Below are 54781 nucleotides of genomic sequence, written 5' to 3'. Positions count from 1 at the left end.
GCGCCGACCCGCGCGACGCCGCGCTGGCGGACTTCGCGCGGCGCCTGACCGAGCAGCGCGGGGTTGTCGGTGACGACGACCTGGCGGCATTCCGCCGCGCCGGCTTCGATGACGCCGCCGCGCTGGAAGTAGTGGCGCTGGTCGCGCTCAACACGCTGACCAACTACACCAATCACCTGGCCGGGACGGCGGTTGACTTCCCGCCGGTGCCGCTGGAAATCGCGGGCTGAGCGAGGCCCGCCGCGGCGCTGCGGGGCGCGCTTGCGGGCGCGTCCCGCGTCTGCGCCCGGTGGTCGTTCGGCCCGGCCCAGGCGCATGCCGGAACAGAAGCCCGAGGCCGCGCAGGCGGCTGCGCCGCTCGCATCGTCGCAGGCGGGAAATCCTGGCCATCACGCGCGGCCAGCGTGGGTTCGGCGTGCAGCGCGAGCCGTTGGCACGATGCGTGGCGGATGCCTGCCGCAGATCACTGGCGTGGCGTAGCGGCCAACGCAACGCCACGCTCCGCCGGTGTGCCCGCGTCGTGTGCGCGGCGACAGGCCGCCACCAATGGCCGCCCGGCCAGCGCCGGTTACGCCGGCGGGAATGCCGCGCAAAGCGGCGCGGGACGCACAAACGCAGGCGCTGCCCGGCTCATGCGCCGTCGCCGTCGCGGAACGGGGAGTGCCGCCGCAGCGCCTGCGCGTACCGTGCGACATCGCGCTCCTCGCGTGCGCACCACTCGCGCAGTGCCTGGCGGAACTGCGCATCGGCGACCCAGTGCCGGCTGCGCACGAGGGTCGGCAGGAACCCGCGCGCGAGCTTGTGTTCACCCTGCGCCCCCGGCTCGAAGCGCTGCAGCCCCTCGCGCAGGCAATAGTCGATGCCCTGGTAATAGCAGGTCTCGAAATGCAGGCCGGGCAGGGCGGCGCCGCCCCAGTAACGACCGTACAACGTGTCGCCACCGCGCAGGCACAGCGCGCCAGCGATCGGCTCGCCATCCTGTTCGGCCAGGAAGATCACCAGGTGCCGCGGCAGGGCGGTGGCCAGATGCCGCAGGAAGGGCAGGGTCAGCGCCGGCGCATTGCCGTACCCGGCGAAGGTCTGCAGGTAGAAACCATGCATCGCATCCAGGTCGGCCGCGCTTGCCTCGTCGCCGTGGACCACGCGGAAGCCGATGCCGCTGCGCGCCACCCGCGCGCGCTCCTGGCGGATGTTCTTGCGGTGCTTGTGGTCCATCGACGCGAGGAAGCCGTCGAAATCCTGCCAGCCGGGCCGGCGCTGCCACTGGAACTGCACGTCCGCGCGCCGCAGCCAGTCCGCATCGAAGGCCGTGTCCTCGGCCGCGGCATGGAAATTGACATGGGCCGAGGACAGCCCCTGCGCGCGCACATGCGCGGCGATCGCTTCCAGCAGCAGGCGCCGGTCGGCGGCGTCGCGGGCCAGCAGGCGCGGGCCGGTGACCGGCGAGTAGGGCACCGCGCCGAGCCACTTGGGAAAGTAAGCCAGCCCATGCCGTGCATACGCATCGGCCCAGGCATGGTCGAACACGAACTCGCCGTGCGAGTTGTGCTTCAGGTAGCCCGGCACCGCGGCGGCCAGTTCATCGCCGCGCCACAGGGTCATGTGGCAGGGCTGCCAGCCCCATTCCGGGCGCAGGCAGCCATGCTGCTCCAGGCCGGCAAGGAAGGCGTGGCTGACGAACGGGTTGCGCCGGTCGTGCAGGGCATCCCACTGTGCCGCCCCTACCTCGGCCAGGGACGGCAGCACGCGCAGTTGCAGGGAAGACGTCATGGCCGCAGTTGCAGCACGTCGATGGTCGGCGGATTGAACAGGCGCAGGGGCAGGCCGACTTCGCCCACGCCGCGGGTGGTGAACACCCGCACCGGACCGGCCGCCGCCGCTGCCACCTGCTCCCCGCGGTCGAACCCGTGGGCGCTGGGGATGACCTTGCGGTACAGCCAGGGGATGCGGATCTGCCCGCCGTGGGTATGCCCGGCCAGGACGATGGCGGCATCGCCCGGCAGCAGGTCCATGGCGCTGTCGGGGTTGTGCGCGACGACGATCGCCGGCGCGCGACCGGGCGGCCGATGCAGGAAGCCCGGAGCGTCCTTGCCGGCCCAGCGGTCGCCCAGGCCGGCCCAGCGGATGCCGGCGTCATCGACCAGACGCATGCCTTCGATGATGCGCACGCCATTGGCGCGCAAAGCCGCACGCAGCGCGGCATCGATGTCCGGGCCCGGCGCCTGCTGGTCGTGGTTGCCGAGCACGGCGTAGACCGGCACCCGCAGCGCCGACAGCGGCGAGAACGCTTCGGACAGCACCAGCCGCTGCGGTTCATAGGTCAGGTCGCCGGCAATGACCACCGCATCCACCGGCAGCGCATCCAGCCGCGCCACCAGCCGCTCGAGGAAGCGGCGGTCCTTGTAGACCCCGAGGTGGATGTCGCTGACCAGGGCGATGCGCACGTGCATGCCGGTACCGCGCAGCTCGGTATGGGCGACGCGGATCCACTGCGGCTCGATGAAGCGGGCCCACGCGAACAGGCCGCAGCCGAGCAGCAGGATCGCGAGCACGGCGCGGTATCGGCGGCGGCGGCGCCATTGCCACAGCAGCCAGGCGATGGCCGGGAACACCAGCCAGCTGCCGTGGAACAGCAGTTGCTTGGCGAACACCATGTCCATGCCCGGCTGCCGGAACGGCCGGGCTCAGTGGCCCTGGGCGTCGAGGAAACGCTCGGCGTCGAGTGCGGCCATGCAGCCGAAGCCGGCCGAGGTGATGGCCTGGCGGTAATGCTGGTCGGCCACGTCGCCGGCGGCGAACACGCCCTCCACCGAGGTCTGGGTGGCATTGCCGCCCAGGCCCGAGCGGATTTCCAGGTAACCGTTGTTCATCGCCAGCTGGCCGTCGAACAGGGTGGTGTTCGGGTGGTGGCCGATGGCCACGAAGAAGCCATGCGCGGCGATGTCGCGGGTGCTGCCGTCCTGGGTGGACTTCACCCGCACCCCGGTCACGCCCATCTCGTTGCCCAGCACTTCGTCGACCTGGTGGTGCCACACGGTTTCGATCTTGCCCGCCGCGACCTTGGCGAACAGCTTGTCCTGCATGATTTTTTCCGCCTTGAGCGTGTCGCGGCGGTGCACCAGGTAGACCTTGCGGGCGATGTTGGACAGGTACAGCGCCTCTTCCACGGCGGTGTTGCCGCCACCGACCACGACCACGTCCTGGTCCTTGTAGAAGAAGCCGTCGCAGGTGGCGCAGGCCGACACGCCACGGCCCTTGAACGCCTCCTCGGACGGGATGCCCAGGTACTTGGCGGTGGCGCCGGTGGCGATGATCAGCGCGTCGCAGGTGTACTGCGCGCTGTCGCCGGTGAGCGTGAACGGACGCTGCGACAGGTCGGCGGTGTGGATATGGTCGAACACCACCTCGGTATCGAAGCGCTCGGCATGGGCCTGCATGCGCGCCATCAGGTCCGGCCCCATCAGGCCATGGGCGTCGCCCGGCCAGTTGTCCACTTCGGTGGTGGTCATCAGCTGACCGCCCTGCTGCAGGCCGGTGATCACCACCGGCTTGAGGTTGGCGCGCGCGGCATACACCGCGGCGGTCCAGCCGGCGGGGCCGGAGCCCAGGATGACGAGCTTGTGGTGGCGGGTGGGCAGGGACGGGGCGCTGGAAGTGCTCATGTATACTCGCGGGAAGTCGGGATTGGCGGCGCGATCGCGCTGCATGGCGACCGTCCGGACCGCTCATAGAGTGGAGACCGGGCTCCGGTGAATCAAGGCGCAGTGATGGAACTGCGCGGCCCACCGGACCGCCCGCACCCACGGTCGCCCCCGTCGCCGACACTCCGCATGCGTGCCGATGTCCTTTCGCTGCCGTGCCCGTCACCCGCTGCATCGGGCGGATGAAACGGGGCCGCGTGTCGTTTAATATCAATCACTAACCCTGCATTTCTAAGGTCTGGTCCAAGGTGGCGAAACAGGTCCCGGAACGTGACAAGGGCGCTGGCCCGAGCGGCAACGCGCGCAAGCAGGCGGCCGCCGCGGACAATCCACGTCGCAACAGGCTGTGGCGTGACCTGGCGCTGATCGCAATCGCGCCGGCACTGCTGTACCTGTTGGCCAGCCTGTTCACCTATTCGCCGGCGGACCCGGGCTGGTCGCAGGCCGGCTCGGTGGTCGCCCCGATCCACAACATGGGCGGCCGGGTGGGGGCGTGGATCGCCGACGTGCTGCGGCAGTTGTTCGGCTACGTGGCCTACCTGATTCCGCTGATGCTGGCGGCGGTGGCCTGGATCGCCATGTTCGGGCTCAACCGCGAGGACCGCGGCAACAACGACGACCTCGGCCCGGCATTGCGGCTGGTCGGCATCGTCGGTTTCCTGATCGGCGCCACCGGCTTCCTTTACCTGCGCCTGCCGCCGGGCGATGTCGCCCGCGCCGGTGGCGGCCTCGGCGTGCTGGTGGGCAAGTCGCTGCAGAGCGGCTTCGGCCCGGTCGGCAGCAACCTGTTCCTGCTGGTGCTGCTGTTGACCTCGATCACCCTGGCTACCGGCCTGTCGTGGTTCTGGGTGATGGAGAAGATCGGCAAGTGGGTGCTGGCGCTGGGCCCGCTGCTGGACCGCAAGAAGGAACAGGCCAGCGCCTGGCAGCAGACCCGGGCGCTGCGCGAGGAACGCGAGGAAGTGCGCAAGGTCGATGCCGAAGTGCGCGCCAGGCGCGAGCCGGTGAAGATCGAGCCGCGTCCGGTGCCGGTCATCGAGAAGAGCGAACGCGCCAAGCGCGAGACCCAGATCCCGATGTTCCAGGGCGTCAATGGCGACGGCTCGGACCTGCCGCCACTGGCCCTGCTGGACGACCCCAAGCCGCAGCCCAAGGGCTACGACGAGCAGACCCTGGAAACGCTGTCGCGGCAGATCGAGTTCAAGCTCAAGGACTTCCGCATCGACGCCCAGGTGGTCGGCGCCTATCCGGGCCCGGTGATCACCCGTTTCGAGATCGAACCGGCGCCGGGCATCAAGGTCAGCCAGATCAGTTCGCTGGACAAGGACATCGCCCGCGGGCTGTCGGTGAAATCGGTGCGCGTGGTCGACGTGATCCCGGGCAAGTCGGTGATCGGCCTGGAAATCCCCAACGTCACCCGCGAGATGATCTTCCTGTCCGAGCTGCTGCGCTCGAAGGAATATGACAAGTCGGCCAGCGTGCTGACCCTGGCGCTGGGCAAGGACATCGCCGGCCGCCCGACCGTGGCCGACCTGGCGCGCATGCCGCACCTGCTGGTGGCCGGCACCACCGGCTCGGGCAAGTCGGTGGCGGTCAACGCCATGGTCCTGAGCCTGCTGTACAAGGCCAGCCCGAAAGACCTGCGCATGCTCATGATCGACCCGAAGATGCTGGAGCTCAGCGTCTACCAGGGCATCCCGCACCTGCTGGCGCCGGTGGTCACCGACATGAAGGAGGCCGCCAACGGCCTGCGCTGGTGCGTGGCCGAAATGGAGCGCCGCTACAAGCTGATGAGCGCGGTGGGCGTGCGCAACCTGGCCGGCTTCAACAAGAAGATCAAGGACGCCATCGACGCCGGCCAGCCGCTGATGGACCCGCTGTTCAAGCCCAACCCGGAAATGGGCGAAGCGCCGCGTCAGCTCGAGCCACTGCCGTTCATCGTCATCTTCATCGACGAATTCGCCGACATGATGATGATCGTCGGCAAGAAGGTCGAGGAACTGATCGCGCGCCTCGCGCAGAAGGCGCGCGCCGCCGGCATCCACCTGATCCTGGCCACCCAGCGCCCGTCGGTGGACGTGATCACCGGCCTGATCAAGGCCAACATCCCGACCCGCATCGCGTTCCAGGTCAGCTCCAAGATCGACTCGCGCACCATCCTCGACCAGTCCGGCGCCGAGGCGCTGCTGGGCAACGGCGACATGCTGTACCTGCCGCCAGGCACGGCGATGCCGGACCGCGTGCACGGCGCGTTCGTCTCCGACGAGGAAGTGCACCGGGTGGTCGAGCACCTCAAGGCCAGCGGCCCGGCCGATTACATCGAGGGCGTGCTGGACGAGGTCCAGACCATGGGCGACGGGGTGGTGGTCGGCGCCACCGGCCTGCCCGAATCCAGCGGCGGTGGCGACGAATCCGACCCGCTGTACGACGAGGCGCTGCGCATCGTCACCGAGACCCGGCGCGCCTCGATCTCCGGCGTGCAGCGGCGGCTGAAGATCGGCTACAACCGCGCCGCGCGCCTGATCGAAGCGATGGAAGCGGCCGGCGTGGTCAGCGCGCCGGAGCACAACGGCGACCGCAGCGTACTGGCACCGCCGCCGCCCAAGTGAGTGCCGCGGCGGCATTCGATCGCGATTGCCGCCCATTCAGTTTATGCCGGGCAGACTCTGCCCATTCCCCCGTCCATCGATGACTACCGCCATGAACGTCTTCCTGCGTCCCACGTTGATTGCCGTCGCCCTGGCCGCGGCCGGTCTCGCCGCCGACGCCCATGCCGGCGCGCGCGACGACCTGAAGTCCTTTACCAACGGCCTGCGCGGCCTGGACGGGCAGTTCAGCCAGCAGGTGTTCGACGCCCGCGGCAAGCTCAAGGAGTCGTCCAGCGGCCGCGTCGCGCTGTCCGCACCGCGCCTGTTCCGCTGGGAGTACACCCGCCCGCATCCGCAGCTGATCGTCGCCGACGGCAGCAAGGTGTGGGTCTACGAACCCGACCTGGAGCAGGCCACCGTGCGCAGCCAGGGCGAGGAGGAGCAGAACAGCCCGCTGACCGCGCTGATCAACCCGGCGCAACTGGAACGCCAGTACGACGTCAGCGAAGAGGCGGCTCCGCGCGATGGCCTGCAGTGGCTGTCGCTGAGCCCCAAGCGCGAAACCGATGCCAGCTTCCAGTACGCCGCACTCGGCTTCGGCCAGGGCGGGCTGAGCCGCATGGAAGTGGTCGATGCGGTCGGCCAGCGTACGGTGATCGACTTCAGCGGCTGGAAGAAGAACCCGGGCTTCGCCGCCGGCACCTTCCGCTTCACCCCGGCCAGCAACGTGGACGTCATCGGCGAGCGTTGAACGCAGCCGGCCCGTCCCGGTAGTGCGGCGCAATGACGGTCGCCGTCACCTGCGGCCACGCTAGAATGCCGGCGTGGCCAGATCCAGAAACACGTTCTCCGACCCTCCTGCCGACCTGTTGAGCGCGGACCGGGAGGGCATGCGCCCGCTCGCCGAACGCATGCGCCCGCGCACGCTCGACGAAATGGTCGGGCAGAAGCGCCTGCTGGCGCCCAATACCGCGCTGCGCCGGGCCATCGAGTCAGGCCGGGTGCACTCCATGGTGCTGTGGGGGCCGCCGGGGTGCGGCAAGACCACCTTGGCGCTGCTGCTGGCACGCTATGCCGATGCCGAGTTCCGCGCGATCTCGGCGGTCCTTTCGGGCCTGCCCGACGTGCGCCAGGTGCTGGCCGAGGCCGCGCAGCGGTTTGCCGAAGGCCGGCGCACGGTGTTGTTCGTCGACGAGGTGCACCGCTTCAACAAGTCGCAGCAGGATGCCTTCCTGCCGCACATCGAGCGTGGCACCATCATTTTCGTTGGCGCCACCACCGAGAACCCGTCGTTCGAGCTCAACTCCGCGCTGCTTTCGCGCTGCCGGGTGCACGTGCTCGAGGCGGTGTCGCCCGAGGACGTGGCCGAAGCGCTGCAGCGCGCCCTGGACGATGGCGAGCGTGGACTCGGCGGCGAGGTCATCCAGGTCTCCCGCGAATCGCTGCTGGAGATCGCCCGCGCTGCCGACGGCGACGTGCGGCGTGCGCTGACCCTGCTGGAGATCGCGGCCGAGCTGGCGGCGGGCGAGGGCGGGCGGATCACCCCCGAAACCCTGCTGCAGGTGCTGGCCGACCGCACCCGCCGCTTCGACAAGGGTGGCGAGCAGTTCTATGACCAGATCTCGGCGCTGCACAAGTCGGTGCGCAGCTCCAACCCGGACGGCGCGATCTACTGGCTGGCGCGCATGCTCGATGGCGGCTGCGACCCGTCCTACCTGCTGCGGCGCCTGACCATCATGGCGGTGGAGGACATCGGGCTGGCCGACCCGCGCGCCCTGGAAATGGCGATCAACGTCTGGAACGCCTACGACCGCATCGGCGCACCGGAGGGCGATATCGCCCTGTCCAACCTGGTGGTCTATCTGGCCAGTACCGCCAAGTCCAACGCCGCCTATGCGGCGCTGAACGCCGCCCGCGCCGACGTCGGCGAACTGGGGTCGCTGCCGGTACCGCTGCACCTGCGCAACGCGCCGACGCGGCTGATGAAGACCCTCGGCTACGGCAAGGGCTACCAGTACGACCATGACGTCGCCGGCGGCATCGCCCTGGACCAGACCGCATTCCCCGACGAGATGGGCGAGCGCGTGTATTACCGGCCGGTCGAGCGCGGGCTGGAAATCAAGCTCAAGGAAAAGCTCGACCGGCTGCGTGCGGCACGCGAACAGGCCAGGGGTGGGGACTCGACAAAGGACTGAGCGGCGCCCCGTGCCGCGCCCGGCAACCTTGCGCGGCTTCCATGACAGCAACAGGAGACATCAGCCGATGTGGCTTTCCTTTGTGGCGATAGGCGTCGGAGCGGCCATCGGGGCATGGCTGCGGTTCGGCCTGAGCGTATGGCTCAATCCGCTCCATTCCACCGTTCCGCTGGGCACGCTGGCCGCCAATCTGCTCGGCGGCTACGCCATCGGCCTGGCGCTGGCATGGTTCGCGGTACGCCCGGACATCGCGCCGCAGTGGCGCCTGTTCGTGGTGACCGGCCTGCTCGGCGGTCTGACCACGTTCTCCACCTTCTCCGCCGAGGTGGTGCAGTTGTTCCTGCGCCAGCAGCTGGGCTGGGCGCTGGCGACCATGGGCCTGCACCTGGCCGGCTCGCTGTCGATGACCGCGTTGGGCTGGGCCACCTGGCGACTGTTGCGCCCCTTGGCGTGAACCGGCTTTCCAACGCATGATCCGCTTTCCATCTGTAGCGATCGAAAGACGACATGCCGGTAGAGCAGGGTAGAGTGAGCGAGCCGGTACCGGCAACGACCATCATCGGTGCCGATGTCGGCGGAACCTACGCCCGGCTGGGCTGGGCCACCCTGCGACCAGGCGAGCCGATCCGCATCAACGGTTTCCGCCGCTACGCCTGCGCCGAACATCCAAGCCTGGCGGCGATCCTGCAGGATTACGCCAGTGGCCTGCGCGCCGATCCCGCGCTGCCGCCGGTTGGCCGCGTGGTGGTGGCCATCGCCGGGCTGCTGGAGGGTGACCGCCTGCTCAACACCAACCTGGCGTGGCCGGTTTCGCTGGCCGCCACCCGGCGTGAGTCGGGGCTGGGCGAACTGGAGCTGATCAACGACTTCGTGGCGGTGGCCCAGGCCATCCCCCACGTCGCGCGGAATGCGCTGCACCCGTTGTCCGGCGACCCCGCCCATGGCCACGGTAGCCCGGCCCTGGTGCTTGGCCCCGGCACCGGGCTGGGTGTGGCGCTGCGCCTTGAGAACAGCCAGCCGCCGGTACTGGCCAGCGAAGGCGGGCACGCCGCGCTGAGCGCCGGCAATGCGCTGGAGCTGGACGTGCTGCGCATGCTGCTGCAGCGCCATGGGCATGTGGACTGCGAACGCATCCTGTCCGGCCCCGGGCTGATGACGCTTCACGCCTGCCTGTGCGAGCGCGAAGGCGTGGCACCGCGCTGGCAGACGCCGGCCGAGCTGGTGCAGGCGGCGCGTTCCGCCGATGACCCGCTCGCACTGGCCAGCATCCGCGCGTTCTGCGCGTGGCTGGGCAGCGTCACCGGCGACCTCGCGCTCACCTTCGGCGCCCGCTCGGTCTACCTTACCGGCGGCATCACCGGGCATCTCGCCCCGTGGCTGCACGAAGGCGGGTTCCAGCAGCGCTTCCTGGCCAAGGGCGCATTGTCGTCCGCGCTGCAGCGGGTGCCGGTGTGGCGCATCGACGACGGCGAACTCGGCGTGCTCGGCGCGCTGGCCTGGCATGCGGACGCCGGCGGCCGCAGCCGCATTCCCACGGGAGAGACGTCATGAGCAACCGCAGGCAGTTCCTGCAGACCTCGCTGCTGTTGGCCACCGCCGGCGCCGCGCCACGCATGCTGGCATCGCCCACGGCCGCCAATGGCGCGCGCGTGGTCTCCACCTGGGACTTCGGCGTCGGCGCCAACCAGGCCGCGTGGAAGGTATTGGCGGCCGGCGGCAGCGCGCTGGATGCGGTGGAGGCGGGCGCCCGCTGGGCCGAAAGTGACCTGTGTAACCCCACCGTGGGCCGCTGCGGCAACCCGGACCGGGATGGCGTGCTGACGCTGGATGCCAGCATCATGGCCGGCGATGGCCGTTGCGGATCGGTCGCGGCGCTGAGCGACATCCTGCACCCGGTATCGGTCGCGCGCCGGGTGATGGAACAGACCCCGCACGTGATGCTGGTGGGCGAGGGCGCGCAGCAGTTCGCCGTGCAGCAGGGCTTCGAGCGGCGCAGGCTGCTCACCCCGGAAGCCGAACACGCCTGGCGCGAATGGCTGAAGACCGAACACTACGCGCCGCAGATCAACGCCGAGCGTCGCGGGCGCCCGGGCGACAAGGACAACCACGACACCCTCGGCATCCTCGCCATCGATGGCAACGGCCACATGGCCGGAGCCTGCACCACCAGCGGCATGGCCTTCAAGATGCACGGCCGCGTCGGTGACAGCCCGGTCATCGGTGCCGGGCTGTACGTTGACAACGACGTCGGCGCGGCCACGGCGTCGGGCATGGGCGAGGAGATGATCCGCAACGCGGCCTCCTTCCTGGTGGTGGAACTGATGCGCCAGGGACGCTCGCCGGCCGACGCCTGCCGCGAGGCCATCGAGCGGGTAGTGCACAAGCGCCCCGAAGCCAGCCGTACCCTGCAGGTGTGTTTCCTTGCCATGGACAGGAACGGCGACGTCGGCGCCTACGCCCTGCATCGCGGCTTCGTGTACGCGGTCTGCGATGCGCGCAGGCAGGACACGCTGCTGGATTCCCGTTCGGTCTACACCAGCGAGCAGACATGAGCGGGCGCCGCCTGCTGGAGATCGCCAGCAACTCGGTCGCCTCGGCGCTGGCCGCGCAGGCCAGCGGTGCCGACCGCATCGAACTGTTCGACAACCTGGCCCAGGGCGGCACCACGCCGTCGCGCGGCAGTGTCGCCGTGGCCCGCGACCGCCTGCGGATTCCGCTGTTCGTCCTGATCCGGCCGCGACCGGGCGATTTCCATTACGACACCCAGGAAGCCGAGATCATGCTGCGCGACATCGAAAGCTGCCGGCAACTGGGCTGCGATGGCGTGGTGATCGGCGCGCTCACCGTTGACGGCGACGTCGACGTCGCGCTCTGCCGGGAACTGGTCGCGGCGGCCGGCCCGCTGGGCACCACGTTCCACCGTGCCTTCGACGCGGCCCGTGATCTGCCGGCGGCCTTGGAAGCGATCATCGGCCTGGGCTGCCAGCGCGTCCTCAGCTCCGGCGGCGCCGCCAGCGCCATGGCCGGCCGCCACGTGCTGCGGCAACTGGTCACCCAGGCCGGTGGGCGCATCGGGCTGATGGCCGGCGCCGGCCTGGATGCGCAGAACATCGCGACGATCGCCGGACACAGCGGCTGCAACGAACTCCATGCCTCGGCAAAGGCGCTACGCCGCTCGACCATGCGCCACCACAACCCGGCGCTCATCGGTCTGGAAAGCGACTGGATCCAATCCGATGCGGAACAGGTGAGCGCATTGCGGCGGGCATTGGACCAGCTGGTGTGAGCATGCGGACTGGCCTGCGTCGCTGATCTGAATTTTACATAATATACATTATGCGAAATTGCCAAGGCTTCGCTGCTGCGCTTGTGGCCATCCTCGCCTCTTCCCCACTTGTCTGCCGGCGTTCGACGCGACAATGGCGACGCCAACGCCCGTTACAGCCAAGGCGTTCTCAACCAGTTCAGCAGATACATGAAGGAGCTCGGATTTCCTAAAGGCGCCGGGTTCCACGCCTTCCAGCACACCCTTGCCACGGAGCTGCATCACATGGGGGTGGCCGATGAGGACATCGCATTGGTTACCAGCCACTCCATCAGCAAAAGGGTTCCGGTGTTGCATGAGGCGTATTTCCACAAGAAGCCCGCGTTGGCACGAACGAAGCAGATCGCAGTCCTGGAAAGGTATCGCCCTGACGTGGTGCTTCCGGTCTACCAGACAGGGCAGTTCAAGGCGGCGCTGTCGGACCCTCGGAAGTTCTACCCCTGATCTAATCGAGAGCTAGGCCAACTAGAAGCTGGCCACTCAATGCCGCAAGGGAATCCCACCCGGGTTCCCTTAAGCCAAGTCCTTCCTTCGTGCCCGCTCCAAGTCCTTCGGCAACTTCGGCGGCACGGTGGGGTCGAAGTTCAGCTCGCGCGGAACGTTCAACCAGAACGATTCGATAGCCTCGGCAAACTCATCCAGATGTGTATCGGTCACCTTCATGCTGGAGTCGTCAGGAAAAGCCCTAACCCACCCATTTACCAAAGGAACAAACTCCGGATAGGCCTGCCGAAGATCATCCATCGAGGGTCCCTCACCGTGCTTGAACACATTGACGACCAAACGCATTGCATCCAAGCGAGCATATCCTGGGAACGTTGCGGCTTTCCATCCAAGCGCCTCTACTAGCGATTCTAGCTGCGAGCTATCCATCGTCCACATCACTCTTCTCGAGTGGACACCTATAACAAACCCGGGTAGCCGAAGCTGATCCACCAAGAGCCGTCGCCAAGCTTTGTCCCAGTGATGGAACATACCGGCGATAACGCTTAGGCGAGTCCTCTCATGCATTTCTGTGAGCAGCTCGTAGAACATGATTCCATGATTTTGCGCATCCTCAGCCTGCTCCCCCTCGTCGTGGATGTCGGGATCGAAGTTGCGGCCGGACTCCTCCCAATGAGCGTCTGCTGCCGCATCTGCCTCCGCCGAGATGTTCCCGAACCTAGAAAGCAGCCTATCTTTAGCCTGTTGGACATAGAAGCGATGCGCTGTGAGCAACGTATGCCTAACTGGATCGTCCAGCATGAAAGCAGAACGCATCTTGGAGGTCATAGTTCTTCCTCAACTTCAACCGGAAGCTGAGACAGCCAATCCACCATCGCCCGAATTCCTAATGCATCCGCACAAGTAGCGTCCACACCCTTGGTCTCAATATCAATCTGACAAGTGAGCCAAGCATGTTCGGTTTTTTGCCCGAGCCCAACATGAGGCTCTATAGCCCCACGACTCCAGAGCCAGATGTATTGATCTCGGAGCTTGGTCACCAACGAATCGATGTGAGCACTGGCATACGCCTCCCCGGCCAGGACCTCAAATGCCCTAGATGCCGGACCGCGCGCGTCCTTCTTCGGCAGGCCGCTTGCGTCCAGTGTGATGACATCATTCTGAGCAAGTCTCGCAAGGATTGCCCTGCAGGCGGCTATGTCTGGATCATCTGCCGCCAGGAATCCATGCGCCTGCGCGTGCCGGAATGCGTAATCGAGATCTACTATGGCGCACGCTGGGAGACCGAGAGCCGCGAGGACTTCTATCGATTTCTTGGTGTCGGCTACACCGCTCATTGGCACAATCGCCAGCGACAACTGGCCCAACGTCTTACCTGCAATGGCCTGGAAGAGACATGGGAGCAGCCGGAGCTCTGTTTTTCCTTCCGCCAGGATCACCTTGTCTGCGAACAACACCTGAGAAGAGTTGGTCAGACTAAAGATTTGGTGCATCTGGTGGGTAGGATTCTCCACCAACTGTTCTATGACGGATAGCAGGCGCGGCCTTGCTTTTGTCCCGTGAGGATGCTTCTTGGTCATCAACAATGCGTTCTTCGCGTCCTTGGCAAGAATCATCTGCGCGGAGTGCGTCGAGAACACAACCTGATACCCCAGCTCCGACAAAGCACGAAGCGCTTCACGCACCTGTTCCACGGCGAAGGGGTGCATGAACAGCTCTGGCTCATCCACTAGGAGCAAGGTCGCGCCACCAGCGGCTGCCGCCCCTCTCTTCAAGTCAGCCAAATGCCGGACCATGGCCATCTGAATCGCTCGCTGCGCCCCATGCCCATAGAATCCAAAGGAACGCCCCTGCCCGTTACCCTCGTAGACCTTGACGGTCCCCGCCTTAATCAGGTCATTGAAAGCCGGCACGGGGAAGTCGAGTTTGATGCTGATCCCAGGGAACAGGTCCGAGATCTTGTCGTTGATGGACGCGTCGATACGACCCAACTCGTCGAAACGGTCACCGCCTTCAGCTGAAATCATCCCCAAAATGGCTGCCAAATGAGGAGTCAAGGTTTGCTCGTGCTGCTCTTTAATGGCAGACAGCATCGACGCCAGCAACTTGCCTATGGTTGTCGTCGTCTTCGCCTTGCTCGCATCCTCTTCTGCATTCTCCATTGCTCCAATGCGGATTGGATCTGGGAAAAGGGCAGTAATGGCGTTATCGATCCCCGTCGGGTTGGGATCCCACTGGTTGGTTGCGGGGTCTAAGACCGTCAATACCACATCACCTCCCGGCACTTCTTGAACACGGCGCACGTGCAAGATGCCATCGCGTATGTGTGGCTCAATCTTTCTTCGGTGTTTGCTATCTAGGACTTCCAGGTCGGCATCCGTAATGCCAATCAATGCCCCCGTCACTTGGACAGGTTGATCGGGGTCATGGAAGTCTTCCAAACCTAGCTTGGTCTTCCTAACTAGCCACTGCAATGCTGTCAGGCAGTTGCTCTTTCCGCAGTTGTTCAACCCAACCAGCGGCGTGAAGCTAGTCAGTTGCAGGTTAGTCGAGATGCATGACCGAAAGTTAAGAACTTCCAAATCTGAGATGTGAACAGCCATTCCATTGCCCCCCCTTCTTTGATTTTCCGATTAGCCTTTGCGAAAAGCGCCGCCGCAAAGGCACCCTTAGACGTTGACGGCAGAGTCCGTCTGCACTCAATCCTGCGGCAGATGACCGGACCTATTTCTTGAGCTTTCGCAACAACTCCATTGCTTGAGCGCGCTCTCTCGCGCTCATATTGCCAAGGCAATGAATCGCTTCGGCCGTTTCCTCATCCTCGGCGACCAAGTAGGCCATTGGCACGCCTAACACGTCCGTCCTTGTATACCGGGAAAAGGATCGTATGAAACAAAATTTATGCCAGCAGTTCAGCGGGATGGTGCAGCGTGTTGTGTAACCGTAGCACTGCTGCCACATGCCATTCCTTATCCGGGCAAGTGCGGCTGCTGACAAATCAATCAACCTCGCGACCTTCTGGGCTTTATCGCTATTTGGGGTCTGAGCGGCGACCGTGTGAAGCGAATCGACAGACCATCGTCCGCGCCGCTTCCCGAACTCTTGAATGAGTGGACCACAGCACTGTTTCGTCATGAAAAAAATAGTTCGCAGATGGTGTTGCAACCGCCGTCGTTAGTTAATGTGAAGCGGCAACCATCTATTGGGCGCTTCCTCCACATAGATTTCCGCCTGGGAGTCCGCCCAGTCAGCGGGATCAGCCACATTTCACTCCTTCCGAAAGGTCAATCCCAGGTAAGTCATAACCTCACCTCCCGCATCCGTACCGAACGACACCGCATCGCCCGTCATGCTCGGTCCCAGCCCACCGGTCCGGGCCTCGTCCGCGGCGACCGGCACCAATGGATAGGTGAACGTGCCCGTGTTGTAGCTGACCTGCAGCACCGGCAGGCCATCGTCCTGCAGGCGTACCTCGGCCTCGGCGATCTTCTCGAACCCCGGCATCGTGTAGCCGAACGGCCGGTAGCGGCCCAGCCGCTGCTTCCACAGGGTACCGGGAGCGTCGTCCGCGATGCGGTAGCCCAGCTGGCGCTCGCCCTGCCCCCGGCGCCAGAACAGCACGTGGTACGGCCCGATATCGCGGAAGTAGTAGAGATCGCCGTCCGCCTCGCCGGCACCCTGCACGGTGAACACGCCAGGGGAAGTCTCGATCGCCCGGTAGGTTTCCGCGTCGCGCCGGATGGACAGCCCTGCCTCCGTTTCGTCCACTTTCGCGTAGCCGTTCTTCTGCGCGTAGTAGCCCGCATGCCGTGAACGCGGAACGCTGGAAGATATGGGCAGCGGCGCGGGTTGCGGGACGATATCCTTCACCGAAAGGCCATGTGCCTCCAGCCAGCGGAAAGCGAACTGCTCGCAGACCGCATCGCTCCCCACCGTGTTGGCCAGGATGACCGCGGCCGTCCGCTGTTCCGGGATCAACAGCAGTGCGGCATTGGAATAGAACGTGCTGCCTGCATGGTAGGCGGCGAAGCCGCTGTCGTTGCGGAAAAGGAACCACCCCAGTCCCTTCTTGTTGGTGTCGATCGGAATGTCGCTGCGCTGGGTGAACATCGACCGGACCGTGGCTTCCCTGGCCAGAGGAGAGCGCTCGCCGCGGTAAGCGGCCATCAAGGCTGCCGCATAGATGGCCAGGTCTTCCGCCGTGGAATAGATGCCGCCGGAGGCGATGTCGCGCAGTTCGAAGGCCGCCGCCTCGGCACCGTCCGGCCCGTAGGCCTTGCTGCGGCCGGCCGCATGCGGGTCGTCTGCGAAACCGGTGTTGTTCATGCCCAATGGCATGAAGATCCGCTGTTTCAGGTAGTCCGGGTAATCAATCCCGCTGGCCTTGACCAGCGCGTGCCCCAACAGGTTGTAGCCAGCGTTCGAATACAGGCCCACGGTGCCGGGCGCATGCGCCAATGCGGTCCGGTTGAGCAGCGTCACCACATCGGTATAGCGGGCCTGATCGCTCCGCATGTCGCGGAAAACATCGGTCGGCACGCCGGAACTGTGGGTGATCAGGCGCCTGAGCGTCACCTGGTTGCGGTCTTCGCCATGGGTGCGGATACGGAACTCGGGCAGGTAACGGGACAACGGCTGGTCGATATCGACCACGCCCTGCTCCTGCAGCTGCATGGCCGCCAACGCGGTGAAGGTCTTGGTCACCGAGCCGATGCCGACCTGGGTGCCCGGGGTCATGGCAATGCCGGCGTTCTTATCCGCATAGCCGAACCCCTGTTTCCACACGATCTTTCCATCCACGACCAACGCGGCCGACACACCCACCACGCCGCTGTCCCGCTGGCGCTGCGCCAGCCATCGGCTGAGCTCCGCGATATCGGCGGACGCCTGCGGCCTGGCGGCCCAGGCCATCGCCGGCAGGATCGACCACAGCACGGTCAGGAAAATGCCGATGTTCTTTGCTTTCATGGTGTGGCTTGGACTCCGTAAATGGGCTTTAAGGCGTGATGCAGGATGCAGTTGAGGCCTACTGGCTTCGCGAAGTGCAAGCTCCCCCTCTCTTACTGCCAGCTCCGGGTCGGGAGCTACGGCTGCACGCGCCCATACGTAGCGTTCGAGTCCCCGTCAGCTTCGCGATCTGGATGAAGTGCGACAGCCCATCCCCCCAGAAGTACGCGTCCCCACGCACCGCTGGCCGGCGCAGCGACACAGGGCTTCCACCGTCTCCCGTACGCCGGTCAGCGCAGCTGTTCTGGCGTTGTTGGTGGCGGAGACAAATGCCAATGCAGATGGGTAAGGAGTCGGTCGCAAGCGGGAGGATCGCGGTTGCTCAGGCACACCATGGTCATGTCGTTGGAAGGATAGACCGACAAAGCCGTGCTGTTGCCGGCCGCTCCGCCACCATGGCCCCAGTGAGGAAACTCCTCGGGCCCGGATGAAACGAAGCCATAGCCATACCATGCAGTCTGCTGCTTGATGGCCTGGTTCAACAGGGACGGCGGGATCAGCCTGCCCCTCTTGAGGGCATCCACGAAGCGTACCTGGTCGTTGGCGGTGGAAATCCCGCCACCCGCAGGCGTCCCCTTCCATGGCAGCAGACTGGCGCTGGAGACCAGCTTTCCATCGGCGCCCCGGGTGTAGCCGTTGGCGACACCGGACATGTGCGCAATGTCCGGGAAGCCAGTCGCAGTCATGCCGGCGGGACCAAAGACATGCTCGGCGAGGTAAGCGTAATAGCTCTGGCCGCTGACCTTTTCCACCAGTGCACCGAGCAGCACGAAGCCGTAGTTCGAATAGTCGAATGCCGATCCCGGGGGAAAAGAGGGGGCACGATCGCCGTTGAGCGTCATGAGATCGTCGATTGTGCGGACCCAGGCCCGATTGCCCGCCTCTTCCGGCTGCAACACGCCGATATCGCCGGTTCCGCCCTGATGTGAAAGCAACTGCCGCACGGTGACTTTCGCCATCTCCCTGTTCGGGTAGTCGGTCAAATACGTTCCGACAGGATCATCGAAGTTGATCTTGCCCGCATGGATCAACTGCAGTACTGCGACGGCCGTGAACATCTTGCCCTGGGAGGCGAACAGGAACGGGGTATCGAGCTGGACCGGCACGTTGTTCTCGCGATCGGCCAGCCCGAATGCCCTGCCGTACAGCCGCCTTCCGTTCTGTTCGACAACCAGCACGCCGGAGAAGCGGTCGGTGTCCGCAAGACGTTCCGCGAAGGCATCCAGTGCTTCCAGCGCCCTGTCCTGCGGCAGCGGCTGCGGATCCTGCCTGACTTCCTTCAGCAACGCGTCCCCGGCCTTGCCGAAGGTGACCGTGATCCGCCGGTAAGCCGGAAAGCTGCGCTCCTGCGCCATTGCCACGAAGACCGTCGGCTCGTTGCGCTCGATCCTGATCACGTCCAGCCCGCCGGTCTCTTCGCGGCTATCGAGGAGATAGTCGAGGTTGTGATCCGGGTCGGCGAAGCGACGTTCATTGAACTCGCGGAGCGTGGCCCGGTCGCCGCTGTTGAACGCCGCCAGCCATTCATCGAATGCCCCTTCGGCAGGCAACGTGGCAGCGGCGTTCGAGGCGATGAGAAGGAGAGCGGCCGCCACGCCGATGCGATGGATCGAAAGATGCCTTGCCGTACCTGCCATGCGCTTTCAATCCGTTTCTCGCCTTGCCCAATACTGGGCGAGAAGTCCGGTGCCATCAACCTGCCCGCCCCCGCGCCCATGACGGGCTCGCCCACCCTGCTCGACATCGGCTGGGGGCCGCACCCGCAGGCCGGCACGGCGGTCAAATGATCCGCCCTGAACGATGCCATGGCGTAGTGCTGGCGCCTGGTAACGGGGCGGCCGGCGCGGCCGATCGTCTTCCACTCCATCGCTGCTTGCGATCGCGGACCTGTTCGCTGCGGATGGCTGCGCTGCGGAGGCACCAGGGCGTGAGACCGCCCCGCCCCATGCCATGGATGCCGAAATCCACCACACCGGCCACCGCATCTGACAACCAGCCCATACCGCCGGACGAGCACGCGGCCCCTTCATATCTCGACACACCTGTCGCCTGCCTGCCGTTTCAATCCGGTCCGCGCCGCTGGCCCCGCAGACGTGGCAGGGGCGCAATCGCGCTTGCCCGACGGTATGCTGCGCGGCCAGATGCGAACGGGAGCGCAGCGCGGCTGCACGGGAGTGGCATGGAAAATCGTTACGGAAGGCTCGCGTCGTGGGTCTACAACCTGGACAAGCCGGTCGGCCGGTCGTTTGGTGATGTGGAGTACTACCAGCAGTTGCTTGGTGAGTGCGCAGGCCCGGTGCTGGAACCTGCGGTTGGCAACGGGCGGATTCTGGTACCGCTGCTCAAGGCCGGATTCGCGGTCGAAGGGTTCGACACCTCCGAGGAAATGCTGGGCTACTGCCGCGCGGCATGCCGGACGCATGGCGTACCCGCGAACCTGACGCGCCGCGGTTTCGAGGACTTCGCCTATGACAGGAAGTTCGCCGCGATCATCATCCCGGCCGGCTCCCTGCAGCTGATCACGGATGCCGCGGCGGCCTGCGCCGTGCTCAGGCGGTTCCATCAGCATCTGCTGCCGGGTGGCAAGCTGGTCCTCGACCTCGACGCGATCGACGGCTTCCTGGGCCCGTCCGGCACATTGCGCAGCTGGACCACCGGGGAAGGTGAACTGTTGACGCTGACGGATCATCGGGTCGAAACCGACTACATCGCGCAGACGACCCTGTCCCACCTGCGCTATGAGCACTGGCGGAACGGCAACCTGGCAGCGACCGAGCTCGACCTGTTCAAGCTGCGCTGGTGGGGAGTCGAGGAATTCGCTCTGGCCTTGTACGCGGCCGGCTTCACGGACGTGGCCGTTTCAGGCAATTACCAGCGCGGTCGCCGCCCCCGGAAGGGCGACCAGGTCGTCACCTTTGAAGCGACGCGCCCGGCAGGCGGAACGGCCTGAGCCCGACCTCCGCGATGACCCGCATGCCCTGTCGTGCCGCGGCCTCCCTGCAGGGCATGGCCCCTCCGCCGTGACCGCAGCAGCACGGTGCGCAACCGGGATGCGGCCATGCGGGCCGCATCCCGGGCACAGCGCGCAGTCTGCCCTCAGAACGCGGTGGACAGGCGTGTCATCCAGTCCGGCAGGTGGTCCAGGGCGAAGGCTTCGATCCGGCGGTCCGCACCGCTGAGGATCAGCCCGCCGACGAGCAGCAGCAGGACGCCCAGCAGCTGTTTGCCACGGCTGCCGGCGCCCATCAGCCGGCCACGCCAGCGGTCCAGGGCGCCGCGTGCGGCGAAGGCGATGACCAGCAGCACGCTGGCGATGCCCAGGCCGAACGCCGCCATCACCAGCAAGGCCGCGCCCAGGCTCTGGCCTGCCGCCGCCAGCGCGATGGCGGCCCCCAGCGTCGGCCCGACGCAGGGGGCCCACACCACGCCCAGCAGCATCCCGACCAGGGCCTGGCCCCACAGCCCTCCCCGCGCGTCGACCGCGAGCTGGGTGCGGCCCGCCCAGCTCGCCAGCGGCGTGGCCACGCGGGTCAGCAGGCGCTGCAGCGGCGGCAACAGCAGTACCAGCCCGGCCAGGCACAGGATCACCGCGCCCGCGGCGCGTACCGCCAGGGTGTCGATGCCCAGTGACTGGCCGAACGCCGCCACCACGAAACCGGTGGCGGTGAACGCCAGCACCAGGCCCGCCGACAGCGCCAGCGGCGCCAGGCGGTGGCGCTGCGCCGCCGACGACAGCACGATCGGCACCAGTGGCAGCACGCACGGTGACAGGATGGTCAGGGCACCGGCCACGTAGGCCAGTGCCGGATTCAAACCCAGGCTCATGCAGCGCCGGCCTCAGCTGCCGGACAGGGTCGAACGCAGCACGGGCGCGACCCGCGCCACATCGCTCTCGTGCGCCACCCGGCCGGTTTCACGCTTGCCATGGAACCCGATCAGGGTCGATTGCATGGTCGCGCCAAACTTCTGCCACAGCGGCTTCTGGGTATCGAAATCGATGCGCAGCACCAGCAGGTCGCGGTAGGCGGGATCGGCGGTGATCTGCTTGATCGCCTTCTCCTGTTCGCGGCACACCGGGCACCACGGCGCGTGCACCCACACCAGGATCGGCTTGTTGGCCGCCTGCGCCTGGTCGAATGCCATCTGGTCATAGGCGCGGATCGCCACGCTGGGCGTCATCGCCATGGCCATGGCCGGCGCGGCGGCCGGCGGGTCGGCGGCCAGCGCGCTGGTGGCGGGCACGCCGGCAGCGGCGAGGACGGCAACGGCAAGCAGGGAACGGAAGTAATGCATGGGAATCTCCAGTGGGTGGGTGGATATCCATTCGCGCGATGCGGGCCGGCGGTTACACGCCACCGCAACCGCGTGCTGCTGCATTCATGCGCAGTGCGCCGGCGGCCGGCGCCGCTCCAGCATCCGGCCGTTGCGGCCTGGCGACGGGCGGAACCGGCGCGCGCCGCGGCATCCGCCGGGCCAATGCGCTGCCGCCATCGAGGTGGGTCCGGCGCCGCCCCGGGCGCGGCTCACCAGCGCAGCAGGCGCGGCCCCAGCAGTGCGCCGGCGGCGGTGGGCAGCGACAGTCCCAGCACGTACCACACCGCCCAGAACGGCACGTCCATCTCCGGGCAATGCAGGCTGTAGACCACGGCGGCGACGGCGGCCGACAGCAGCCCGGCTGCGGCACCGGCCAGCCGCAGGCGCGTCGGCGCCAGTCCACGCAGCGCCCAGAAGGTCGTTGCCATCAAGGGCAGCGAAAGGCCGGCGATGCTGAAGGCACAGCTGCGCCAGCTGCGCCCCAGCAGCATCGCCACGCGCTCGTCGCCCGGTGCCAACCACAGCGCGGCCGCGGCGGCGCCCCACAGCAGCAGCAGCGGAATGCCCGGTCCCGACCAGGCCGCCGCCACCGTCCGGCCCGGGCGCGACAATCGCGCGGTCACCCACAGTGCCCCGCACAACATCGCCAGCGCGAACCCGGCCTTGGCCCAGAACAGCGGCTGGACCGAGACCTCGGCCAGGTCGGGCCGCAGCCCATAGCCGGCCAGCATCAGGCCCAGCGACAGCAGCGCTCCCGCCGGCAGCGCCAGGCCGAACCGGCGCGCGGCCGCGTGCCGCTGCACCGGCACCGGGTCGCTGGCCAGCAGGTCGATCAGATCATGGGTTTTCATGCCGCACTCCGTATTTTCAATGCCAGTGCCTTCAGGCCGCGGTGGATGCCCACTTTCACCGCCGATTCGGACATGCCGGTGAGCCGCGCGGTTTCGCTGACGGACAGGCCGCCCAGCTTGACGTGCAGGATCGGCAGGCGATGGCGGTCGGGCAGCGCCTGCAGCAGTTGCCCGAGGTCATGCCGGGCCTGGGCCGATTCGGTGTCGGTGGCGGCGAACACGTCCTGCGCCGCCTCCAGCGGCAGGTTCAGCGCCTCGCGCCGGTGGTGGCTGCGATGGAAGTCCATCAGTTTGTAGCGGGCGATGGCATAGACCCACGCGGTCAGGGGTTCGCCGCTGCGGTAGGTATGGCGGCTGTTGTGGATGGCCAGCAGGGTCTCCTGCAGGATGTCCTCGACGTCATCCGGCGCCGCACCCAGCCGCCGCCGCAGGAACGCACGCAGGCGTGCGCTCAACGCGTCCAGGAAGCACCGGTATGCGGCCGTGTCGCCACCCAGCCCGGCCTCGAACTGCGCACGCAGCACGGTCTCGATCGGGTCGGCGGGTGGCGGCGCCGCGGACGCCGGCGTGGATACGGGGCTGCTCACCGGCCGCCCTTCCCTGCCCGCGGGCCCGGACAGGCGCGCCACCCACCCATTCCCGCGACGCAGCGCCAGCGCAGCGCGCACGGGGCTGGCGGGAGGGACACGGGCGTGTTTGGCGAAAAGTCGGTCATCCAAAGGGTTTCGCTGCGCGGGGCATTCCGGTTACAGCCAACGCCATGATTGTTGGACGCCGGTCATCGGTACTGCGCGGCGGGCGTCCCCGGCACCGCCACGGTGCCGATCCCGTGCGCCCTTGCTCCCGCGCCGCGGCCGCCCGCGATCCGACACCCGGCGCGCCCTCCGACATGGGGCGCTGGCGCGAGCCCGGGCCTGCCCGGCACCGCCACCAGCCGATGCCTGCTGCAGCCGAACGTACCACCTTCCCCCGCGGGGTGCGGCGGGAGGCGCACCCCGCCCCGCGCCCGGGGGCGGAAGCCGACCCTGCCCCGGTTTCCGCCGGACGCGGTGGAAGCCCGGTTCTTTTCGCGCCAGTAACAGTCGCAGGCGCAGCGTGATGCCGGCTTTCCGGAGGATCGACCATGAACCCGCTGACCGCCGCACTGGAACCGCTCTTCGCGCAACTGCAGCCACGCCTCGTGGAGATCTACCAGGACCTGCACCAGCACCCGGAACTGTCGATGCAGGAACAGCGCACCGCCGGCATCGCCGCCGACCACCTGCAACGGCTCGGCTATGTCGTGACCCGCGGCGTCGGGGGCACCGGCGTGGTTGGGCTGCTGCGCAACGGCGACGGGCCCACGGTCATGCTGCGCGCCGACATGGATGCACTGCCCATGGCCGAGCAGACCGGCCTGCCCTACGCCAGCACCGCGACCGCCACCGACGGCGACGGGCGAAAGGTGGGCGTAGCCCATTCCTGCGGCCATGACCTGCACGTGACCTGGTTGATGGGGGCCGCCCAGGTGCTCGCTGCGGCGCGTGGCGCATGGCGTGGCACGCTGATGGTGGTGTTCCAGCCCGGCGAGGAAACCGCCCAGGGGGCCAACGCGATGATCGCCGACTGGGAGCGCCTGGGCCTGCCGCGTGCCGAGGTGGTGCTGGGCCAGCATGTGATGGTCGGCGCGGCCGGCACGGTGAGCTATCGACCCGGGGTGATCCTGTCGGCGGCCGACAGCCTCAAGGTCACGCTGTTCGGGCGCGGGTCGCATGGCTCGCAGCCGCAGACCGCGGTGGATCCGGTGGTGATGGCCGCGGCCACCGTCATGCGCCTGCAGACCATCGTCTCGCGCGAAGTGGCACCGCTGGACAGCGCGGTGCTCACCATCGGCGCGCTGCAGGCCGGCACCAAGGAGAACATCATTCCCGACGATGCCACCCTGAAGCTCAACATGCGCACCTATGACGAGGCGGTGCGCACGCACATGCTGCAGGCGGTCAGGCGCATCTGCTGCGCCGAGTGCGACGCCTCGGGCGCGCCGCGGCCGCCGGAGTTCACCACGCTCAGCAGCTACCCGATGACCGACAACGACCACGACGCCACCGCGCGCGTGGCGGCGGCGTTCCATGCCCAGTTCGGCGACAACGCGCTGCAGAGCAAGCCGATGTCCGCCAGCGAGGACTTCAGCGTGTTCGGCCGCACCTGGGGCGTGCCCTACGTGTTCTGGTTCGTCGGCGGCACCGATCCGCGGGCGTACGCCAAGGCCCGGGCCGAAGGCACCCTCAATACGCTGCCGAGCAACCACTCGCCGCGTTTCGCACCGGTGCTCGAGCCGACGCTGAAAACCGGGCTGCAGGCGATGCTCAGCGCGGCCGCGGCCTGGTTGTGCGCGCCGCCCGAAGGCCCCCGGGACGGGAACGCATGAACGCCACCACGCGCACCGCGGATACCGCGGGTACCGCATTCCACGGCATCGACCGCCTGCTGTACGGCATGATCCTGGGCGTGGTCACGTTCTGGTTGTTCGCGCAGACCACGCTCGACACCGCCCCGCGCGTCAAGGACGAGCTGGCCATGCGCGAGGCAGCACTCGTGGCGCCGGGGTTCAACCGGTTGATGGTGGTCGGCGCCATCGCCTCGATCCTGCTGACCATTCCGCCCGGCAAGCACACCCGTTGAGGCGCAGGGCGTGCAACGCCCGCCCGGGGTGCCGGCGCGCTGCGCCCCGGCCCCCCGGGTTCCCCCGGCTTCAGTCGGCCAAGGTGGCGTTGTCGATGACGAAACGGTACTTCACGTCGCCAGCCAGCATGCGCTCGTAGGCGTCGTTGATCTGCCCGGCGGCGATCAGCTCGATGTCGGCGACGATGCCGTGCTCGGCGCAGAAATCGAGCATTTCCTGGGTCTCGGGAATGCCGCCGATCATCGAGCCGGCCAGGGTGCGGCGCTGGGTGATCAGGTTGAACACGTTCGGCGACGGGTGCGGCGTGGCCGGCGCACCGACCAGCACCATGGCGCCGTCGCGACGCAGCAGCGCCAGGAAGGCGTCGAGGTCGTGCGGTGCGGCCACGGTGTTGACGATCAGGTCGAAGCTGCCGGCATGGGCCGCCATTGCCGCGCGGTCGCGCGAGACCACTACTTCGTCGGCGCCCAGCGCCAGCGCCGCCTCGCGCTTGGATTCGGACGTGGTAAAGGCGACCACCCGCGCGCCCAGCGCGTGGGCCAGCTTGATGCCCATGTGGCCCAAGCCGCCGATGCCGACCACGCCGACCTTGCGCCCGGGGCCGGCGTGCCAGTGGCGCAGCGGCGACCAGGTGGTGATGCCGGCGCACAGCAGCGGCGCCACCGCGGCCAGCTGTGCCTCGGGGTGGCGGATGCGCAGCACGTAGCGCTGGTGGACGACGATGCGCTCCGAGTAACCGCCCAGCGTCCAGCCCGGGGCGTCGGCGGTCTTGCCGTTGTAGGTGCCAACCATGCCGTGGCAGTAGTTTTCCAGCCCTTCGGCGCAGTCGTCACAGTGGCGGCAGCTGTCGACGATGCAGCCCACGCCGACCAGATCGCCCGGCGCGAAGCCGGTCACCTCGGCGCCGACCGCCGAGACGCGGCCGACGATTTCATGCCCGGGCACGCAGGGGAAGTGGGTGCCATGCCACTCGGCGCGCACCTGGTGCAGGTCGGAGTGGCAGATGCCGCAATAGGCGATCTCGATCTGCACGTCGTGCGCGCCAGGCGCGCGGCGGGTGATGTCCAGCGGCTCCAGGGGGCGGTCGCCGGCGTGGGCGCCATAGGCTTTGACGGTCTGGTTCATATCGGCAGCATCCGGTGGAAGGTGATGCATTCTGCACCGTCTGGATGGCGATGATCAGCCGGGCGACGCCGTCGCGCACCATTGAATTTTCCAATCGATCCGGCGCGTCATGCCGGCATCGTGTACGCCGCCGGCACGACCGGATGCGGGCGTGCCGGACGGCGCATCCGCCCATTCTGCGATCAGTTCGCGTGCCGCCAGCTTCCGTAGGAATGGCCTGCAAACGTCAACAGGAACAGCGCCAGGTAAGCCGACGACAGCGAATTGGCGTACAGGGTTTTCCATACACCGCCCCTGCGCACCGGCCACGGCGGGGTGCCGGGCGCGATGTCTTGCACCTCGGCGGCCGGCTCCAGCTGGCGCGACTCGGCCGAACCACGCTGACGCAGCCCGACGGTCAGCAGCACATACATGCCCATCTGCAGGAACTCGCTTTCCCAGTTCTCGAACGTGGCCGACAGGAAGTGGCCGCTGTGCAGGTAGCGGGCCAGCGTCACCGGGGCTGCGCCCTGGTCGGCGCGTTCGTCATTGAATGCGCGCAACCCGGTCCATACCTGCCCGGCCAGCGAGACGGCAAACAAGGCCAGCAGCACCAGCGAGAGTCGGTTGCGGTAGATGAAGGATGTCTGCTTGCTTGTCATGGGTGTTCCTCCCTCCGGTGCGGGCAGCACGTTGGTCGGCGCAAGCGAAAGTCGACGTCAACGATCGCCCTGCCACGCGCCCGGCCGGCTCACATCGATGAACATCCGGCCAGCGCCATGCATCACGCATGCAGCCGCTTCACGCCGGCAGCAAACCACCCCGACAACAATCGGCGCTCCAGCACATCTCCCCAGCGAGGGCCATGCGATGAACCGAGACCGGAAGGACCCGCCCGATCCGGGCGAAGACCGCGACTGCACCGAAACCCCGCAGGAGCGCCGCGAACGCAAACGGCACGAGAGCGACAACCACGACGAGGCGCTGGAAGAGACGTTCCCGGCCAGCGATCCGGTGTCCCCGTTCGTACCGGCCAAGACCCCGGAGTGAACGCCGCCGTGGCGGGTGCGGCGCTACTGCGCCGCCCTGCCCCGCGTGGCCACGGTGTCACTTCTGCTAGAACCAGTGCTGGCGGCGGCCCAGCGCGAACGCGCCCAGCGCCATCGCCAGCAGCCCGGCGATCACCCCATAGAAGCCGGCGTCGCCGCTGTCGAACAGGCCTGCGCCGAAGTTCATGCCGAGCGCGCCGACGATGGTCGCCATCAACCCGGTCACCACGGTGACGAAGGTCAGCACCCGCATCGCCTCGTTGGTGCGCAACGCGGTCTGGTTGCTGAACAGTTCGAAACTCCCCAGTACCTGGTCGCGCGCATTCTCGACCATGTCCAGGGCGCGTTCGAAGCGCATGTTCAGGGCGGTGAAGTGGCGGCCCGCCTCGCGCCCTTCGTCCGGGCGGAAATCCGGGCGCGACATGGCACCGAACACGACCCGGTGCGGCGCCAGCATGCGCCGCAGGCGCGACGCCCAGCGGCGCAGGCGCTGCAGTTCCTTGAGCGCATCGCATGCGCCCTTGCCCAGGATGCTGACCTCGAGCCGCTCGATCGCCAGTTCGTGTTCGTCGATGGCCTTGAAGTAGCTGCCCAGCAGCCGGTCGAGCACGGTGGCCACGAAGCTCTCCGCGCCCAGCACGCCGACCCTGCCGGGCTGCTGCACGCGCATGTCCTGCAGGAAAGCGACCTGCTCGCGGCGGAAGGTGACCACCCGGTCGGCACCCGCCACGCACACCAGCACCACGCCGTTGATCCGGTCCTTGTCGCCGCCGCCGGCAACCACCGCGCGCACCCAGAAGAATGCCTCGCTCTGCCCGACCTCCGGCACGGTGCCGCCGTCCAGGAAAAGACGCGCGGCGGGCGGCAACTGCCACGCCGCCCACACCGCGTCGATGTCCGCGTCGGACGGGTCGCACAGGTCCACCCACGCCAGGGTGTCGCGCGCCGGCTGGCAGGCGCCCAGCGCGCACCGGCTGACCACCTGCGACTGGCCACGGGCGTCGAACAGGCGGCAGAAGAACGCGGCCCCGGTGCCGGTCGCGTCCTCCGCCGCGCCGTCGTTGCCGGCTTCCATCGTTACAGGTAGTCCTGCCGGGCCTTTTCCGCACGCGCCGCGCCGATGGCGGTCTGCACGTCCTTCTGCTCTTCCGGCGGCGGCAGCACCGCGGGCATGCCCAGGCGTTGGATCCACAGCTCCCGCGCCCATCCGCGGGTGTGGTACAGGTGATGGTCCTCCTGGGTCTCCACCGCGGCGTGCGCCTGCGCCAGCACCTCGGCGTGCGGCCCGCCCTGCTCTGCAACCTGGCCGATCAACTCCCAGTTCATGTGGTCCTTGGTCTCGGCCAGCACCACGCATTCAGCCGCGACCAGCTCGGCGTCGGCCGGCTTGGCGTTGGCCATGGCCATCTCGATCGCCGCCACCAGCGATGCGCCCTGGTGGGCCACCACCTCACGGCCAGGGCTGGACATCTCGGTATCCAGGCCCATCGCCTCGAACACGCGGGTCAGGATCCGCTCGTGGTTGCGCGTCTCCTCGAGGTAGCCCTCCCACTCGTGCTTCAGGTCCTTGTTGCAGGCCGCGCGGATCGCCGCGCCGTACACCTGGATTCCACCGCGTTCGGTTTCCAGTGCCTGCAGCAGCAGTTCGCGGACATGCGCGGCGTTGGGCTTCGAGGTCATGGACAGTGCTCCTGGTGGGATGAGGGTCCACCGGTATAGGCAGGCAATCGAAACGAGCGCGTGATCGGGTGTGAAGCGCACGTATCGGCGCGTGGCCGGCGCGGCAGGCCTCCCGCGCGGGGAGGCCTGCCGCGCACATCAGCCGACCACCAGGGACCAGGGAATCTCCGAGCCAGTGAACTTGTAGCGGAATCCTTCGCAGTCGACCTGCCGGGCAAGGTTGCCCTGGTCGTCCGCCAGCGTGCTGACCTCGATCAGTGTGTTGGCGGCCGCAGGCGCGCTCCTGATGGGAATGCCCATGGTCTTGATGTCGGCCAGCTCCGTGGCGATGCGCCTGACCGGGCGACGCTCTTGTCCCGGTCCCACCAGATAGAGTTGAACACCTTTCACAGCAAGATTTCCTCATGGTTATTCCCGCCCCGGCATGCCTGCTTTAGCGCGCGCGGGGTGAAGCCGTTGCCTGCACCATGCGGACGCGGCGTGAAACTATGAAGTGGATCACGCCGATGCCGGTGCCTGCGCCCGCGGCGTACATGCTTCGGGTGCGGCGCGGCGCCGCATCACGTACCGCGCGCGGTGATCGCCGTGTACGTGGCCGTCACCGACCTGCTGCACGCTCTTAATTCCCGGCCGGCGAGGATGACCCCCGGAGCACTTCCGCTCCGCGTGGAGAATCGACATGGACACCAGCAAGATGAAGCATCTCCTGCTCCTGGGCATCGTCGCGACCGCCTGCGCGGGTGCCCTCGCCACCGGCCCTGCCAGCGCACAGGCGCACGGCACCCAGGGGCATGATTCGGCGCAGCCCGGCAGCGACACCTGGATCACCACCAAGGTCAAGGCGGACCTGCTCGCCAGCAAGGACATCCCCGGCATGGCGATCAAGGTGGAGACCGTCAACGGCGTGGTGTCGTTGAGCGGCGACGTCGACAGCCAGACCGAGGCGGACAAGGCCGTGGCCGTCGCCAAGGGCATCAAGGGCGTGAGCCGCGTGGATAACCGGCTGATGGTCCGCGGCGCCAGGTAACCGCCCCGGGCGGCCGCTCGGCCCACGGGGCAGACGGCCGCCTTTGCGCGCTGCAGGGCGCGCTCGGGCCGCAGGCCGCCTGCAGCCAGCGCGGTCGGCGCGCGTGCCCATGGGATCGACGCACGGGCGACGCCCGGCATGGCATGCGCGGGATACCCGGCGCCCGCCGGCTCAGCGCCTGCGACCGCGCGGGCTGCGCCCGGCCAGCTGTGCGGTGACCTGGCCCAGGTCCTGGTGGATACGCTCGATGTCGCCCCACGGGTGACCTTTCAACCGCTTCATCCGGCGTGGCGCCGACACGATGTCGTAGGCGTCGCCACGCCGCACCCTGGACAATTCCTCCCAGCGCAGCGGCATCGCCACCGGTGCACCGGGCCGGGCACGCAACGAGAACGAGGCGATGCTGGTGGCGCCACGGCCGTTGCGCAGGTAGTCGACGAATATGCGGTCCTTGCGCACGCGCTTGCTGGCCGTGGCCACGTAGGCCAGCGGGTCGGACGCGGCCATGGATTCGGCGAAAGCGCGCGCGAACGCCTTCACCCGCGGCCACGGGCAGGCCGGTCGCAGCGGTACCACCACGTGCAATCCCTTGCCGCCGGAGGTGCGGACGAAGGATGCCAGGCCGAGCTCGTCCAGGCGGTCGCGCACCCAGCGTGCCGCGGCCACCACCCGTGTCCAGGCCACGCCCGCGCCCGGGTCGAGATCGAACACGATACGGTCGGCGCTGTCCGGGGTTTCGGCGTGCGCGCCCCACGGGTGGAACTCGAGTGCGTTGAACTGCACCAGTTCCAGCAGCGCGGTGCCGTCGCGCACGACGATGTAATCGGCGCGGGTGCCGTCCTCCTCCTCGATCGCGACCGCATCGACATGCTGCATGCCGGCCGGCAGGTGTTTCTGGAAGAAGCACGGGCGCGCGATGCCCTGCGGGCAACGGACCACGGACAACGGCCGGCCGGCGATCTCCGGCAGCAGCCACGGCAGCATCGCGTCGTAATACGCATATACGTCCTGCTTGCGGATGCCCGCATCCGGGTACACGACCCGGGTCGGACTGCTCAGCACCACCGCGTCGGCGCTGGCGCGGGGGGCGGATGGGGCGGGCGTGTGCGGCACGGGGACCTCCGGTGGCGGGGCCGACCCCGCCGCGCGCAGGTCGGCGACCGTCTTGTCGGCACGAATGGCCTTGAACGACGCCTGCCGCAGCAGGCCCAGGTTGCCGGTGCCGTGGTGGAATACCTCGACCACCATGGCCGGCTTCACCCACTGCACCTGGCCCAGGCCGGTGACCGCCACGCCGGTCGCCACCGTGGGCGTGTCGCGGGCCAGCGGCCGCAGGCGCCGTACCAGGTCGGCGAGCGTGTGCTGGTCGAAACCGCTGCCGACGCGCCCGGCATAACGCCAGCCGCGGCGTCCCTGCGGTGCCGCCAGCAGCAGTGCGCCCAGGCCGCTGCGGCTGCCCTTGGGCGCGGTGTAACCCACTACCGCGAACTCCTCCGAAGCGCGCTGCTTGATCTTGCGCCAGTCGTCGCCCCGGCCGCCGCGGTACGGTGCCGCGGCCCGCTTGGAGATGATGCCCTCCAGCCCGCGTTCCACCGCCATGGCCAGGGCGCGCTCGCCGTCCCCGCTCACGTGCGAGCTGTACACCAGCGGCGGCTCCGGCTGCCCCAGGAGCGCGGCCAGGACGCTCTTGCGCGCCTCCTGGCGGCAACCACACAGGTCGACGTCGCCCAGCTGCAGGATGTCGAACAATACATAGGACAGCGGTGCGGCGCGTTGGCCGGACAAGGTGGCCTGCAGCAGGCCGAAATCCTGCTGGCGGCCTGCGCCGGCGACCAGCTCGCCGTCCAACACCGCCTCGACGCCTAGCGACTGCAGCGCCTGCACGATCGCCGGCAGGCGTGCGGTCCATTCCAGCGCGTTGCGCGACCACAGGCGCACCTTGCCGCCGCCGAGCTGGGCGAGCAACCGGTAGCCGTCCCATTTCGCCTCGTGCAGCCAGCCCTCGCCGGCCGGAACCGCCGTTGCCAGCGTGGCCAGCTGCGGCGCATGGAACGCCGGCGCGCGGCGGGTGCGGCGGGCGCCGGGCAGCGTCGCGACGCTGTCGAGCAGGCGCCGGATCCGCGCGGTCGCCGTGGCCGGCCGCCGCCGCTTGCCCGCGGCGTGCTGCGCCGCCGGCGCGGGCTGGTCCAGCAGGTCGTCGGCCTCCTGCTTCGCGGCGTAGCGGTCGCGCGCCTTGAACAGCAGCCATTGCGGCTTGCGCCCGCGGCCACCGGAGCGCACCAGGTGCCAGCCGCCCTTCAGCTTGTCGCCGAACAGTTCGAAACGCAGGTGGCCCTTGGCCAGCTGTTCTTCCGGATCCCCCTCGCTGCTCCACACGCCGTGGTCGAAAATGGCGACATGGCCGGCGCCATACTGCCCTGCGGGGATGTCGCCCTCGAACCGCGCGTAATCAAGCGGGTGGTCCTCCACCTCGGCCGCCAGCCGTTTCACCGTGGGATCGAGGCTGGGTCCCTTGGGCACCGCCCAGCTGCGCAGCACAGCGCCCACCTGCAGGCGGAAATCGTAATGGCGGTGGCTGGCGTGGTGCAGCTGCACCACGAAGATCGGCTGCGCGGCCGGTGCACGGCGGGCCTCGGCGGATGGCTCCGGGGTGCGTTCGAACTGCCGTTTGCGGCGGTACTCGTGCAGGCTCATGCGTGCTCCTGGACCGGGCAGGCGGGCGCTGCCACCAGGCGGTTGCGTGCATGCCATGCGCGCAGGCCGGGAATATCGTCGTCCGGCGGCCGCGCATCCAGCAGCACCTGTGCATCCATCGCATCGCGCAGCTGCCTTAGCGGCGTGCTGCCGTCGGCGGCCGGCCAATCCCCGGCAGGACCGAAGCGGTCGAGCAGCGCCTGCACGTCGTGGTGCCACCGCTCATGCGCCTGGATCAGGCGCTGGCGCACCCAGCCACGCAGTGGAGCGTGCGCCACGAATCCCCGCGCCACCTGCCCGTCGCGCCAGGCGGCGAGCAGCGCGCCCGCTCCACGCAGCCATTCGGTACGGCCGCCGGCACGCGCCGGCACCCGCAGCGGCGGCGGCGCGGCATGGGCGCGCAACTGCCGCTTCAACGCGGTCTCCCAACCCCGTGCCTCGGCTTCGCTGCCCGCCTCCAGCAGCCAGCCTGCATCGAGGTCGAAGAACTCGAAGTAACGCGACGAGAACGCCTGCATCCGCGTCATCGGGTCTCCGGCGATGCCCAGCTTCACGTGGTCCTCGTTGGCGCAGGGCAGCACGTAGAGGCAGGTGTGGCCCCGCATGCGGCGGCCCATGCTGCCCACGGGAACGATGCGTCGACCGCCGGCCATCGTCAGGACGCGCCCGTGCGCCGCGTGCTCTTGCGGGGCTTCTTCGCCGGCATCTTGCGTGCGGCGGTCTTCCTGGCCGGCGCACGTTTGCCGGCGGGCGTGCGCTTGTTCTCGTCCAGGCTCTTCTGCAACAGGGCCATGAAGTCGACCACGTTGGTGGCGGCGTCCTCCGGCTCGGCATGCTCGTCGACGATCCGGGTGGTGGCACCCTTGGCTTTCAGGCGCTTACGGATGATGGCCTCGAGCCGGCCGCGGAACTCGTCCTGGTAATCGTCCGCGCGCCAGGCCACCGACATCGACTCGATCAGGCTGGCGGCCATCTCCGCCTCGCGCCTGGAAATGCGGTAGTCGGCGGGCTTGCCCTCCGGCAGCCGGTACTCGGCCGGGTCCACCAGCTCCTGCGGGTAGCGCAGCATCAGCAGCAGCAGCGCATCGCCCTCGGGCACCACCGCGCACAGGTACTCGCGGGTGCGGATGACCACCCGCGCGATGCCGACCCGGCCGGTGTCGCGCAGGGTCTCGCGCAGCAGCACGTAGCCCTTCTCCGCCTTTTTCCCGGGCACGATCACATAGGGCTTCTCGTAGAAGCGCAGGCTGATCTCGCCGCGCTCGACAAACGCTTCGACGTCGATGGAATCATGGGTCTGCGGCGCGGCCGAGGCGATGTCCTCCTTGTCCACCACCACATAGCTGCCCTTGTCGTACTCGAACGCCTTCACGATGTCCTTCCACGGCACTTCCTCGCCGGTCTCGGCATTGACCCGCTCGAAGCGGATCGGCTTGCGGTCGCGCGAATCGAGCATGCGGAAGCTGATGTCCACCCGGCGTTCGCCGCTCATGAGCGACACCGGGACATTCAGCAGGCCGAAAGACAGGGTTCCCGTCCAGATCGGACGCGCCATGGCGTGCCTCCCGTGGTGGATTGCCGGCAACGCTCGCCAATCACGGCTAAAGCAGGCGTGAAGAACCGCCCCGGCGCGTTCACGGCTGCGCCGGGAACACCCCGCGCACGTCGCGCGAGCGCACCACCGGCACCAGCAGCGACTGCGCGACCACCGCCAGCGCATCGCGTTTGCGCCGCGGACTGATGGCGGCCACGCAGTCGGCCGGCACCCACAGCCCGAACTCGTGCATCTTGGCGTCCTGCGCGGTCGCCAGGATGCACGAATCGGCCGCCACCCCGGTCAACACCAGCCGCCGCACGCCCAGTTTGTGCAGCAGGATCGCCAGTGGCGTGGCGTGGAACGCCGAATGCTTCGGCTTGAGCACGTGATAATCATGCCGGCGCGGCGGCAGCCGCCTCACCGTGGCCGCGGCATCGCCGCCGGCCGCGAGGCAGGCGTCCACCAGGTCGCTGAACTGGCCCTGCCAGCGGGCGAAGTTGTCGTTGACGTGGATCACCGGCTGCGCCGCCGCATCGAAGCGCTGGCGCAGGCGCGCGATGGGGGCGCAGATCGCCACTGCCCGCGCACCGAGCGCGTCGCCTCCCTCGAAGTCGAACAGATTGACCATGTCCAGGATGATCAACGCGGTCGCGTTTGCCTTGCGCGATGCCATGCCCGCGGTGCCGGACTCAACCCCGGGGGCCGCCCATCACCGGCAGGATCACGCCGCTGATGTAGCTGGCACTGACCGGCGAGGCCAGGAACACATACGCCGGTGACAGCTCCTCCGGCTGCGCCGGCCGGCCCATGTCGCTGTCGTTGCCGAACGTGGCCACCTCCGCAGCCGCCTTGTCCGCCGGGTTCAACGGCGTCCACACCGGCCCCGGCGCGACGCAGTTGACGCGGATGCCGCGGGGCAACAGCTGCGCCGCCAAGGACAGGGTGAAGGCATGGATCGCGCCCTTGGTGGCCGCATAGTCGACCAGCGACGGGCTGCCGAACAGGGCCGTCTCCGAGCCGGTGTTGATGATGCTGGCACCCTGGCCGAGATGCGGCAGCACCGCCCGCGCCATGTGCACATAACCGGCGATGTTGGTCTGCAGGGTTTCCTGCAGGTGCGCGTCCTGCAGGTCCTCAAGGCGATGGCAATGCAGCTGGAAGGCCGCGTTGTTGACCAGGATGTCGACGCCGCCCAGCGCCTCGCGCACCTGCCGTGCCGCCTGGTCGCAGAAGACCGGATCGCGTACGTCGCCACTGATGGCGAGGCAGCGCCTGCCCTCCGCCTCCACCGCCGCCCGGGTCACCTGCGCATCCTCGTGCTCGTCCAGATACAAAATCGCCACGTCGGCCCCTTCGCGCGCGAACAGGACGGCCACCGCGCGACCGATGCCGGAGTCGCCGCCGGTCACCAGGGCACGCATGCCCTGCAGCTTGCCGCTGCCACGGTAGTCCGGCGCCTGGTAGCGCGGTGGCAGCTGCAGTTCATGCTCGTTGCCCGGCTTGTCCAGATGCTGCGCCGGCATCTTCGCCGGCTGCCGCCGCGCGCCGGCCTGTACACCGCCGCGCTTGGCTTCGGGCTTCTTCGTCTTGCGCCCGCCGGCCTGGGCCTGCAGGTCGCGCTGGCGCTCGGCGGTGCGTTCCGCCTGCCGTCCCGGCGCCTGGCCACGGGACGTTGCGCCAGGCGTGGTGGCACGCGGCGGCGCCTTCCTGGATGTCGTCTTCCTGCTGGTTGCCATCAGTCATGCCTCCGCGCGGGTCTGCGTGCCGTTCATCGCCTCACCCCCGCGCATGGCGTGCGCAGTGCTCGCAGCAGTACACCACGCCGCCGCGCTCAGCGCCGTGGCCGATGACCGCGCACTGGCAGTGCGCGCAACGGGGGGCCATGGCGTGGATCGCGCATTCGAAGGAATCGAAGGTGCCGGTTACCGCGCCCTGGGTGACCGTGAAGCTGTTCCGGTATGCATTGCCGCAGACATCGCAGGTTGCCATGACGGACTCCTTGCTCGTGGTTGCCGGGTGATGCACGGATTGTTGGCTGCCCCCCTGCGGGTCAACCGTGAAAGAACGTGGACGCGATGTGCACGGCGCTGGCGCCGCAGCGGCGGCCATGGCGTGCGGTCAGCGGTGGCAGGAACGCAACAACCGCAGCGCCGCCGCCTCCATCTGGCGGATGCCGCGCAGCGCCGCCAGCGGCTGCAGCCGTCCGGCGCGCCAGGCGTCGAACACACACGGGTCGATGTACGACCTGCGGCATACCGCCGGGGTGTTGCCGAGCATGGCGGCCACCGCGCCGATGACCTCGTTCTGCAGTGCCTGGCACCGGCCCGGGCTGGCGTCATCGGGCACCGGCAACCGTGCCAGCGCCATCAACGCGGTCAGGGTCGCGCCCCAGGTGCGGAAATCCTTGGCACTGAAATCGTCGCCGGCGGCCTGCCGCAGGTAGTGGTTGACGTCGCCCGAATCGATGGGCCGCACCTGCCCGTCGTCATCCTGGTACTGGAACAGCATTTTCCCGGGCAGGTCGTGGCAGCGCCGGATCAGCGCCACCAGCCGGGGATCGTCTATGTGCAGCACATGCAGGCGGCCGGACTTTCCAGCGAACCGGATCTGCGCGGCGCGCTTGCCCGGCAGGCTCACGTGCCGCGCGCGCAGCGTGGTAAGTCCGTAGGAATGATTGCTGCGGGCATACGCCGCGTTGCCTACCCGCGCATAGGTGCGGCCCATGACCGAAATGACCAGCGCCAGGACCTTGTCGCGCGGCATGCCGGGTAGCGCCAAGTGCCGGCGCACCTGCCTGCGCAATGCCGGCAATGCCTTTCCGAAGGCCAGGATGCGGTCGAACTTGTCGGTGCCGCGCTGGCGCATCCAGTCCGGGTGATAGCGGTACTGCTTGCGGCCCCGCGCATCGCGGCCGGTCGCCTGCAGGTGCCCCTCCGGGCTGGCACAGATCCAGACATCGGTATATGCCGGCGGGACCGCCAGCTGGCGTATCCGCCGCAGCACCGCGGGATCACGCACCGGCCTGCCATCGGCGTCGACGTAGCGGAAACCCTTGCCCACGCGCAACCGGGCGATGCCCGGCTGCCGGTCGTGGACGTGGCGCAGCCCTGCCTCAGCCATCGCCGCGCCGGACCATCGGCGGACGCCGCGATACCGCTCCCGGCCAATGCGGCTGCCGCATGCCGGTCACCACGGCGGGATGACGAGCATCAGCACCAGCGCCAACACGACGGCGCCTATGAGCAACATCCAGTGGCTTCGTTTCATTGTTGAATCACCTCGGCATGACATTAGGTCAACGGATACGGGGCTCGCGCCGGCGACAGCGCGACACACGGCCGTCGGCGTTCGTCGGCACGCGATGTGCCCGCCTCCGGGAAGGGGCAGACCTGCGACAGACCCGGCGCGGTGCAGCGCGCAGCCCACGCGGTACCGGCGTGCGCCGTCGGAGCCGCGGGCGTGGCGCGCGACACCGGTGTTGCGCCAAGGTCTGCCGCGCGCACGTCGCGGGCTCCGGGCGCTGCATGCACCGTTGACCACACCCGATGCCGGCGGCGGCACCGCCATTGCGGCAGCGTGGCCGGGCGCGGGTGCGGCTCGGCGGCAAGCATGGATGGGTGCCCACGTGGATCACGCAATGATGGCGCCGGCAGGCAGGCCGCAACCCACGCGGATCCGCGCCGCCAAGGGCGCAGCAGGGTGATCCCCACCCCATCGTGACGCGTACGCTGCTCAATACGCCGCCACGGCACTGGACCAGATCGACTGCGCCATGATCGCCGCAAGCGCGCCGAGCGACATGTAGACAACGGCTGAAAAGCTGCGCGAGAGCAAGCGCTTCATCACCCTTCTCCTGCGGTACGGCGGGAGCACTGTCATAGCGCCCGTGACGTGACCGGCGCGGGAAGATCGGTGCAGGTGCCGTGAATGCCTCCGCTTGACCGCGGCCGCCAGTATCACGCCCATGACATTCCCACCACGAAACACCGGCGCCCAACCTGGCGTGGCGGCGCCACGCGGGCGGTGGTTGCGCCCGCCACGGCGCGCATGGCGTCGTCTGCGCGGAACGCACCTGCGCTGCGCCTGTGCACGCGACTGAGCGCCCCTTTCACGGGCCGCGGCGTGTCCCGCATCCGGCGCGGGCCGCATGCCACGCCGCCCGCGCCCTCCTCCCGCCGCCGGCATCGTGGTGCCCTGCCTCTCCCCTGCGCTTACTGCCGGGGCGCGCGCACCGCCACGTGCAGGCGCCTGCAGGCAGCACCGGTGGCCGGGCTGCAGTACCGGCCTTGCCAGGCGGACCTACCAGCAGGCCTCGTGGACCTTGTTGTCCCATTCACTGGAAAGCGCGAACCCACGCTTCAGCCCCGCTTTGCGGAAGGCCGCTTCCCGCTGCCGCCTGGCTTTGGCGCATGCGCTCTCCACCGCGCGGGCGTTGCGCCGTGCCGGAGCCAGGCGGCGCGATCGCGGCTCGCCCCTCGCCGCTGGCGGCACCACCACGGAGGGCGCCGCCGGCGGCAGGCGCAGGACGGTCCATGCCTTGGCAGGCGGTCCTGCGCACGGCAACGACTGGTACGACACCTGGCCGTCGTCGAGACACTTGAACACCTGCATCGGCACTGCCCGGGGTGGCCCGGCCGCCGCCAGCAGGAACAGGATGCCCATGGGGATTCCAAGGGTCGCCATCGCCGACTCCGTTCAGCCATTTCCGGGGCAATGCTGAGGCAGGCAACGCGGCGGAAACATCGCCTTCCGGCCTCGCCTGGGGTCGGCGCGATACCCGGTTCGAGGTCAGGCAACCCGCCGATGCGCGCATGCAATTTTTTTTTCACAAATGGCTTGCTCGGCCCGAAAAGCCGGGCTATCATTTCGTTCTCGGCAACAACGCAACAACGGGGCCATAGCTCAGCTGGGAGAGCGCCTGCATGGCATGCAGGAGGTCAGCGGTTCGATCCCGCTTGGCTCCACCAAATCCGGACATTAGGCCGTCCGGAAGCCGAAAAAATTTGATGAAGTTTACGCGTCCCCATCGTCTAGAGGCCTAGGACATCACCCTTTCACGGTGGCGACCGGGGTTCGAATCCCCGTGGGGACGCCATTCATCGAAAAACAAAGACCCAGGCAGTCACAGGGTCTTTTTTGTTGGAGTCATTGCCCTGCCCAACAGGCAATGAGGAAGAAAAAGCTTCCACTCCAACGAAGAGTCCGGTAGTATTCCGCGCTCGAAAATTTGGATACGGGGCCATAGCTCAGCTGGGAGAGCGCCTGCATGGCATGCAGGAGGTCAGCGGTTCGATCCCGCTTGGCTCCACCAAATCCGGACATTAGGCCGTCCGGGTTGAATGAAAACGAAGCATACGCGTCCCCATCGTCTAGAGGCCTAGGACATCACCCTTTCACGGTGGCGACCGGGGTTCGAATCCCCGTGGGGACGCCAATTCAAGGAAGCTCTGCCTAGGCAGGGCTTTTTTGTTGCCTCGGGAAAAGACCTGCGCGCCGCTGCCGGCCTGCCGGACGGCTCACTGCGGCCGCACGGCCCTGTGCAGGGCCTGACGCAGGTCGCTTCCGGCATAGGGCTTGATCAGCTTCACGCCCGCATCGAATATCCGCGGCAACCGTGCCGCATCCATGCCGGTGGCGACCAGAAAGGGAATGCCGCGCGCCGCGAGCACCTCGGCAACCGGCGTACTGTCCTCGTCGTCTGCCAGGCAGAAATCGAGGAACGCCACCTGCGGCTGCAGTGCGTCGATCATGGCCAGCGCCGATTGCACGGTCGCGGCTACGCCGACCACGTGCATGCCCTCGCGCTCGAGCTGCAGTTGCAGCAGGGTCGCGTTCAAATCGTCGTTCTCCACGATCATCACACGCATCGAGTGCAGCGGATCCATCGCCATCCCTTGGTCTCGGATGCGGGAAGTATAGCCAGCGCCACCCGCGCCCACTTTGCGAAAACAGCCGCCCGGACCTGCCCAACCCGAAGGCCCTCCGTTATACTTGCGCCCCTGCCAGCCGAAGTGGCGGAATCGGTAGACGCAGCGGACTCAAAATCCGCCGCCCTTAAAAGCGTGTGGGTTCGAGTCCCACCTTCGGCACCAGCACAGCAAAAAGCCAGGCAGCGATGCCTGGCTTTTTTGCGTTCCTGGCCCTGGCGCGGGTGCATGGCGGAAGGCCGGGCGACAGGCCCTCCGCCATGGGCGCGATCAGCGCCGCATCAACCGCGACGCGCGCGCGCGAACGCCTCGGCCAATGCGTTGTTGGCCGGTGGCGCGGCGCTGCCGGAACGCGCGCCCCGCGCGGGCGCACCACGCCCCCCGTCGCGGCGCCCGGCCGCGCCCTGCCCCGCCCCCTGGTCCGCGCCCCTGTCCGGGCGCCGGGCCGGGGCCGGGCTGTCGTCCAGGCGCCGGGTCAATGCGATGCGCTTGCGGGCGACGTCGACCTCCAGCACCTTCACCTTGACGATATCGCCGGCCTTGACCACGTCGCGCGGATCCTTGACGAAAGTATCCGACAGCGCGGAGATGTGGATCAGTCCGTCCTGGTGCACGCCGATGTCGACGAACGCGCCGAAGGCGGCCACGTTGCTGACCACGCCCTCCAGCACCATGCCCTCGCGCAGGTCCTTGATGTCTTCCACGCCGTCGGCGAAGCGCGCCGCCTTGAACTCGGGGCGCGGGTCGCGGCCGGGCTTCTCCAGTTCCTTCAGGATGTCGCGCACGGTCGGCACGCCGAAGGTCTCGTCGGTGAACTGCTCGGCCTTGAGCCCGCGCAGGAAGCTGCCGTCGCCGAGCAGCGCCTTGATCGGCCGCTGCGCCGCGGCGACGATGCGCTCGACCACCGGGTAGGCCTCGGGATGCACGGCCGAGGCATCCAGCGGCTCGTCGCCATCGGCGATGCGCAGGAAGCCGGCGCACTGTTCGAAGGTCTTGTCGCCCAGGCGCGGCACCTTCAGCAGGTCGCGACGGCGCCGGAACGGGCCGTTCTCGTCGCGATGGCGGACGATGTTCTCGGCCACCGTCGACGACAACCCCGACACCCGCGACAACAGCGCGGCCGAGGCGGTGTTGACGAATACGCCCACGGCGTTGACGCAGTCCTCGACGCGCGCGTCCAGCGCCCGGGCCAGGCGGAACTGGTCCACGTCATGCTGGTACTGGCCGACGCCGATCGCCTTGGGCTCGATCTTGACCAGTTCGGCCAGCGGATCCTGCAGCCGCCGCGCGATCGATACCGCGCCGCGCAGCGACACATCCAGATCGGGGAACTCACGCGCGGCGAACTCGGAGGCCGAGTACACCGAAGCGCCGGCCTCGCTGACCACCACCTTCTGCAGCTTCGGGTTGTCGCAGGCCTTGATGACCTCGCCGGCGAGCTTGTCGGTCTCGCGGCTGGCGGTACCGTTGCCGATGGCGATCAGCTCGACGTTGTACTTGGCGCACAGGTGGCGGAGCGTCTGCAGCGACTGCTCCCACTGGCGCCGGGGTTCGTGCGGATAGATGGTTTCGGTGGCGAGCAGCTTGCCGGTGGCGTCGACCACGGCGACCTTGCAGCCGGTACGGATGCCCGGGTCCAGCCCCAGCACGGTCTTCGGGCCGGCCGGCGCGGCCAGCAGCAAGTCCTTGAGGTTGTCGCCGAATACGGCGATGGCCTCGGCCTCGGCCTTTTCGCGGGCCTGGTTGAACAGGTCCAGCAACAGGTGCATGTGCAGCTTGGCGCGCCAGGTCAGGCGGCACGCATCCAGCAGCCAGCGGTCCGCGGCACGGCCCTGGTCGGCGACGCCGGCACTGCGCGCCACCCGGCCCTCGGCGTAGTGGTGGCCGGCGTCGGCGTCGCTGCCCGGGTCCAGTTCCAGGAACAGGATTTCCTCGCGGCGCGCGCGGAACAGCGCCAGCAGCCGGTGCGAGGGAATCTTCGCCAACGGCTCGGCATGCTCGAAGTAGTCGCGGTACTTGGCGCCTTCGGTTTCCTTGCCTTCGGCGACGCGGGCGCGGATCACCCCGACCTCGCCCAGCCACTGCCGCAGCTCACCCACCAGTGCCGCGTCCTCGCCCCAGCGCTCCATCAGGATCGCGCGGGCGCCTTCCAGCGCGGCCTTGGCATCGGCCACGCCCTTTCCGGCATCCACGAAGCCGGCGGCAAAGGCCTGGGGATCGCGGGTCGGGTCGGCGAGCAGGCCGTCGGCCAGCGGTTCCAGCCCGGCCTCGCGGGCGATCTGCGCGCGGGTGCGGCGCTTGGGCTTGTACGGCAGGTACAGGTCCTCCAGCCGCGACTTGGTGTCGGCGGCCAGGATCTCGTTGCGTAGTTCGTCGCTCAGCTTGCCCTGTTCCGCGATGCTGGCCAGCACCGCGGCGCGGCGGTCTTCCAGCTCGCGCAGGTAGGTCAGGCGCACTTCCAGGTTGCGCAGCTGGGTGTCGTCCAGGCCGCCGGTGACTTCCTTGCGGTAGCGGGCGATGAACGGGACGCTGGCACCTTCGTCGAGCAGCGCGATGGCGGCCTTGGCCTGCGCGGGCTGGGCGCCGATCTCGTCGGCGATGGTCTGCGCGATCTGCTGCGCGAGCTTGCTGTCTTGCATGGATTCCAGGGGGCTACCGCTACTGGGGAAGCCCGCATTCTGGCAGCGCGTCCCGGGAGGGGAAAGCCATTGACAGCCCGGCCCGGGATTGCTTCGCGGCGCGGCGACCGGCGGCTAGCCGAGGTGCCGGCTCAGGCGCTGGAACGCGATATCGTCGCGCAGGCTTTCCAGCACCATCACCCGCATGCGGCCGCGGCCGCTGACGTCCATCACCCGTTCCACGTAGATCTCGGGGCCTGCCTCGGTATCCCTGCGGGTCTTGCTGAAGCCATAGGGCACCACGCCCTTCTCGCCATCCTTGCTGCCACCGATATAAAGAACGACTGCCATGGTGACCGGTACTCCTGTTGCGTCTGTAACGGGCCCACTCTAGGTGGGCGGGCGTTACCAGGATGTACAAAAAAAGTTGATGCGCCATGACGCGCCGGTTGCATGCCGAAGACAGGCGCCGGCCACCGCTCATCGCAGGCGCGGCCACCAGCCGCGCCCTTGCAGCGCATAGCGGTCGGCGGCGCGTTCGAACGGGTTGCGCACGCTGACCCCGCCGCAGGCCAGGTAGACCGGCAGGAACAGCGGCCCCAGCACCATGTACTGGAACACATGCGCGCGCTCATGGTCGCCGAGCCGCACCGGCGGATGCAGGCAGCGGCCGGCGCGGTGCTCGTAGGTCGCGCAGGCCACGTCCAGGCTGTCGCCGGTGTGCAGGATCACCATGCCCAGCGTGATCGCGCCGCCCGGGCCCCACGGCCAGCGGTGGAATACCAGCGCGCAGTCGCGGCGGTTCCAGCGCGGCCGCGCTCCGGCCGGCATGCCCGCCAGGCCCGCCACCAGCCCGAACAGGGTGTTGGGCGCCGTCCACAGCGCGCCCAGCACGCATGCCAGGCGCGGCGCCCATGCCGCCACGCGCCCGTGCCTGCCCGCGGCCGCGCCGCCTGGAAGATGCATTGGAACCGTCAACCGCCGCGCAGCCGCAGCAACTGCTGCCGGAACCAGGGCGCGGCGTCCTGCTCGGCGTGGCCGGGACAGGCCACCCGGTAGGGCTTGCCACTGAGGCTGCTGCGGCTGGCGGCACGCTCGATGAACTGCTCGGCGGTGTCGGCCAGGCCACGCTTGAGCAGGTAATCGTACTTGCGCTGCAGGTGGCTGCGCGCCTCGCCGGCATCGTGCCAGCTGCCATTGCGCTGGAAGCGGCATCCGGAACCGGCCAGCGCCTGCATCAGCCCGTCGATCTCCTGCCGGGCGGTGGCGTCCGGCGCGGCCGGCAGGGTAGCGGGAACCGCCGCCAGTCCCAGCCCCAGCAACACCGCCAGCAGCGGGCCGTGGCTCATGTCCGCGCGCTCAGCCAGTCGTGGATGGCGGCGGGCACTTCGCGCTGCGCCCGCGCCGACACGTAAATGCCGATATGGCCACCCCGGAAGCCCACTTCGGTGTAGTCGCTGCTGCCGGTGCGTCCGCGCAGCGCCCGCGACGCCGCCGGCGGCACCAGGTGGTCCTGTTCGGCGTAGATGTTGAGCACCGGCATCCGCAGCTTTTCCAGGTCCACCGCCTCGGCGCCGATGCGGATGCCGCCATGCATCAGACCATTGCCCTGGTAGAACTGCTTGACGAACTCGCGGAACGCCTCGCCGGCCAGGTCGGGCGAGTCGAAGATCCATTTCTCCATGCGCAGGAAATCCTCCAGCGCCTGCCGGTCGTCCAGGATGTCCACCAGCCCCACGTACTTCTGCACGTTGAGCCGGAACGGCTTGAGCATCAGGTAGCTGGCGTTCATCAGGTCGGCCGGGATGTTGCCCAGCGTATCGACGAACAGGTCCACGTCGACGTGCCGCGCCCAGTGCGAGAGCATGTTGTCGGGCGTGTGGAAATCCACCGGCGTGACCATGGTGACCAGGTTGCGCACCTTGTGCGGACGCAGCGCGGCGTAACACAGCGAGAACACCCCGCCCTGGCAGATGCCCAGCAGGTTGGGCGGGCCGCCGTGCTGCGCCTGCAGGTGGTCGACGGCGCCATCGAGGAAACGCAGCAGGTAGTCCTCCAGGGTGAGGAACCGCTCGGAACGGTCCGGGTAGCCCCAGTCCAGCACGTACACATCCTGGCCGACGGCGAGCAGTTTCTGCACCAGCGAGCGGCCATCCTGCAGGTCCACCATGTACGGCCGGTTGACCAGCGCGTAGACGATCAGCAGTGGCGGCCGCTGCCCGGACGGCGCCGCGCCACCGACAAAGCGGTACAGCGTGACCTTGCCGTCGCGCCACACCGGCTGGCGTTCGGTGACGCCATAGTCGACGTCCTCCACGCCCGGCAACAGCTTCAGCCCGTCGGCCAGCTTCTGCTGCAGCTGCAGCGTTTCCTGCAGCAGGTCGTCCATGCCGAACCCGAGCGGTCCCTTCATGGCCCGCCTCCACGCCGCGACCTGGCCGGGCTGGACGCACTGCTGGGTGCGCCGGCACTGCCGGGTGCGGCCGCCTTGCCGGCTTTCCTGGCCTTGGTTGCCGCGGGCCGGTCCTGCGGCGCGGTGCCGGCGCTGCGCGCGGACTTCGCCCTGGCCCGGGGCGTCGCGGGTGCGGGCGCCGGCGGCGGGGCGGCCGCGGCATTGCCGGCAGCCATGCGCCGCATCCAGCGCTCCAGTTCGGCGATGCGGCGATGGGCCGCATCCATCTCGGTACGCGTGGGTACCCCCATCAGCTCGCAGGCGCGCTCCAGCTCTTGCTGGGTGGCGGCGCGCAGGCGCATCTGGGTGTTGGCCAGATCGGCATAGATGCGCTGGAAATCCTCGGACATGGCAACCGTGGCGTAGGCCTCTTCGGCGGCGTCGATCCACAGGTCGAACATCGCGCGGGCGCTGGTGAGCTGGCTGCCCGGCGCCTCGTGTTCGGCCAGCTTGGCCTCGAAGCGGTGGAAGGCGTCGTCCAGCACCCCGCGGATGGAGCCGACATAGGCCTGCATGCGGGCCTGGTGTTCCTGCTGCGCGCGCAGCAGGGCCTGCCAGCGCGCCTGGTGTTCGCGCGCGGGACCGAACGCCGGGGCGTTCAGCCAACCGTCCTCGCCATGACCGGCCTGCAGCGCGTGGACGAAATCGCGTATCCAGGGCTGGTCGCCCAGCGCGTTGCCACCGCGGGCCGCATCGAGCATCCAGCGGATCATGGCGTCGCCCTGGCCCTCGACGGCGTCGCGCCAGGCGCCGGCGACTTCGGCGGCGCTGCTGTCGCGGCCGGCGAAACGCGCCGCGACCTGCTGCATCGTGCCCAGCCAGTCGCCGGCCTGCTGCTGGAAGCGCGCGCCGAGTTCATGCACCTGTGGCGCGGCGCCGGTGCCGACCAGCCGCGCCCACTGCGCGATGCCCTCCTGCCAGGGAAAGGCATCGGCGGCGCCCGCGCCGCCCTGGCCCACGGCCTGCTGCCATGCCTCCCAGGCGCGCTTCAGGCCGGCGTCGAACCCCGTGCTGTCGTTGTCGTCGGCCACTGCCCTTGCCCTGCTCCGCCGTTGTCGCGGCGATGATAGCAACGCGGCCGCGTCGCCGCGGTCAGGGTTTGGGAATATGCAGGGTCTTGCTGATCATCAGCGAGCCCGACAGTGCGAACAGCAGGACCAGCGGATGCAGCTGCCACGGTCCCAGCTGCCAGACGCCGCCCCACAGGTTGGCGCCGATCGCGCCGAAATGCGCCGCCACCGCCAGCAGGATCACCAGCGCCAGGCTGGTGGGAATGGGGGTTCCCTCGAAGTACGGGACCTTGTCCGAGTCGCCGGCGATTTCCTCGGCGGTGACGTTGTAGCGCGCCAGCCGGCTGACGCCGCAGCAGACGAAGTAGCTCAGCACCAGCCAGTCCCAGCCGCCCTGCATGCCGCAGGCGTAGGCCAGCGCGGCGGGTGCGACGCCGAAGGAGATCACGTCGGCCAGCGAATCCAGTTCGCGCCCCAGGGTGGAGGACGATTGCCGCCAGCGGGCGATGCGGCCGTCGAGCGCGTCGAACACGAACGCCAGCGGGATCAGCGCCATGCCGAACAGCAGGAAACCGCGCTGGCCGTCCTGCAGGAAGCGCATCGCCGCGAACACCGCGCCGGTGCCGCAGAAGGCGTTGCCCAAGGTGAACCAGTCCGCGAGCCGGAACTCGCGCAGCATCGAGAAATGGCGTTTCATGTCGGGTTTCCGGATCATGGCGGCGTCAGCCTAGCGCGATTGCCGTGAATACGGCCATGTCGGATGCGCACGGCGCCGGTGCGGCCAGGTGAGCCCATGTGAGCGGCGGCGGCTTACAGCCGCGTATAGCTCCACGACTGCATGCGCCCGTCGCGATACGGCATCACCCCATGGAACGGCCGCGGATCGGCGTCGAACACCAGCGGCAGGAAATGGCGGTCGCCTTCCCACAGCGGCAGCGATTCGAGCTGGTCCACCGGCACCCACTCCAGCGTGCCTTCGGGGTTGGACTGCAACGGGGTACCGGTCCAGTCGTCGATCACGAACACGAACGCGAACCAGTCCTCGCCCTGCTTGCCGAAGCCCGGCCAGCTGAGCGTGCCGCGCAGGCGGGTGGTGCCGCATTCGATCCCGGCTTCCTCGCGGATCTCGCGGTGCATGCAGGCCAGCGCGTCCTCCTGCGGCTCCATCTTGCCGCCCAGTCCGTTGTACTTGCCCAGGTGCATGTCGCCGGGACGGGTGTTGCGATGGATCATCAGGGCCTGGGTACCGTCCTTGGACAACACGTAACCCAGGGTGGCGAGAATCGGGGTATAAGGCATCGGACTCGGAGCGCGCGGCGAAAACCCGCAGTATGACCGATCGCCCCGCGGCGCGACGGCCGCGCCGGTCCTAGACCAGCACGCCGGCCTCGTCGAGACGGCGCAGCGTGGCCACGCCATGCCCGCGTTCCGCCAGGTACTCCAGCCACTTGCCGAGGAATGTGTTCATGCGCAGGCGGTGGCTGACCAGTTCGTCCGCGGGCGGGTACATGCCCATGACGTCCTGCCAGCGCCGGCCGACATAGCAGTGCGTGGTCTCCACCTGCCGCGCATCCCGGTACAGGCGCACGTAGGCCGACGGATCGGGCTCGCCGGTCAGCGGGTCGAGGATGCCGTAGGTCATGCGCAGTTCGACCGTGTAGCGGTGGCACTCGATCACGTCCAGGTACAGGTCCAGGCCGTCGCCGATGGACGAGGCGTAACGCCCCGGGTGCAGGCGGTCCGGCGCGAACAGCCGCATCAGGTGCTGGTAGTTTTCCGCGTACAGCCCCATCAGCCAGCCGAGGCGGCCCAGCCGGGGAATGCGATCGACGCGGGAAAGAGCCTGGTTCATGCGCCGATCCTACACGGCGCCCCCGGCCGCGGCATGCGCCCCGGGTTCAGAACATCTCCCGCTGCAGTCCCAGCGTGCCCAGCACCTTGCTGGAGATCTCCTCGATCGAGGTATGGGTGGTGCTCAGGGTCGGGATGCGTTCCATCCTGAACATGGTTTCGGCCGCGGCCACCTCGCGCCGGCAGACCTCGGCACTGGCATAGCGGGAGTTGGGCCGCCGTTCCTGGCGGATCTGCTGCAGCCGCTCGGGGTCGATGGTCAGCCCGAACAGCTTGTTGCGGTAGGGTCGCAGGCGCGGCGGCAGGCGGTCGCTTTCCAGGTCCTCCTCGGTCAACGGATAGTTGGCCGCGCGGATGCCATAGTGCAGCGCCAGATAGATGCAGGTCGGCGTCTTGCCCGCGCGCGACACGGCCACCAGCACCACGTCGGCCTCGTCGTAGTTCACCGCGATGCCGTCGTCATGGCTCAGCGCGAAGTTCATCGCATTGATGCGGCGGTGGTAGGTGTCGAAATCCACCATGCCGTGGGCCTGGCCGATCCTGGAGTGCCGGGTCGACTCCAGCTCCTGTTCCAGGGGGCCGATGAACGGCGCGAACACGTCCAGCACCAGCGCCCCGCTCTCCTCCAGGATCCGCCCCAGCGCCGAGTCCACACAGGAGCTGACCACGATCGGGCGCACCTGGTAGCGCTCGCCGGCGGCACGGATGCGGCGCGCGGCCTCGTGCGCTTTGTCCACATCGTCGACGAACGACATGCGATCGGTCACGAAACTGAAGCCGGAGAACTGGGTCAACAGGCTGTGGCCCACGGTTTCGGCGGTGATGCCGGTACCGTCCGAGACATAGAACACCGGCCGGATCGCCGTCATGCAGGACTCCTTTGGAGGGGGGATGGCACGGGGGGCGGCGGATGACCCGTCGCTGTCCCGGGAAAGACAAGCACAAGACAAAGTAATGTCACAAGCTTGTGCCGCTTAGGTGTGCACTGCATCATATTGGCTTCTTCCTACGGACGTGGCCATACCAGCCCGCCTCGGGCGATGGCCTCAACGGAGCATCGCGCTTGAACGAGAACATCCTGTGGTTGCATGAACTGCGCCTGGCCGACCTGGCCCGCGTGGGGGGCAAGAATTCCTCGCTCGGCGAGATGATCGGCAACCTTGCCGGCCTGGGAGTCTCGGTGCCGGGCGGCTATGCCACCACGGCCGAGGCGTTCAAGGATTTCATCGCCCACAACGACCTGTCCAAGCGCATTTTCGACCGCCTGGCCACGCTCGACGTCGAAGACGTGAACGCCCTGACCGCCGCTGGCGGCGAGATCCGCGGCTGGGTGATCGACGCCCCGCTGCAGCCGGCGCTGGACAAGGACATCCGCGACGCCTACGCCCGCCTGTGCGCCGACAATGGCGGCGGCGAGGTGGCCGTGGCGGTGCGCTCGTCGGCCACCGCCGAAGACCTGCCCGATGCCTCCTTCGCCGGCCAGCAGGAAACCTTCCTCAACGTCACCGGCGCCGACGACGTCGTGCGCAAGGTCAAGGAAGTGTTCGCCTCGCTGTACAACGACCGCGCCATCGCCTACCGCGTGCACCACGGCTTCAAGCACGAGGACGTGTTCCTGTCCGCCGGCGTGCAGCTGATGGTGCGCTCGGGCGTGGGTTCCTCCGGCGTGCTGTTCACCCTGGACACCGAGTCCGGCTTCCGCGACGTGGTGTTCGTCACCTCCTCGTTCGGCCTGGGCGAGATGGTCGTGCAGGGCGCGGTCAACCCCGACGAGTTCTACGTCTACAAGCCCACGCTGCAGGCCGGCAAGCCGGCGATCCTGCGCCGCGCGCTCGGCAGCAAGGCGATCCGCATGGTGTATTCGGACGTCCCCGGCGAGCGGGTCAAGGTCGAGGACACCCCGGCCGCGCTGCGCAACACCTTCTCCATCAGCGACGAAGACGTGCACGAGCTGGCCCGGCAGGCACTGACCATCGAGAAGCACTATGGCCGCCCGATGGACATCGAGTGGGCCAAGGACGGGGTCAGCGGCAAGCTGTTCATCGTGCAGGCACGCCCGGAAACGGTGAAATCGCGCAGCCACGCCACCCAGATCGAGCGCTTCGCGCTGACCGAGAAGGGCGGCAAGGTACTGGCCGAAGGCCGTGCGGTCGGCGCCAAGATCGGTGCCGGCGTGGCGCGCGTGGTCAAGACCCTGGACGACATGAACCGCGTGCAGCCGGGCGACGTGCTGATCGCCGACATGACCGACCCCGACTGGGAGCCGGTGATGAAGCGTGCCTCTGCCATCGTCACCAACCGCGGTGGCCGCACCTGCCACGCGGCGATCATCGCCCGCGAGCTGGGCGTGCCGGCCGTGGTCGGCTCGGGCAACGCCACCCAGGTGATCGAGGACGGCCAGCTGGTCACCGTCAGCTGCGCCGAGGGCGATACCGGCTTCATCTACGAGGGCAAGCTGGGCTTCGAGCGCGCGACCACCGACCTGGGCAACATGCCGCCGGCGCCGCTGAAGATCATGATGAACGTGGCCAACCCGGAACGCGCCTTCGATTTCGGCCAGCTGCCGAACGCCGGCATCGGCCTGGCCCGCCTGGAAATGATCATCGCCAGCCACATCGGCGTGCACCCGAACGCGCTGCTCGAATACGACCGCCAGGACGCGGCAACGAAGAAGAAGATCGACGAGAAGATCGCCGGCTACAAGGACCCGGTGAGCTTCTACGTGGACCGCCTGGCCGAGGGCATCGCCACCCTCACCGCCTCGGTCGCGCCGAACCCGGTGATCGTGCGCCTGTCGGACTTCAAGTCCAACGAGTACGCCAACCTGATCGGCGGCAGCAACTACGAGCCGCATGAAGAGAACCCGATGATCGGCTTCCGCGGCGCCAGCCGCTATGTCGACCCGAGCTTCTCGGCCGCGTTCGCCCTGGAGTGCCAGGCCGTGCTGCGCGTGCGCAACGAAATGGGCCTGGACAACCTGTGGGTGATGATCCCGTTCGTGCGCACCCTGGAGGAAGGCCGCAAGGTGGTCGAGGTCCTGGCGCAGAACGGCCTGAAGCAGGGCGAGAACGGGCTGAAGATCATCATGATGTGCGAGGTGCCGTCCAACGCGCTGCTCGCCGATGAGTTCCTGGAGATCTTCGACGGCTTCTCGATCGGCTCGAACGACCTGACCCAGCTGTCGCTCGGCCTGGACCGCGATTCCTCCATCGTCGCCCACCTGTTCGACGAGCGGAACCCGGCGGTCAAGAAGCTGCTGTCGATGGCGATCAAGGCCGCGCGTGCCAAGGGCAAGTATGTCGGCATCTGCGGCCAGGGCCCGTCCGACCATCCGGACCTGGCCGAATGGCTGATGCAGGAAGGCATCGAGTCGGTGTCGCTGAACCCGGACACCGTGGTCGATACCTGGCTGCGGCTGGCCAAGAGCAAGGCCGCCTCCTGAGCCGCGCCCGTCGGGCGACCGCGTGATCCATGACAGGCCCCGGGAAACCGGGGCCTGTTTTTTTTACGGCTTCTCGCCGCCCCGCCGTGCTCTGCACTGCCACTCTTGCCGCCGCCGAATTGCCGCCGCCGATGGCAGATGAAAACAGCGCCCCGATGCGGGGCGCTGCCTGAAGCGTGCGGGTGTGGGAAGCGGACGCCTTCCCGCGGGGAACTCAGCGGCGGGCGGCCGCGGCATCCACCGCGGCGGTCTGCGTCACCACCTGGCCGTCGATCACCGGCAGGCGGTCGCTGGCCGGCTTGTCATCCATCCGCACCTTCTTTTCCTGGCCGTTGAAACGGTAGGTGACGTCATAGCCGACGGTGCGGCTGGCATTGCCCAGGGCGATGCGGCTGCCCGGCTGCTTGTCCATTCGCATGCTGCCGGTGCTGCCGTCGGCCTTGCGGTAGGTGACGTTGTAGCCGGTGACCCGCGACGATTCCGACGCGGTCTGCTCGGTATGGCACTGGCGCTCGGTACGCTGCACCACGCGGCCGCCGACATGGCGCTTGTCGATCTGGTTGCCGATCACGCCACCGGCCACGGCGCCGGCCGCGGTCGCCGCCTTGCGCCCGTCGCCCTTGCCCACCTGGTTGCCCAGCAGGCCGCCGATGACCGCGCCGGCCACGGTGCCGCCGACGTTGCCATCGCGCTCGGGCAGGCGCTCCTGCACCACCACGTCCTCGCACACCTCGCGCGGCACCGTGGTGGTGGAGGTTTCGCGGACCGGCTCGCTGCCGATGACCGTGGCGTAGGCCGGTTCGCTGCGGGTCACCGGCTCGACCTTGAGTACGTCGGCGTACTCCAGCATGCCCTGCTGCGGCGCCAGCGCGTTGCCGGCCGCGGCGTCATCGGCCAGCGGGGTGTTGTCCAGTACCGGCGCCTGGCCCGGCGCCAGCGGTAAGGCCTTGTCACGGGTGCTCATGAACGCCGCCGTGGCGATGCCTCCCACCAGCAGGGCACCGGCAGCCACCAGAACAGTAGTCGTGTTGCTCTTCATCGTCTGCTCCCAGCGGGTCGTCCGCCTGTTGACCTGCGCGCAATTCCAGCACGATAAACCTGAACGAAGGCATCGCACGGACCCGGCCGCTCGTGAAATGCCGGCCGGCTGTCGCAATATTGCACCTGCCGCCCCCGCCCCGCCGCCAAGGATCCCCCCATGTCCAGTCCCCTGCTGCTGCCCTTCATGGAATGGGCGCGCAAGTTGCGCTACCCGACCCTGTTCAAGATCACGGCCGGCCTGTTCGTGCTGAGCCTGCTGCTGCCTGACCCGGTGCCCTTCATCGACGAGATCCTGTTCGGCCTGGGTACCCTGCTGCTGGCCAACTGGAAGCGGCGCAAGAACCCGGTTGCCGCCGTCGAGCCGCCCGCGCTGCCGCGCAAGCGCTGAACCATGCAGTTGGTGGACAGCCATTGCCACCTGGACGCCCCGGCGTTCGATGGCGACCGTGACGCGGTGCTGGCGCGCGCCGGCGCCGCCGGCGTGGCGGCGATGGTGGTGCCGGCGGTCACCGCGGCGGGCTGGCCCGGGCTGCGCCAGGCCTGCGCCGCCAACCCCGCACTGCATCCGGCCTACGGCCTGCACCCGATGTTCCTGGCCGAGCATCGCCCGCCGCATCTGGATGCGCTGCGCGCTTGGGTGGAGCGCGAGGCGCCCTGTGCCATCGGCGAGTGCGGGCTCGACTTCTTCGTCGAAGGCCTGGACGCCGACACCCAGCGCCAGTACTTCCACGCGCAGCTGCAGTTGGCGCGGGAGACCGGGCTGCCGGTGATCGTGCATGCCCGCCGTGCCACCGAGGAAGTGATCCACACCCTGCGCCGCGTGGGCGGCCTGCGCGGGGTCGTCCACAGTTTCTCCGGCAGCCCGGAACAGGCGCGGCAACTGTGGGACCTGGGCTTCCTGGTCGGCCTGGGTGGGCCGCTCACCTACCCGCGCGCCAACCGCCTGCGCACGCTGGTGGCGACCATGCCGCTGGAGTTCCTGCTGCTGGAAACCGACGCGCCCGACCAGCCCGATGCCGCCATCCGCGGCCAGCGTAACGAACCGGCGCGGTTGCCCGCCGTGGCCGCGGCCATCGCCGGCCTGCGCGGGCAAACGGTGGAGGAGATCGCCGCTCGCACCAGCGAGAACGCGCGGCGCCTGTTCAAGCTGCCGCCTGCATGATCCGCGGCGCCGGCGACCATGACAACGGCGCGGGCCGATGCCGGTTGCCGCGCCACGGCGTGATCAGGCCTTCGGCTTGAGCAGCATTTCCAGGGCCTTGCCGACCGCGGCGAAAGCGAACGCGCCGGTGATGTGGGTCGCCGCGCCGAGGCCGGCACCGCAATCGAGCTTCAGCGCCGCGTCGGCACCCAGGTTGGGGCGCAGCCCGCAGACGCTGCCATCGGCCTGCGGGTATTTCACGTTCTCCAGCGAATACACCGCCGGTACGCCGAAATAGCGTTGCGGGTTCTTGGGGAAGTTGAATTCGCCGCGCAGCTTCTTGCGGATCAGCGCCAGCATCGCGTCGTGCTCGGTGCGCGACACATCGCGCACCCGCACCAGGGTCGGGTCGGTGCGGCCGCCCGCCGCGCCCACCGTGATCAACGGCAGCTTGCGGCGCCGGCACCAGGCGATGGCCTCCACCTTCACCCGGAAGCTGTCACAGGCGTCGATGACCAGGTCGAAACCGCGATCCAGCAGCTCGGCCATGTTGGCTGCGGTCAGGAATGCTTGCACCGGTTCGATGCTGGCATCGGGGTTGATCGCACGGCAGCGCTCGGCCATCGCCACCGCCTTGTTGCGCCCGTACTGGCCGGCCATCGCCGGCAGCTGCCGGTTGGTGTTGGACACGCAGATGTCGTCGGCGTCGATCAGGGTCAGGTGGCCGACCGCCGAACGCACCAGCGCCTCCACCACCCAGGACCCGACGCCGCCCATGCCGATCACCGCCACCCGGCTGGCGGACAGCCGTTCGATGGCGCCGGCGCCATACAGCCGGTCGATGCCGGCGAAACGTTCGCGCAGTTGTGCTTTCATCCGCGCATTCTAAACGTGGCCGCAAACGTGCCGTGCGTCGTACCATCGGTGCATTCCCCAAGGAGCCCGGGCCCATGACCGAACCCAGCCGCACCCAGTCCAACGCATCCCGCTACCTGTTCGTGCTGATCGCCGGCCTGCTGATCGGCGGGGTCGCCACCGTGATGGCGATGCGGGCCATCCAGGCGCGGCAGGATCCGTTCCCGCACAGCCTGATGAATGTCATGGCACGCCAGTCCCAGCTG

53 protein-coding genes, 5 tRNA genes and 2 pseudogenes (2 of these 60 cut by a window edge) are annotated in these 54781 nt (G+C 68.3%); 23 read left to right on the top strand and 37 right to left on the bottom strand.

Annotated features, from left to right (window positions below):
* Window positions 1–230: the final stretch of a peroxidase-related enzyme gene (locus MKP15_RS11350; RefSeq protein ID WP_104938810.1), read on the top strand. The gene continues 328 nt to the left of window position 1, outside the view; only the last 230 of its 558 coding nucleotides appear in the window; its start codon lies off the left edge, out of view; the stop codon is at window positions 228–230.
* Window positions 231–630: 400 nt separating this feature from the next.
* Here MKP15_RS11350 and MKP15_RS11345 read toward each other — a convergent pair whose 3' ends face one another.
* From MKP15_RS11345 to trxB, 3 genes are read right to left on the bottom strand one after another with little or no spacing between them, the layout of a single operon-like run.
* A complete protein-coding gene (locus MKP15_RS11345; protein ID WP_240212768.1) occupies window positions 631–1770 on the bottom strand; it encodes a GNAT family N-acetyltransferase in 1140 nt (379 codons plus the stop codon).
* Window positions 1767–2660 (bottom strand): metallophosphoesterase, encoded by an 894-nt coding sequence (locus MKP15_RS11340; RefSeq protein WP_240212767.1) that lies wholly within the window; start codon window positions 2658–2660, stop codon window positions 1767–1769. The genes MKP15_RS11345 and MKP15_RS11340 overlap by 4 nt, the downstream gene beginning before the upstream one ends.
* Before the next feature lie 24 nt (window positions 2661–2684).
* The gene (trxB, locus tag MKP15_RS11335) at window positions 2685–3662 is read right to left on the bottom strand and encodes a thioredoxin-disulfide reductase (RefSeq protein WP_240212766.1); all 978 of its coding nucleotides are present in this window, start codon (window positions 3660–3662) and stop codon (window positions 2685–2687) included.
* A gap of 287 nt (window positions 3663–3949) precedes the next feature.
* Between trxB and MKP15_RS11330 the strand changes: the two genes are divergently transcribed.
* The 8 genes and pseudogenes from MKP15_RS11330 to MKP15_RS11295 form a co-directional block, all read left to right on the top strand.
* Window positions 3950–6310: a DNA translocase FtsK gene (locus tag MKP15_RS11330; protein WP_240212765.1), complete on the top strand. Its 2361-nt coding sequence runs from the start codon at window positions 3950–3952 to the stop codon at window positions 6308–6310.
* Between the two features lie 91 nt (window positions 6311–6401).
* Entirely contained in the window at window positions 6402–7040 is a 639-nt protein-coding gene (lolA, locus tag MKP15_RS11325) for an outer membrane lipoprotein chaperone LolA (protein WP_104938805.1), read from the top strand.
* Window positions 7041–7113: 73 nt separating this feature from the next.
* On the top strand, window positions 7114–8484 hold the full coding sequence (locus MKP15_RS11320; protein ID WP_240212764.1) for a replication-associated recombination protein A: 1371 nt from the start codon (window positions 7114–7116) through the stop codon (window positions 8482–8484).
* 67 nt (window positions 8485–8551) lie between these two features.
* Window positions 8552–8938, top strand: coding sequence for a fluoride efflux transporter CrcB (gene crcB, locus MKP15_RS11315; RefSeq protein WP_161614414.1), 387 nt, complete (start codon window positions 8552–8554; stop codon window positions 8936–8938).
* Window positions 8939–8991: 53 nt separating this feature from the next.
* Complete coding sequence (locus tag MKP15_RS11310; protein ID WP_240212763.1) at window positions 8992–10035, top strand: glucokinase; 1044 nt, start codon at window positions 8992–8994, stop codon at window positions 10033–10035.
* Window positions 10032–11036, top strand: a complete 1005-nt coding sequence (locus MKP15_RS11305) for a N(4)-(beta-N-acetylglucosaminyl)-L-asparaginase (RefSeq protein ID WP_240212762.1) — start codon at window positions 10032–10034, stop codon at window positions 11034–11036. The genes MKP15_RS11310 and MKP15_RS11305 overlap by 4 nt, the downstream gene beginning before the upstream one ends.
* Window positions 11033–11770 (top strand): copper homeostasis protein CutC, encoded by a 738-nt coding sequence (locus MKP15_RS11300; protein ID WP_240212761.1) that lies wholly within the window; start codon window positions 11033–11035, stop codon window positions 11768–11770. The genes MKP15_RS11305 and MKP15_RS11300 overlap by 4 nt, the downstream gene beginning before the upstream one ends.
* Before the next feature lie 79 nt (window positions 11771–11849).
* Window positions 11850–12253 (top strand): annotated as a pseudogene (locus MKP15_RS11295) (integrase); the annotation flags it as partial.
* A 69-nt stretch (window positions 12254–12322) separates the two neighbouring features.
* On the opposite strand, the gene MKP15_RS11290 reads toward MKP15_RS11295, so the two are convergent.
* The 4 genes from MKP15_RS11290 to MKP15_RS11275 form a co-directional block, all read right to left on the bottom strand.
* A complete protein-coding gene (locus MKP15_RS11290; RefSeq protein ID WP_240212760.1) occupies window positions 12323–13081 on the bottom strand; it encodes a hypothetical protein in 759 nt (252 codons plus the stop codon).
* Window positions 13078–14856, bottom strand: coding sequence for an AAA family ATPase (locus MKP15_RS11285; RefSeq protein WP_240212759.1), 1779 nt, complete (start codon window positions 14854–14856; stop codon window positions 13078–13080). The genes MKP15_RS11290 and MKP15_RS11285 overlap by 4 nt, the downstream gene beginning before the upstream one ends.
* Before the next feature lie 664 nt (window positions 14857–15520).
* On the bottom strand, window positions 15521–17164 hold the full coding sequence (locus tag MKP15_RS11280; protein ID WP_240212758.1) for a serine hydrolase domain-containing protein: 1644 nt from the start codon (window positions 17162–17164) through the stop codon (window positions 15521–15523).
* Window positions 17165–17490: 326 nt separating this feature from the next.
* Window positions 17491–18897 (bottom strand): serine hydrolase domain-containing protein, encoded by a 1407-nt coding sequence (locus MKP15_RS11275; protein WP_240212757.1) that lies wholly within the window; start codon window positions 18895–18897, stop codon window positions 17491–17493.
* 542 nt (window positions 18898–19439) lie between these two features.
* On the opposite strand from MKP15_RS11275, the gene MKP15_RS11270 reads away from it, so the two are divergent.
* On the top strand, window positions 19440–20210 hold the full coding sequence (locus MKP15_RS11270) for a class I SAM-dependent methyltransferase (RefSeq protein ID WP_240212756.1): 771 nt from the start codon (window positions 19440–19442) through the stop codon (window positions 20208–20210).
* A 146-nt stretch (window positions 20211–20356) separates the two neighbouring features.
* Here MKP15_RS11270 and MKP15_RS11265 read toward each other — a convergent pair whose 3' ends face one another.
* From MKP15_RS11265 to MKP15_RS11250, 4 genes are all read right to left on the bottom strand, one after another.
* On the bottom strand, window positions 20357–21085 hold the full coding sequence (locus MKP15_RS11265; RefSeq protein WP_104938785.1) for a cytochrome c biogenesis protein CcdA: 729 nt from the start codon (window positions 21083–21085) through the stop codon (window positions 20357–20359).
* 12 nt (window positions 21086–21097) lie between these two features.
* Complete coding sequence (locus MKP15_RS11260; protein ID WP_240212755.1) at window positions 21098–21553, bottom strand: thioredoxin family protein; 456 nt, start codon at window positions 21551–21553, stop codon at window positions 21098–21100.
* A gap of 230 nt (window positions 21554–21783) precedes the next feature.
* Window positions 21784–22425, bottom strand: coding sequence for a DUF1109 domain-containing protein (locus MKP15_RS11255; RefSeq protein ID WP_240212754.1), 642 nt, complete (start codon window positions 22423–22425; stop codon window positions 21784–21786).
* Window positions 22422–23012: a sigma-70 family RNA polymerase sigma factor gene (locus tag MKP15_RS11250; RefSeq protein WP_240212753.1), complete on the bottom strand. Its 591-nt coding sequence runs from the start codon at window positions 23010–23012 to the stop codon at window positions 22422–22424. The genes MKP15_RS11255 and MKP15_RS11250 overlap by 4 nt, the downstream gene beginning before the upstream one ends.
* A 536-nt stretch (window positions 23013–23548) precedes the next feature.
* On the opposite strand from MKP15_RS11250, the gene MKP15_RS11245 reads away from it, so the two are divergent.
* A complete protein-coding gene (locus tag MKP15_RS11245; protein WP_240212752.1) occupies window positions 23549–24832 on the top strand; it encodes an amidohydrolase in 1284 nt (427 codons plus the stop codon).
* Window positions 24829–25086, top strand: coding sequence for a hypothetical protein (locus tag MKP15_RS11240; protein ID WP_240212751.1), 258 nt, complete (start codon window positions 24829–24831; stop codon window positions 25084–25086). Before MKP15_RS11245 ends, MKP15_RS11240 begins: the two co-directional genes overlap by 4 nt.
* Window positions 25087–25156: 70 nt before the next feature.
* Here the strand turns inward: MKP15_RS11240 and MKP15_RS11235 are convergent, their stop codons facing one another.
* A complete protein-coding gene (locus tag MKP15_RS11235; protein ID WP_240212750.1) occupies window positions 25157–26212 on the bottom strand; it encodes an NAD(P)-dependent alcohol dehydrogenase in 1056 nt (351 codons plus the stop codon).
* Window positions 26213–26409: 197 nt separating this feature from the next.
* Window positions 26410–26853: pseudogene (locus MKP15_RS11230) on the bottom strand (DUF6766 family protein); the annotation flags it as partial.
* A 208-nt stretch (window positions 26854–27061) separates the two neighbouring features.
* Here MKP15_RS11230 and MKP15_RS11225 point away from each other — a divergent pair.
* A complete protein-coding gene (locus MKP15_RS11225) occupies window positions 27062–27241 on the top strand; it encodes a hypothetical protein (protein WP_104938769.1) in 180 nt (59 codons plus the stop codon).
* Between the two features lie 66 nt (window positions 27242–27307).
* Here the strand turns inward: MKP15_RS11225 and MKP15_RS11220 are convergent, their stop codons facing one another.
* The 3 genes from MKP15_RS11220 to MKP15_RS11210 all read right to left on the bottom strand — a co-directional run bounded on the left by MKP15_RS11220 (window position 27308) and on the right by MKP15_RS11210 (window position 29310).
* Window positions 27308–28315, bottom strand: coding sequence for a CorA family divalent cation transporter (locus MKP15_RS11220; protein ID WP_240212749.1), 1008 nt, complete (start codon window positions 28313–28315; stop codon window positions 27308–27310).
* Window positions 28316–28317: 2 nt separating this feature from the next.
* A complete protein-coding gene (locus MKP15_RS11215; protein WP_240212748.1) occupies window positions 28318–28920 on the bottom strand; it encodes a hypothetical protein in 603 nt (200 codons plus the stop codon).
* A gap of 138 nt (window positions 28921–29058) precedes the next feature.
* On the bottom strand, window positions 29059–29310 hold the full coding sequence (locus MKP15_RS11210) for a hypothetical protein (RefSeq protein WP_161615100.1): 252 nt from the start codon (window positions 29308–29310) through the stop codon (window positions 29059–29061).
* 304 nt (window positions 29311–29614) lie between these two features.
* Between MKP15_RS11210 and MKP15_RS11205 the strand changes: the two genes are divergently transcribed.
* Window positions 29615–29947, top strand: a complete 333-nt coding sequence (locus MKP15_RS11205; protein ID WP_240212803.1) for a BON domain-containing protein — start codon at window positions 29615–29617, stop codon at window positions 29945–29947.
* Window positions 29948–30118: 171 nt separating this feature from the next.
* On the opposite strand, the gene ligD is transcribed toward MKP15_RS11205, so the two are convergent.
* The 8 genes from ligD to MKP15_RS11165 all read right to left on the bottom strand — a co-directional run bounded on the left by ligD (window position 30119) and on the right by MKP15_RS11165 (window position 38840).
* Window positions 30119–32641: a DNA ligase D gene (gene ligD, locus MKP15_RS11200; protein ID WP_240212747.1), complete on the bottom strand. Its 2523-nt coding sequence runs from the start codon at window positions 32639–32641 to the stop codon at window positions 30119–30121.
* On the bottom strand, window positions 32638–33246 hold the full coding sequence (locus MKP15_RS11195) for a GIY-YIG nuclease family protein (RefSeq protein ID WP_240212746.1): 609 nt from the start codon (window positions 33244–33246) through the stop codon (window positions 32638–32640). Before MKP15_RS11195 ends, ligD begins: the two co-directional genes overlap by 4 nt.
* Window positions 33247–33296: 50 nt before the next feature.
* Window positions 33297–34196, bottom strand: coding sequence for a Ku protein (locus tag MKP15_RS11190; protein WP_240212745.1), 900 nt, complete (start codon window positions 34194–34196; stop codon window positions 33297–33299).
* Window positions 34197–34275: 79 nt separating this feature from the next.
* Window positions 34276–34851, bottom strand: a complete 576-nt coding sequence (locus MKP15_RS11185) for an isochorismatase family cysteine hydrolase (RefSeq protein ID WP_240212744.1) — start codon at window positions 34849–34851, stop codon at window positions 34276–34278.
* 16 nt (window positions 34852–34867) lie between these two features.
* On the bottom strand, window positions 34868–35914 hold the full coding sequence (locus MKP15_RS11180; protein ID WP_240212743.1) for an SDR family oxidoreductase: 1047 nt from the start codon (window positions 35912–35914) through the stop codon (window positions 34868–34870).
* Between the two features lie 40 nt (window positions 35915–35954).
* Window positions 35955–36167, bottom strand: a complete 213-nt coding sequence (locus tag MKP15_RS11175) for a hypothetical protein (RefSeq protein ID WP_240212742.1) — start codon at window positions 36165–36167, stop codon at window positions 35955–35957.
* Between the two features lie 129 nt (window positions 36168–36296).
* Window positions 36297–37298 carry a DNA topoisomerase IB gene (locus MKP15_RS11170; protein ID WP_240212741.1) on the bottom strand — a complete coding sequence of 334 codons (1002 nt, stop codon included), beginning with the start codon at window positions 37296–37298 and terminating at the stop codon, window positions 36297–36299.
* A gap of 1179 nt (window positions 37299–38477) precedes the next feature.
* Window positions 38478–38840 carry a hypothetical protein gene (locus tag MKP15_RS11165; protein ID WP_104938759.1) on the bottom strand — a complete coding sequence of 121 codons (363 nt, stop codon included), beginning with the start codon at window positions 38838–38840 and terminating at the stop codon, window positions 38478–38480.
* Between the two features lie 229 nt (window positions 38841–39069).
* Here MKP15_RS11165 and MKP15_RS11160 point away from each other — a divergent pair.
* From MKP15_RS11160 to MKP15_RS11145, 4 genes are all read left to right on the top strand, one after another.
* Window positions 39070–39145 (top strand) — tRNA-Ala (locus MKP15_RS11160).
* 52 nt (window positions 39146–39197) lie between these two features.
* Window positions 39198–39273 (top strand) — tRNA-Glu (locus MKP15_RS11155).
* Window positions 39274–39413: 140 nt separating this feature from the next.
* Window positions 39414–39489, top strand: a tRNA-Ala gene (locus tag MKP15_RS11150).
* A gap of 47 nt (window positions 39490–39536) precedes the next feature.
* A tRNA-Glu gene (locus tag MKP15_RS11145) sits at window positions 39537–39612 on the top strand.
* A gap of 82 nt (window positions 39613–39694) precedes the next feature.
* Here MKP15_RS11145 and MKP15_RS11140 read toward each other — a convergent pair.
* Window positions 39695–40063, bottom strand: a complete 369-nt coding sequence (locus tag MKP15_RS11140; RefSeq protein ID WP_240212740.1) for a response regulator — start codon at window positions 40061–40063, stop codon at window positions 39695–39697.
* A 120-nt stretch (window positions 40064–40183) separates the two neighbouring features.
* Between MKP15_RS11140 and MKP15_RS11135 the strand changes: the two genes are divergently transcribed.
* Window positions 40184–40270, top strand: a tRNA-Leu gene (locus MKP15_RS11135).
* A 116-nt stretch (window positions 40271–40386) separates the two neighbouring features.
* Here the strand turns inward: MKP15_RS11135 and MKP15_RS11130 are convergent.
* From MKP15_RS11130 to MKP15_RS11085, 10 genes are all read right to left on the bottom strand, one after another.
* Window positions 40387–42744, bottom strand: a complete 2358-nt coding sequence (locus tag MKP15_RS11130) for a Tex family protein (protein WP_240212739.1) — start codon at window positions 42742–42744, stop codon at window positions 40387–40389.
* 114 nt (window positions 42745–42858) lie between these two features.
* The gene (locus MKP15_RS11125) at window positions 42859–43074 is read right to left on the bottom strand and encodes a hypothetical protein (RefSeq protein WP_104938758.1); all 216 of its coding nucleotides are present in this window, start codon (window positions 43072–43074) and stop codon (window positions 42859–42861) included.
* A 129-nt stretch (window positions 43075–43203) separates the two neighbouring features.
* Window positions 43204–43647, bottom strand: a complete 444-nt coding sequence (locus MKP15_RS11120) for a hypothetical protein (protein WP_240212738.1) — start codon at window positions 43645–43647, stop codon at window positions 43204–43206.
* Window positions 43648–43697: 50 nt separating this feature from the next.
* The gene (locus MKP15_RS11115; protein ID WP_240212737.1) at window positions 43698–44072 is read right to left on the bottom strand and encodes a DUF5329 domain-containing protein; all 375 of its coding nucleotides are present in this window, start codon (window positions 44070–44072) and stop codon (window positions 43698–43700) included.
* Complete coding sequence (gene phaC / locus MKP15_RS11110) at window positions 44069–45136, bottom strand: class III poly(R)-hydroxyalkanoic acid synthase subunit PhaC (RefSeq protein ID WP_240212736.1); 1068 nt, start codon at window positions 45134–45136, stop codon at window positions 44069–44071. Before phaC ends, MKP15_RS11115 begins: the two co-directional genes overlap by 4 nt.
* Window positions 45133–46206 (bottom strand): class III poly(R)-hydroxyalkanoic acid synthase subunit PhaE, encoded by a 1074-nt coding sequence (phaE, locus tag MKP15_RS11105; RefSeq protein WP_240212735.1) that lies wholly within the window; start codon window positions 46204–46206, stop codon window positions 45133–45135. Before phaE ends, phaC begins: the two co-directional genes overlap by 4 nt.
* A gap of 61 nt (window positions 46207–46267) precedes the next feature.
* A complete protein-coding gene (locus tag MKP15_RS11100) occupies window positions 46268–46882 on the bottom strand; it encodes a CDP-alcohol phosphatidyltransferase family protein (protein ID WP_240212734.1) in 615 nt (204 codons plus the stop codon).
* 113 nt (window positions 46883–46995) lie between these two features.
* Window positions 46996–47484 carry an 8-oxo-dGTP diphosphatase gene (locus MKP15_RS11095; protein WP_104938754.1) on the bottom strand — a complete coding sequence of 163 codons (489 nt, stop codon included), beginning with the start codon at window positions 47482–47484 and terminating at the stop codon, window positions 46996–46998.
* A gap of 70 nt (window positions 47485–47554) precedes the next feature.
* Entirely contained in the window at window positions 47555–48037 is a 483-nt protein-coding gene (locus MKP15_RS11090; protein WP_104938753.1) for a DUF1249 domain-containing protein, read from the bottom strand.
* A gap of 46 nt (window positions 48038–48083) precedes the next feature.
* Window positions 48084–48905 (bottom strand): pyruvate, water dikinase regulatory protein, encoded by an 822-nt coding sequence (locus MKP15_RS11085; protein WP_104938752.1) that lies wholly within the window; start codon window positions 48903–48905, stop codon window positions 48084–48086.
* A gap of 194 nt (window positions 48906–49099) precedes the next feature.
* Here MKP15_RS11085 and ppsA point away from each other — a divergent pair, with 194 nt between their 5' ends.
* Complete coding sequence (ppsA, locus tag MKP15_RS11080; RefSeq protein WP_240212733.1) at window positions 49100–51478, top strand: phosphoenolpyruvate synthase; 2379 nt, start codon at window positions 49100–49102, stop codon at window positions 51476–51478.
* A 214-nt stretch (window positions 51479–51692) separates the two neighbouring features.
* On the opposite strand, the gene MKP15_RS11075 is transcribed toward ppsA, so the two are convergent.
* Window positions 51693–52517, bottom strand: coding sequence for a glycine zipper 2TM domain-containing protein (locus MKP15_RS11075; protein WP_275692545.1), 825 nt, complete (start codon window positions 52515–52517; stop codon window positions 51693–51695).
* 159 nt (window positions 52518–52676) lie between these two features.
* Here MKP15_RS11075 and MKP15_RS11070 point away from each other — a divergent pair, with 159 nt between their 5' ends.
* Window positions 52677–52907: a DUF6116 family protein gene (locus MKP15_RS11070; RefSeq protein WP_161614403.1), complete on the top strand. Its 231-nt coding sequence runs from the start codon at window positions 52677–52679 to the stop codon at window positions 52905–52907.
* Window positions 52908–52910: 3 nt separating this feature from the next.
* On the top strand, window positions 52911–53681 hold the full coding sequence (locus tag MKP15_RS11065; protein WP_240212732.1) for a TatD family hydrolase: 771 nt from the start codon (window positions 52911–52913) through the stop codon (window positions 53679–53681).
* A gap of 63 nt (window positions 53682–53744) precedes the next feature.
* On the opposite strand, the gene MKP15_RS11060 is transcribed toward MKP15_RS11065, so the two are convergent.
* The gene (locus MKP15_RS11060) at window positions 53745–54536 is read right to left on the bottom strand and encodes a tRNA threonylcarbamoyladenosine dehydratase (protein WP_104938747.1); all 792 of its coding nucleotides are present in this window, start codon (window positions 54534–54536) and stop codon (window positions 53745–53747) included.
* 74 nt (window positions 54537–54610) lie between these two features.
* On the opposite strand from MKP15_RS11060, the gene MKP15_RS11055 reads away from it, so the two are divergent.
* A protein-coding gene (locus tag MKP15_RS11055; protein ID WP_161614401.1) for a cytochrome c crosses the window boundary here: on the top strand, window positions 54611–54781 show its 5' portion. It continues 261 nt past the right edge of the window; only the first 171 of its 432 coding nucleotides appear in the window; it begins with the start codon at window positions 54611–54613; its stop codon lies off the right edge, out of view.

Origin of the sequence: Stenotrophomonas sp. Y6 (assembly GCF_022436665.1) — a bacterium.
Lineage (GTDB): Bacteria > Pseudomonadota > Gammaproteobacteria > Xanthomonadales > Xanthomonadaceae > Stenotrophomonas > Stenotrophomonas acidaminiphila_A.
This window is presented reverse-complemented; position numbering and strand designations above follow the sequence as displayed.

Excerpts from the sequence above, each read along its gene's own strand:
- MKP15_RS11285 (WP_240212759.1), bottom strand. The coding sequence starts at position 14,856 with ATGGCTGTTCACATCTCAGATTTGGAAGTTCTTAACTTTCGGTCATGC.
- phaC (WP_240212736.1), bottom strand. The coding sequence starts at position 45,136 with ATGAAGGGACCGCTCGGGTTCGGCATGGACGACCTGCTGCAGGAAACG.
- MKP15_RS11085 (WP_104938752.1), bottom strand. The coding sequence starts at position 48,905 with ATGACGGCGATCCGGCCGGTGTTCTATGTCTCGGACGGTACCGGCATC.
- MKP15_RS11340 (WP_240212767.1), bottom strand. The coding sequence starts at position 2,660 with ATGGACATGGTGTTCGCCAAGCAACTGCTGTTCCACGGCAGCTGGCTG.
- MKP15_RS11280 (WP_240212758.1), bottom strand. The coding sequence starts at position 17,164 with ATGGCCTGGGCCGCCAGGCCGCAGGCGTCCGCCGATATCGCGGAGCTC.
- MKP15_RS11225 (WP_104938769.1), top strand. The coding sequence starts at position 27,062 with ATGAACCGAGACCGGAAGGACCCGCCCGATCCGGGCGAAGACCGCGAC.
- MKP15_RS11165 (WP_104938759.1), bottom strand. The coding sequence starts at position 38,840 with ATGGGCATCCTGTTCCTGCTGGCGGCGGCCGGGCCACCCCGGGCAGTG.
- MKP15_RS11190 (WP_240212745.1), bottom strand. The coding sequence starts at position 34,196 with ATGGCGCGTCCGATCTGGACGGGAACCCTGTCTTTCGGCCTGCTGAAT.
- MKP15_RS11255 (WP_240212754.1), bottom strand. The coding sequence starts at position 22,425 with ATGAAAACCCATGATCTGATCGACCTGCTGGCCAGCGACCCGGTGCCG.
- MKP15_RS11130 (WP_240212739.1), bottom strand. The coding sequence starts at position 42,744 with ATGCAAGACAGCAAGCTCGCGCAGCAGATCGCGCAGACCATCGCCGAC.
- MKP15_RS11115 (WP_240212737.1), bottom strand. The coding sequence starts at position 44,072 with ATGAGCCACGGCCCGCTGCTGGCGGTGTTGCTGGGGCTGGGACTGGCG.
- MKP15_RS11170 (WP_240212741.1), bottom strand. The coding sequence starts at position 37,298 with ATGGCTGAGGCAGGGCTGCGCCACGTCCACGACCGGCAGCCGGGCATC.
- MKP15_RS11310 (WP_240212763.1), top strand. The coding sequence starts at position 8,992 with ATGCCGGTAGAGCAGGGTAGAGTGAGCGAGCCGGTACCGGCAACGACC.
- MKP15_RS11300 (WP_240212761.1), top strand. The coding sequence starts at position 11,033 with ATGAGCGGGCGCCGCCTGCTGGAGATCGCCAGCAACTCGGTCGCCTCG.
- crcB (WP_161614414.1), top strand. The coding sequence starts at position 8,552 with ATGTGGCTTTCCTTTGTGGCGATAGGCGTCGGAGCGGCCATCGGGGCA.
- MKP15_RS11095 (WP_104938754.1), bottom strand. The coding sequence starts at position 47,484 with ATGCCTTATACCCCGATTCTCGCCACCCTGGGTTACGTGTTGTCCAAG.
- trxB (WP_240212766.1), bottom strand. The coding sequence starts at position 3,662 with ATGAGCACTTCCAGCGCCCCGTCCCTGCCCACCCGCCACCACAAGCTC.
- MKP15_RS11260 (WP_240212755.1), bottom strand. The coding sequence starts at position 21,553 with ATGCATTACTTCCGTTCCCTGCTTGCCGTTGCCGTCCTCGCCGCTGCC.
- MKP15_RS11195 (WP_240212746.1), bottom strand. The coding sequence starts at position 33,246 with ATGCGGGGCCACACCTGCCTCTACGTGCTGCCCTGCGCCAACGAGGAC.
- MKP15_RS11270 (WP_240212756.1), top strand. The coding sequence starts at position 19,440 with ATGGAAAATCGTTACGGAAGGCTCGCGTCGTGGGTCTACAACCTGGAC.
- MKP15_RS11305 (WP_240212762.1), top strand. The coding sequence starts at position 10,032 with ATGAGCAACCGCAGGCAGTTCCTGCAGACCTCGCTGCTGTTGGCCACC.
- MKP15_RS11275 (WP_240212757.1), bottom strand. The coding sequence starts at position 18,897 with ATGGCAGGTACGGCAAGGCATCTTTCGATCCATCGCATCGGCGTGGCG.
- MKP15_RS11265 (WP_104938785.1), bottom strand. The coding sequence starts at position 21,085 with ATGAGCCTGGGTTTGAATCCGGCACTGGCCTACGTGGCCGGTGCCCTG.
- MKP15_RS11065 (WP_240212732.1), top strand. The coding sequence starts at position 52,911 with ATGCAGTTGGTGGACAGCCATTGCCACCTGGACGCCCCGGCGTTCGAT.
- MKP15_RS11180 (WP_240212743.1), bottom strand. The coding sequence starts at position 35,914 with ATGGCAACCAGCAGGAAGACGACATCCAGGAAGGCGCCGCCGCGTGCC.
- MKP15_RS11215 (WP_240212748.1), bottom strand. The coding sequence starts at position 28,920 with ATGACCTCGAAGCCCAACGCCGCGCATGTCCGCGAACTGCTGCTGCAG.
- MKP15_RS11140 (WP_240212740.1), bottom strand. The coding sequence starts at position 40,063 with ATGGATCCGCTGCACTCGATGCGTGTGATGATCGTGGAGAACGACGAT.
- MKP15_RS11185 (WP_240212744.1), bottom strand. The coding sequence starts at position 34,851 with ATGGCATCGCGCAAGGCAAACGCGACCGCGTTGATCATCCTGGACATG.
- MKP15_RS11245 (WP_240212752.1), top strand. The coding sequence starts at position 23,549 with ATGAACCCGCTGACCGCCGCACTGGAACCGCTCTTCGCGCAACTGCAG.
- MKP15_RS11345 (WP_240212768.1), bottom strand. The coding sequence starts at position 1,770 with ATGACGTCTTCCCTGCAACTGCGCGTGCTGCCGTCCCTGGCCGAGGTA.
- MKP15_RS11070 (WP_161614403.1), top strand. The coding sequence starts at position 52,677 with ATGTCCAGTCCCCTGCTGCTGCCCTTCATGGAATGGGCGCGCAAGTTG.
- MKP15_RS11205 (WP_240212803.1), top strand. The coding sequence starts at position 29,615 with ATGAAGCATCTCCTGCTCCTGGGCATCGTCGCGACCGCCTGCGCGGGT.
- MKP15_RS11075 (WP_275692545.1), bottom strand. The coding sequence starts at position 52,517 with ATGAAGAGCAACACGACTACTGTTCTGGTGGCTGCCGGTGCCCTGCTG.
- MKP15_RS11240 (WP_240212751.1), top strand. The coding sequence starts at position 24,829 with ATGAACGCCACCACGCGCACCGCGGATACCGCGGGTACCGCATTCCAC.
- MKP15_RS11290 (WP_240212760.1), bottom strand. The coding sequence starts at position 13,081 with ATGACCTCCAAGATGCGTTCTGCTTTCATGCTGGACGATCCAGTTAGG.
- MKP15_RS11125 (WP_104938758.1), bottom strand. The coding sequence starts at position 43,074 with ATGGCAGTCGTTCTTTATATCGGTGGCAGCAAGGATGGCGAGAAGGGC.
- MKP15_RS11090 (WP_104938753.1), bottom strand. The coding sequence starts at position 48,037 with ATGAACCAGGCTCTTTCCCGCGTCGATCGCATTCCCCGGCTGGGCCGC.
- lolA (WP_104938805.1), top strand. The coding sequence starts at position 6,402 with ATGAACGTCTTCCTGCGTCCCACGTTGATTGCCGTCGCCCTGGCCGCG.
- MKP15_RS11100 (WP_240212734.1), bottom strand. The coding sequence starts at position 46,882 with ATGAAACGCCATTTCTCGATGCTGCGCGAGTTCCGGCTCGCGGACTGG.
- MKP15_RS11235 (WP_240212750.1), bottom strand. The coding sequence starts at position 26,212 with ATGAACCAGACCGTCAAAGCCTATGGCGCCCACGCCGGCGACCGCCCC.
- MKP15_RS11220 (WP_240212749.1), bottom strand. The coding sequence starts at position 28,315 with ATGGAAGCCGGCAACGACGGCGCGGCGGAGGACGCGACCGGCACCGGG.
- MKP15_RS11175 (WP_240212742.1), bottom strand. The coding sequence starts at position 36,167 with ATGGCAACCTGCGATGTCTGCGGCAATGCATACCGGAACAGCTTCACG.
- MKP15_RS11060 (WP_104938747.1), bottom strand. The coding sequence starts at position 54,536 with ATGAAAGCACAACTGCGCGAACGTTTCGCCGGCATCGACCGGCTGTAT.
- ligD (WP_240212747.1), bottom strand. The coding sequence starts at position 32,641 with ATGAGCCTGCACGAGTACCGCCGCAAACGGCAGTTCGAACGCACCCCG.